This window comes from Rhodococcus sp. HM1, from assembly GCF_023218075.1.
GTDB lineage: Bacteria > Actinomycetota > Actinomycetes > Mycobacteriales > Mycobacteriaceae > Rhodococcus.
In genome coordinates this window covers 1-57671 of the sequence record NZ_JALPTB010000023.1, presented here as the reverse complement: position 1 = coordinate 57671, position 57671 = coordinate 1, and the positions used below count along the sequence as shown (strand labels likewise).

37 protein-coding genes and 16 pseudogenes (1 of these 53 running past the window's edge) are annotated in these 57671 nt (G+C 63.9%); 27 read left to right on the top strand and 26 right to left on the bottom strand.

Going from position 1 to position 57671, the window contains the following annotated elements; genetic code table 11:
- Nucleotides 1-371 carry the end of an HNH endonuclease gene (locus M1M07_RS14090; protein WP_248674617.1) on the top strand. The gene continues 559 nt to the left of window position 1, outside the view, so the window shows 371 of its 930 coding nt (coding positions 560-930); its start codon lies off the left edge, out of view; the stop codon is at nucleotides 369-371.
- A gap of 107 nt (nucleotides 372-478) precedes the next feature.
- Here the strand turns inward: M1M07_RS14090 and M1M07_RS14085 are convergent, their stop codons facing one another.
- Nucleotides 479-826 carry a hypothetical protein gene (locus M1M07_RS14085; protein ID WP_248674615.1) on the bottom strand — a complete coding sequence of 116 codons (348 nt, stop codon included), beginning with the start codon at nucleotides 824-826 and terminating at the stop codon, nucleotides 479-481.
- 73 nt (nucleotides 827-899) lie between these two features.
- Between M1M07_RS14085 and M1M07_RS14080 the strand changes: the two are divergent.
- From M1M07_RS14080 to M1M07_RS14070, 3 genes and pseudogenes are all read left to right on the top strand, one after another.
- Nucleotides 900-1838: pseudogene (locus M1M07_RS14080) on the top strand (IS1634 family transposase); the annotation flags it as partial.
- Nucleotides 1839-2440: 602 nt separating this feature from the next.
- Nucleotides 2441-3820: a group II intron reverse transcriptase/maturase gene (gene ltrA, locus M1M07_RS14075; protein WP_248674614.1), complete on the top strand. Its 1380-nt coding sequence runs from the start codon at nucleotides 2441-2443 to the stop codon at nucleotides 3818-3820.
- 163 nt (nucleotides 3821-3983) lie between these two features.
- Nucleotides 3984-4667, top strand: a pseudogene (locus tag M1M07_RS14070) (IS1634 family transposase); the annotation flags it as partial.
- Between the two features lie 129 nt (nucleotides 4668-4796).
- Here M1M07_RS14070 and M1M07_RS14065 read toward each other — a convergent pair.
- Entirely contained in the window at nucleotides 4797-7745 is a 2949-nt protein-coding gene (locus tag M1M07_RS14065) for a DUF262 domain-containing protein (RefSeq protein ID WP_248674612.1), read from the bottom strand.
- Nucleotides 7703-9796, bottom strand: a complete 2094-nt coding sequence (locus M1M07_RS14060; RefSeq protein ID WP_248674611.1) for a UvrD-helicase domain-containing protein — start codon at nucleotides 9794-9796, stop codon at nucleotides 7703-7705. Before M1M07_RS14060 ends, M1M07_RS14065 begins: the two co-directional genes overlap by 43 nt.
- A 321-nt stretch (nucleotides 9797-10117) precedes the next feature.
- Between M1M07_RS14060 and M1M07_RS14055 the strand changes: the two genes are divergently transcribed.
- Together M1M07_RS14055 and M1M07_RS14050 are read left to right on the top strand one after the other, a co-directional pair.
- Nucleotides 10118-10774: a GIY-YIG nuclease family protein gene (locus M1M07_RS14055; protein WP_248674610.1), complete on the top strand. Its 657-nt coding sequence runs from the start codon at nucleotides 10118-10120 to the stop codon at nucleotides 10772-10774.
- Between the two features lie 823 nt (nucleotides 10775-11597).
- Nucleotides 11598-12602: a hypothetical protein gene (locus M1M07_RS14050; protein WP_248674608.1), complete on the top strand. Its 1005-nt coding sequence runs from the start codon at nucleotides 11598-11600 to the stop codon at nucleotides 12600-12602.
- 207 nt (nucleotides 12603-12809) lie between these two features.
- On the opposite strand, the gene M1M07_RS32760 is transcribed toward M1M07_RS14050, so the two are convergent.
- Nucleotides 12810-12938 (bottom strand): hypothetical protein, encoded by a 129-nt coding sequence (locus M1M07_RS32760; RefSeq protein ID WP_282582046.1) that lies wholly within the window; start codon nucleotides 12936-12938, stop codon nucleotides 12810-12812.
- Between the two features lie 119 nt (nucleotides 12939-13057).
- Between M1M07_RS32760 and M1M07_RS14045 the strand changes: the two are divergent.
- The 5 genes and pseudogenes from M1M07_RS14045 to M1M07_RS14025 form a co-directional block, all read left to right on the top strand.
- Nucleotides 13058-14071 (top strand): annotated as a pseudogene (locus M1M07_RS14045) (IS256-like element IS1164 family transposase); the annotation flags it as partial.
- A gap of 116 nt (nucleotides 14072-14187) precedes the next feature.
- Complete coding sequence (locus tag M1M07_RS14040) at nucleotides 14188-15243, top strand: tyrosine-type recombinase/integrase (RefSeq protein WP_248674606.1); 1056 nt, start codon at nucleotides 14188-14190, stop codon at nucleotides 15241-15243.
- Nucleotides 15240-17195 carry a tyrosine-type recombinase/integrase gene (locus M1M07_RS14035; protein ID WP_248674605.1) on the top strand — a complete coding sequence of 652 codons (1956 nt, stop codon included), beginning with the start codon at nucleotides 15240-15242 and terminating at the stop codon, nucleotides 17193-17195. Before M1M07_RS14040 ends, M1M07_RS14035 begins: the two co-directional genes overlap by 4 nt.
- A 45-nt stretch (nucleotides 17196-17240) precedes the next feature.
- Nucleotides 17241-17471 (top strand): annotated as a pseudogene (locus M1M07_RS14030) (transposase); the annotation flags it as partial.
- A gap of 56 nt (nucleotides 17472-17527) precedes the next feature.
- Nucleotides 17528-17824: pseudogene (locus M1M07_RS14025) on the top strand (cupin domain-containing protein); the annotation flags it as partial.
- 920 nt (nucleotides 17825-18744) lie between these two features.
- Here M1M07_RS14025 and istB read toward each other — a convergent pair.
- The 10 genes and pseudogenes from istB to M1M07_RS13975 all read right to left on the bottom strand — a co-directional run.
- On the bottom strand, nucleotides 18745-19509 hold the full coding sequence (gene istB / locus M1M07_RS14020; RefSeq protein WP_064257733.1) for an IS21-like element helper ATPase IstB: 765 nt from the start codon (nucleotides 19507-19509) through the stop codon (nucleotides 18745-18747).
- A 66-nt stretch (nucleotides 19510-19575) separates the two neighbouring features.
- Nucleotides 19576-21117: an IS21 family transposase gene (gene istA / locus M1M07_RS14015; RefSeq protein ID WP_248674603.1), complete on the bottom strand. Its 1542-nt coding sequence runs from the start codon at nucleotides 21115-21117 to the stop codon at nucleotides 19576-19578.
- Nucleotides 21118-21951: 834 nt separating this feature from the next.
- Nucleotides 21952-22908: pseudogene (gene lipA, locus M1M07_RS14010) on the bottom strand (lipoyl synthase); the annotation flags it as partial.
- Between the two features lie 73 nt (nucleotides 22909-22981).
- Nucleotides 22982-24382: a dihydrolipoyl dehydrogenase gene (gene lpdA, locus M1M07_RS14005; RefSeq protein ID WP_145692071.1), complete on the bottom strand. Its 1401-nt coding sequence runs from the start codon at nucleotides 24380-24382 to the stop codon at nucleotides 22982-22984.
- Between the two features lie 10 nt (nucleotides 24383-24392).
- A complete protein-coding gene (locus M1M07_RS14000; RefSeq protein WP_145692070.1) occupies nucleotides 24393-25943 on the bottom strand; it encodes a 2-oxo acid dehydrogenase subunit E2 in 1551 nt (516 codons plus the stop codon).
- A 1-nt stretch (nucleotide 25944) separates the two neighbouring features.
- On the bottom strand, nucleotides 25945-26976 hold the full coding sequence (locus M1M07_RS13995) for an alpha-ketoacid dehydrogenase subunit beta (protein WP_282582045.1): 1032 nt from the start codon (nucleotides 26974-26976) through the stop codon (nucleotides 25945-25947).
- Nucleotides 26977-26989: 13 nt separating this feature from the next.
- Nucleotides 26990-27955 carry a thiamine pyrophosphate-dependent dehydrogenase E1 component subunit alpha gene (locus M1M07_RS13990; protein ID WP_145709066.1) on the bottom strand — a complete coding sequence of 322 codons (966 nt, stop codon included), beginning with the start codon at nucleotides 27953-27955 and terminating at the stop codon, nucleotides 26990-26992.
- Between the two features lie 1257 nt (nucleotides 27956-29212).
- Nucleotides 29213-30409, bottom strand: coding sequence for a GAF domain-containing protein (locus M1M07_RS13985; RefSeq protein WP_145709067.1), 1197 nt, complete (start codon nucleotides 30407-30409; stop codon nucleotides 29213-29215).
- Nucleotides 30410-30616: 207 nt separating this feature from the next.
- On the bottom strand, nucleotides 30617-31384 hold the full coding sequence (locus M1M07_RS13980) for an acetoin reductase (RefSeq protein ID WP_145709068.1): 768 nt from the start codon (nucleotides 31382-31384) through the stop codon (nucleotides 30617-30619).
- 1174 nt (nucleotides 31385-32558) lie between these two features.
- Nucleotides 32559-33890: pseudogene (locus tag M1M07_RS13975) on the bottom strand (IS1380 family transposase); the annotation flags it as partial.
- Nucleotides 33891-34125: 235 nt separating this feature from the next.
- Here M1M07_RS13975 and M1M07_RS13970 point away from each other — a divergent pair.
- The gene (locus M1M07_RS13970) at nucleotides 34126-35178 is read left to right on the top strand and encodes a 2,3-butanediol dehydrogenase (RefSeq protein ID WP_085470721.1); all 1053 of its coding nucleotides are present in this window, start codon (nucleotides 34126-34128) and stop codon (nucleotides 35176-35178) included.
- A gap of 260 nt (nucleotides 35179-35438) precedes the next feature.
- Here M1M07_RS13970 and M1M07_RS13965 read toward each other — a convergent pair.
- Together M1M07_RS13965 and M1M07_RS13960 are read right to left on the bottom strand one after the other, a co-directional pair.
- Nucleotides 35439-36613: pseudogene (locus tag M1M07_RS13965) on the bottom strand (IS3 family transposase).
- A gap of 52 nt (nucleotides 36614-36665) precedes the next feature.
- Complete coding sequence (locus tag M1M07_RS13960; RefSeq protein WP_106201352.1) at nucleotides 36666-37901, bottom strand: IS110 family transposase; 1236 nt, start codon at nucleotides 37899-37901, stop codon at nucleotides 36666-36668.
- Nucleotides 37902-38290: 389 nt separating this feature from the next.
- On the opposite strand from M1M07_RS13960, the gene M1M07_RS13955 reads away from it, so the two are divergent.
- The 5 genes and pseudogenes from M1M07_RS13955 to M1M07_RS13935 form a co-directional block, all read left to right on the top strand.
- Nucleotides 38291-38752: a hypothetical protein gene (locus M1M07_RS13955; protein ID WP_308200801.1), complete on the top strand. Its 462-nt coding sequence runs from the start codon at nucleotides 38291-38293 to the stop codon at nucleotides 38750-38752.
- A gap of 261 nt (nucleotides 38753-39013) precedes the next feature.
- Nucleotides 39014-40023, top strand: a pseudogene (locus M1M07_RS13950) (IS256 family transposase); the annotation flags it as partial.
- A gap of 115 nt (nucleotides 40024-40138) precedes the next feature.
- Nucleotides 40139-41194, top strand: a complete 1056-nt coding sequence (locus M1M07_RS13945) for a tyrosine-type recombinase/integrase (RefSeq protein WP_248674601.1) — start codon at nucleotides 40139-40141, stop codon at nucleotides 41192-41194.
- On the top strand, nucleotides 41191-43134 hold the full coding sequence (locus M1M07_RS13940; RefSeq protein ID WP_248674599.1) for a tyrosine-type recombinase/integrase: 1944 nt from the start codon (nucleotides 41191-41193) through the stop codon (nucleotides 43132-43134). Before M1M07_RS13945 ends, M1M07_RS13940 begins: the two co-directional genes overlap by 4 nt.
- Before the next feature lie 45 nt (nucleotides 43135-43179).
- Nucleotides 43180-43416, top strand: a pseudogene (locus M1M07_RS13935) (transposase); the annotation flags it as partial.
- Between the two features lie 3 nt (nucleotides 43417-43419).
- Here M1M07_RS13935 and M1M07_RS13930 read toward each other — a convergent pair.
- The 3 genes and pseudogenes from M1M07_RS13930 to M1M07_RS13920 form a co-directional block, all read right to left on the bottom strand.
- Nucleotides 43420-44285, bottom strand: a pseudogene (locus tag M1M07_RS13930) (IS5 family transposase).
- A gap of 69 nt (nucleotides 44286-44354) precedes the next feature.
- Nucleotides 44355-45242, bottom strand: coding sequence for a dihydrodipicolinate synthase family protein (locus tag M1M07_RS13925; RefSeq protein WP_248674650.1), 888 nt, complete (start codon nucleotides 45240-45242; stop codon nucleotides 44355-44357).
- Between the two features lie 26 nt (nucleotides 45243-45268).
- Nucleotides 45269-46057 carry an aldolase gene (locus tag M1M07_RS13920; RefSeq protein ID WP_248674598.1) on the bottom strand — a complete coding sequence of 263 codons (789 nt, stop codon included), beginning with the start codon at nucleotides 46055-46057 and terminating at the stop codon, nucleotides 45269-45271.
- A 151-nt stretch (nucleotides 46058-46208) separates the two neighbouring features.
- Here M1M07_RS13920 and M1M07_RS13915 point away from each other — a divergent pair, with 151 nt between their 5' ends.
- Nucleotides 46209-46817: a helix-turn-helix domain-containing protein gene (locus M1M07_RS13915; protein ID WP_248674648.1), complete on the top strand. Its 609-nt coding sequence runs from the start codon at nucleotides 46209-46211 to the stop codon at nucleotides 46815-46817.
- A 45-nt stretch (nucleotides 46818-46862) separates the two neighbouring features.
- Here M1M07_RS13915 and M1M07_RS32755 read toward each other — a convergent pair.
- Nucleotides 46863-47054, bottom strand: a pseudogene (locus M1M07_RS32755) (transposase); the annotation flags it as partial.
- A gap of 96 nt (nucleotides 47055-47150) precedes the next feature.
- On the opposite strand from M1M07_RS32755, the gene M1M07_RS13905 reads away from it, so the two are divergent.
- The 3 genes from M1M07_RS13905 (at nucleotide 47151) to M1M07_RS13895 (ending at nucleotide 48214) form a co-directional block, all read left to right on the top strand.
- Nucleotides 47151-47315, top strand: coding sequence for a helix-turn-helix transcriptional regulator (locus M1M07_RS13905; protein ID WP_282582043.1), 165 nt, complete (start codon nucleotides 47151-47153; stop codon nucleotides 47313-47315).
- 235 nt (nucleotides 47316-47550) lie between these two features.
- Nucleotides 47551-47715 (top strand): hypothetical protein, encoded by a 165-nt coding sequence (locus tag M1M07_RS13900; RefSeq protein WP_248674595.1) that lies wholly within the window; start codon nucleotides 47551-47553, stop codon nucleotides 47713-47715.
- 55 nt (nucleotides 47716-47770) lie between these two features.
- Nucleotides 47771-48214 (top strand): hypothetical protein, encoded by a 444-nt coding sequence (locus M1M07_RS13895; RefSeq protein ID WP_248674593.1) that lies wholly within the window; start codon nucleotides 47771-47773, stop codon nucleotides 48212-48214.
- Nucleotides 48215-48220: 6 nt separating this feature from the next.
- Here M1M07_RS13895 and M1M07_RS13890 read toward each other — a convergent pair whose 3' ends face one another.
- The 4 genes and pseudogenes from M1M07_RS13890 to M1M07_RS32750 form a co-directional block, all read right to left on the bottom strand.
- A complete protein-coding gene (locus tag M1M07_RS13890) occupies nucleotides 48221-49354 on the bottom strand; it encodes a DUF6297 family protein (RefSeq protein WP_248674591.1) in 1134 nt (377 codons plus the stop codon).
- A gap of 3 nt (nucleotides 49355-49357) precedes the next feature.
- Entirely contained in the window at nucleotides 49358-49597 is a 240-nt protein-coding gene (locus M1M07_RS13885) for a hypothetical protein (RefSeq protein WP_248674590.1), read from the bottom strand.
- Nucleotides 49588-49860, bottom strand: coding sequence for an AAA family ATPase (locus tag M1M07_RS13880; protein ID WP_248674588.1), 273 nt, complete (start codon nucleotides 49858-49860; stop codon nucleotides 49588-49590). The genes M1M07_RS13885 and M1M07_RS13880 overlap by 10 nt, the downstream gene beginning before the upstream one ends.
- Nucleotides 49861-50421: 561 nt before the next feature.
- Nucleotides 50422-50757, bottom strand: a pseudogene (locus tag M1M07_RS32750) (transposase); the annotation flags it as partial.
- Nucleotides 50758-50833: 76 nt separating this feature from the next.
- Here M1M07_RS32750 and M1M07_RS13870 point away from each other — a divergent pair.
- Nucleotides 50834-51327, top strand: a pseudogene (locus M1M07_RS13870) (IS5 family transposase); the annotation flags it as partial.
- Nucleotides 51328-51339: 12 nt separating this feature from the next.
- On the opposite strand, the pseudogene M1M07_RS13865 reads toward M1M07_RS13870, so the two are convergent.
- Both M1M07_RS13865 and M1M07_RS13860 read right to left on the bottom strand, forming a co-directional pair.
- A pseudogene (locus tag M1M07_RS13865) lies at nucleotides 51340-52650 on the bottom strand (IS1634 family transposase); the annotation flags it as partial.
- Nucleotides 52639-52902, bottom strand: a pseudogene (locus M1M07_RS13860) (transposase); the annotation flags it as partial. The pseudogenes M1M07_RS13860 and M1M07_RS13865, both read right to left, overlap by 12 nt.
- 63 nt (nucleotides 52903-52965) lie before the next feature.
- Between M1M07_RS13860 and M1M07_RS13855 the strand changes: the two are divergent.
- The 5 genes from M1M07_RS13855 (at nucleotide 52966) to M1M07_RS13835 (ending at nucleotide 57559) form a co-directional block, all read left to right on the top strand.
- Entirely contained in the window at nucleotides 52966-53670 is a 705-nt protein-coding gene (locus M1M07_RS13855) for a hypothetical protein (RefSeq protein ID WP_248674586.1), read from the top strand.
- Nucleotides 53671-53800: 130 nt separating this feature from the next.
- Complete coding sequence (locus M1M07_RS13850; protein WP_248674584.1) at nucleotides 53801-54922, top strand: hypothetical protein; 1122 nt, start codon at nucleotides 53801-53803, stop codon at nucleotides 54920-54922.
- A 190-nt stretch (nucleotides 54923-55112) separates the two neighbouring features.
- Nucleotides 55113-55787, top strand: coding sequence for a hypothetical protein (locus tag M1M07_RS13845; RefSeq protein ID WP_248674582.1), 675 nt, complete (start codon nucleotides 55113-55115; stop codon nucleotides 55785-55787).
- A 48-nt stretch (nucleotides 55788-55835) separates the two neighbouring features.
- A complete protein-coding gene (locus M1M07_RS13840) occupies nucleotides 55836-57215 on the top strand; it encodes a HEPN domain-containing protein (protein WP_248674581.1) in 1380 nt (459 codons plus the stop codon).
- Entirely contained in the window at nucleotides 57182-57559 is a 378-nt protein-coding gene (locus M1M07_RS13835; RefSeq protein WP_248674580.1) for a hypothetical protein, read from the top strand. The genes M1M07_RS13840 and M1M07_RS13835 overlap by 34 nt, the downstream gene beginning before the upstream one ends.
- Nucleotides 57560-57671 lie beyond the last annotated feature (112 nt).

Genomic DNA, 57671 nt, shown 5'->3' with positions numbered 1-57671 from the left:
TATTTCGTGCGACGGTGATGCGTGCATACGAGACACGGTGTGCAGTCTGCGCTCTTGGTCACGGCGAACTGCTGGACGCCGCGCATATTGTTCCCGATTCGCACGACGCGGGTATCGCGGCAGTGACCAATGGGCTCGCTCTGTGCAAGATCCACCATGCTGCTTACGACGTGAAGATCTTGGGGATCACGCCGGACTTGGTCGTAGAAATCCGGAAGGATCTCTTGGACGAAATCGACGGTCCGATGCTCGAGCACGGTCTCAAGGAGCGGCACGGACAGAAGTTGATGGTGGTTCCGCCGGCTCGTAGTGAGCGACCCGACCGGGAGCTCTTGGCGCTCAGCTATGAAAGCTTTCTGAACGCTGGGTGAGGAGTGAAGTATGACGGTACGCCATCCCTGACAGAACGCCGTCTACTCGCGCGGTACTCGGTCAGCGGAAGGGTGTGCGAGGACAGGGTCCTCGCACACCCCCAATTTCACTGGCTGTCTGCTGTCTGAGCAAATCGATCGCGGTTCGCGACACCGAAGAACTCGGTGACTCGGTTCAGTGTGTGCTCATCGCGAAGCCTGCAGGCGGAGTTCTGGTTCGCGAACAAGCCGGCTTCGCGGAGTGCCGACTCGCGATCGACCGTCCGTTCCCACACAACCGGCACGATCCACTCCTGGTAGTCCTCATCGGGGTTCGGGTCATTGATCTCGTGTGTGTAGGGGCCGACCAAGTCGAGGCTGCGGAAGCTCACCTCCTGGCCATCGACCTCGAGGGTCGTCTCATCTGCAGGAGCCGCCTGAGTTGGCTCACTCCTGGTCAAAAATTCTGACCTCAACGCTGTGACCAGGACATTCTCTCCCGTGAACGGCTGATTTCACGCACTAACCGAGCCCGTCTACGCTCATCGAGTGGCGTTCATCAGGCGAGTCCGCACCAAATCCGGAGCCACCGCCGTGCAGGTCGCCCGCTACCGCGGTGGCCGGCAGGAAATCGTCAAACACATCGGATCCGCCCACACCGACATCGAACTCGGCATGCTCCTCGAACGCGCCCGAGCCTGGCTCGAACCCGACCAACAGTCCCTCGACCTGGGCATCACCCCACAACTGCCCGTCGAAAGTACTCTCCCCACCGGGCAAGGAACGCTGCTGCCGGCGCCCATCGAGGAACAACAACCGGTGCTCGATGCGCCGGGCCGGACCGAAACCACCGCATCGGTGCTGCTCCGGGAAGCCCTGCACGCCACCTACGACCAGCTCGGATTCGATCGGATCGACGATGAGGTATTCCGGGACCTGGTGATCGCCCGCATCGTCGAACCCGGCTCGAAACTCGATGCCGGCCGAGTCCTGCGTGACCTCGGCGCCACCCCAGCGAGTTACGCCACCATCAAACGCCACCTGCGCTCGGTCCTCGACAAGAACTACCGAGCCGTCATCGCCGAGCGGTGCTTCGTCCATGCCGCCGAGACCGGCGGCCTGAGCTTGCTGCTCTACGACGTCACCACCTTGTACTTCGAAGCCGAAAAAGAAGACGCACTACGGAAAGTCGGCTACAGCAAGGAACGACGCGTGGACCCGCAGATCGTCGTCGGGCTCCTGGTGGACCGCACCGGATTCCCGCTGGAAATCGGATGTTTCGAAGGCAACCACGCCGAAACCCACACCATCGTGCCGATCGTGCGCCAGTTCCAGGAACGCCACGACATCACCGGTGTGGAGATGGTCGTTGCTGCCGACGCCGGGATGCTGTCTGCGTCGAATCTGACCGACCTCGATGATGCGGGCCTGAAGTTCATCGTCGGCTCCCGTGTCACCAAAGCACCCGGAGATCTCGCCTCCCACTTTCGTGCGTCCAGCAGAACAGGAGGTTGCCTTGAGTAGGTGATTTGTTGTTCGTAAGCTCGTCGTCGCTTGCCGGTGGAAGTCCGGTCCGGGTAGCTGCCAGGTGGCCCGGTAGCAGGCTGGCGGCTTCACCGGGAAACGGGTGGGGTCGAAGCCCAGCGTCAAAAGCCCTGCAAGGGGGAGCGAAGATGCGGTCCGCAGCATGACGCGAAGCCTGCGGCGTCGTTAGAGGTCCCCGCCCATAAGGGTGGGGGTGAAGAGAGAGCCGAGCCGCCGAAATCACGGTGAAGGCCATGGAAGGCACCGAAGACCTGGAGATGCAGGTGCCGAGGAACTCTCCGGCGTATGGGGCGTGGAACGTATCGACAGTGGCGGCGGGAACTGGAGAGGCCCTCCCCGGCTCGACGATCTGCGAGATGCCGTCGTGCGGTGTGGTCGTCGGAAGCGATGGCGCTCTATAACCAGTGAACCTGGGAAATGAGTTGTCGGCCGGAAGGGAGTCGGAGGCGGTCATAGTACCGATCGAGCCCGCAGGACAACACAACCTGGGGTGAGGGAAGGACCGCTACGTGTGTCGATGCGTGCTGATGTGAAGGAGGTGCCCGGTGAGTGCCGTCGAGGCTAGTCCCGCCGCGAGTGGATCTGCTGTGTTGGATCCGGTGCGTGCCTTGCAGCACACGCTCTACCGGACAGCCAAGGCTGACTCCGATAGACGGTTTCATGCGTTGGGGGACAAAATCATTCGCAGTGATGTCCTCATGCGCGCGTGGTTTCAGGTGTATCGCAATCAGGGTGCATCCGGTATTGATCGCATCACCGTGGACCAGGTCAAGGAGTACGGGGTGACCCGACTCCTCGATGAGCTGGCCGATGAACTGCGGGAGGGACGGTATCGGCCGTTGCCGGCGCGTCGGGTGTTGATTCCGAAGCCCGGAACGACCGAGCAGCGTCCGTTGTCGATCCCGGCGGTTCGTGACCGCATCGTGCAGGCCGCGACCAAGATCGTGCTCGAGCCGATCTTCGAGGCGGACATGCGCGACTGCTCGTTCGGGTTCCGTCCCAAGAGGGCGGCGCACGACGCGTTGCAGGTCCTCGTCGACGAGGCGTGGCGGGGGCGACGGTGGGTGGTGGAGACGGATATCGCCGAGTGTTTCGAGGCGATTCCGCATGATCGGTTGATGCAGGCGATCGAGGAACGCGTCTGCGATCAGTCCGTACTCAGGCTGCTGCGCGCGATGTTGCGGGCCGGGGTGATGAGTGACGGGGTGGTGCGCAGGGCGGTGACCGGAACACCGCAGGGTGGGGTGCTCTCTCCGATGCTGGCGAATGTGTATCTGCACCGGATAGATCGGGTGTGGGACGTTCGGGAGCATGGAGTGCTGGTCCGCTATGCCGACGACGTGGTGATCATGTGCCGGACCAGACAACAGGCCGAGGATGCGCTCGCGCATCCGACGGGGCTGTTGGCGGAGTTGGGGCTGACACCGAAGGCGAGCAAGACCAGGATCGTGCACCTGGCCGAGGGTGGGGAAGGCCTGGATTTTCTGGGTTTTCATCATCGATGGGTGCACAGTCGGGGCCGCACCGGTGCGAAGGGAATCGGGTTCCTCGCTCGATGGCCATCGGACAAAGCGATGGCACATGCCCGGGAGTCAATCCGTCGGTTGACGGTCCGGTCCCGGACGTTGCTGAGCGTGACCGCGATCGTGGGATCGGTGAACCGGTTCCTGCGTGGGTGGGCGGGATACTTCTGTTACGGAAACTCGTCCGCGAGGTTCGCCAAGATCAGGGGCTACGCGTTGATGCGGTTGGCGGGCTTCGTCGCCAAACGCCACAAACGTAGTCGAGCGTACGGTCGGGCGGTGGTGTTCGGTTCCTCCGACGACCAGCTCGGTCTGATCCGCTTTGAGGGAACTGTCTATGCCCCCAGGCCCTTCCGGGACTGGCGGAGGAAGCCGAATGTTGGCGGTGAACGACCTCGGTGAGCCGTGTGCGGGAGAACCGCACGCACGGTTCGACGGGCGGGAGCTGGAAACGGAGCATCCTGGATAGGGTCGGGAAGAAGAACAGCAGATCGGGAAACCGAACTGCTTCTGTGGCTTCACGGCCTACGTCCCGGAACTGCCACCGCGCCAGCTCCCGACCCTACATTGGCACGGGAATGCTTTCACCAATGGTCAGATCGTCGACACGATCACCCCCAGGCACGGCCGCTCAAAGGTCAACAACGTCCGCAAACGCGCCGAACCCGTGTGGAGTCCGGTCGATCATCCGAATGCGTGGCGGGCGGTGTGGCAGTACTCGACCGCACGGGCGGCGCGGGACGAGAAGACGTTGAACGCGCAGGAAGCCCGTGCCCGGGCCGTCGTCGACGGCGGTACACCGCCGAAGTCGACACGGTTCGTCAAGACCACTGCGCAGGGCCGCAGCCTCGATACCGCATCCCTCGAACGCGCTCGCTCCCTCTCGGGCTTGAAAGGGTATGTGACGAATGCTCCTGTCACGCTGATGGATCCGGGTGAGGTGATCGCGAAGTATCATGATCTGTGGCATGTGGAGCAGTCGTTCCGGATGTCGAAAACCGATCTGCGGGCCCGGCCGATCTTTCACCGCACGAAGGATTCGATCGAAGCGCATCTGACGATCGTGTTCGCGGCGTTGGCCGTCTCGCGTTTGGTTCAGGAACGTACCGGGTTGGCGATCGGCAACGTGGTCAAGAAGCTGCGCCCGTTGCGTTCGGCGACCATCGCGATCAACGGCACCCGGCATACGTTCCCACCTCAGGTCGAGCCCGAGATCCGCGAGATTTTGGATCGGATTTCAGGCCGGTGACTCACGCACTAACGCGATGAGCCAACTCAGGTATGACGGTACGCCATCCCTGACAGAACGCCGTCTACTCGCGCGGTACTCGGTCAGCGGAAGGGTGTGCGAGGACAGGGTCCTCGCACACCCCCAATTTCACTGGCTGTCTGCTGTCTGAGCAAATCGATCGCGGTTCGCGACACCGAAGAACTCGGTGACTCGGTTCAGTGTGTGCTCATCGCGAAGCCTGCAGGCGGAGTTCTGGTTCGCGAACAAGCCGGCTTCGCGGAGTGCCGACTCGCGATCGACCGTCCGTTCCCACACAACCGGCACGATCCACTCCTGGTAGTCCTCATCGGGGTTCGGGTCATTGATCTCGTGTGTGTAGGGGCCGACCAAGTCGAGGCTGCGGAAGCTCACCTCCTGGCCATCGACCTCGAGGGTCGTCTCATCTGCAGGAGCCGCGGATCCCGCAACTGTTCCGGCACCCACATAGCCGACCTTGGGCACGTAGACGAAGACGCGGTCGCCGACCTGGAGATTCTTGAGCGTGTCCGAGTACCAGCGTCCACCCCCGGCCGAGACGAACCCGTACTTGCGAGCGTCGTCCCAGTTGCGGGAATCGTTGACCTCACCCAGGCAGACATACCAGTCCTGTCCGTTCCACTCGGGCTTCTCCGAGGTGGACGCGGTGCTTACGCTGTCGGCCGCCGTCGCACTCGTCGATGCGCGGGTGGAAGGCGGTGTCGGGACGGATGATTTGGGTGAGTACCTGAACTGGGTGAGCCGATGACGTGCGACGTCGAGCTCTGTGTCGGTGAACAACGATTCGAATGCGGGCTCGACGACGAGAGCTTCCACAGTGAGATCGATACGTCCTCGTTCCCACAGCTCGGAGAACCCGTCGGAGATTGTGCGTGAGGCGAGGAGCTTCTTCGCCGTCGCCAGAGGACCGATGTTCGCGACCATGCTGATGAAGTGGGTGGCGTTGTAGCCGGCCTCACGCCGAGCCCGGTCGTAGAGTTCGCGGATACGGGACCCGAACTCGGACTCGAGCTCAGTCGCGTCGTCGCTGGCCGTCGCCGGCGACTCCTCGCGTTCGGTCGACTCAGCGACTCCTGCAGCGGCTTCGTTGAGGTTGTTGACGAAGCCGAGCAGGGCGTCGACCGACGTGAACACCTTGTAGCCGAGTTCCTCAAGTCGTGGGAGATCAGCTTCGTCGGGATCGAGTTCGAGGATGACAGGATCGCCGACTCCGTGCTGCAGTCCCTCAGGCCAGAACGCTTCTGCCATGGACAGGAAGCGACCGCTCGTGGGATCGGTGATCTCGGTGTCCACGTCCGGTTCGGCGAACCCGAGGTCATGAAGCTCTGCGATCATGGCCTGAATCTGCAGGGTTCTGGGATCGTCGGGTTCTGCGTCGGTGACCGCAAGCGGCTGCAGAGACTCCTCGGTGCTCTGCGAACCGGACCGCAGTTCGTCGAGGAAGGACTGTGCGGCCTCTGCGAGCAGCTCACGGCGTGCGGCGAGGAAGTCCGGATAGCGGTCGATGGTCCAGAGTGTCGGATCGGTCGGAATCCACTGCGACGCAAGCACGCCGGGATTCTTTGCTTCGACTTCCGCGAAGTACTCCTCGGGCGCTCGCTTTCCGATTTCGAGGTTCGTTGCCTGTGTAAGGAAGCAGAAGTTGGCGATCGCATTGACCTGGTTGCGGTCGTAACGATCGCGCAGCAGTGCCTTCGGGAAGATGTGGTGTACCTGCAGGCTCGTGAGCTTTCCGAGCAATTCCGCGCGCAATTCCAGACCGCTGCCGAAGTCCCGGGCCCCCTTCACGCGGGTGAGCAAGTAGAGCAAGGGGTAGAAGCGGGATCCTCGGGTGGAGCCGTCGAAGTCGTGCGGGAGGATCTCCAGACGTCCACCGCGCACGCGTTCGAGTGTGGCGATCAAACCCTCGACTCCCGAGTCGCGAACCGTGTCGTAGTCTTGCTGAAGGTAGCTTTCCGTCGATCCACTGAAACGGCCCCACAGTGCCGAGTGGACGTACCAGTACAGGACCTTGTCGCGGTGTGCAGCATCCGTAAACTTGCCGCCGTTGAGTTCGAGCAGGCGCGAGACAACGGGGATCGCGTAGCGGCCCATCAGAACTCTGTCGTGGTCGAGTCCGAGCCGTCCGGATACTGCATCGAGGAAGGTGCCGATATGGGCGACGGCGGAGGTGAGTGCACGCTCGAACTCGTCGGCCTTCACATTGCTCAGGGCCGTGAACAATGCGCGCCCCCTCGCTACCGCAGTCGCGTTGCGAAGCAGCCAGTCCAAGGTGAAATCGAAACCGGCCTTTTTCCACACCGCAAGATGATCGCGCATCTCCTGACGGGCGGGCGGCCACTGTGCACACAGCGACGCGAGGGCAAGGTCACCCTTCGACAGTTTCGTGCCACCGGAATTCACGCGATTGAATATGTCGACCACCTCATCGACGGTCTTGTCCGAGCCGGTGATCTTCTCGACATTGAATTCACGGTGCAAAATCTGCGACAACGTGTTCAGCCGGTCGAGGTAGGTGTTCGCCTTGTCGGGGTGATCCGCAAACGCCATGAAGAACGGCTTCAGACCTTCACGGAACAGTTGTGTAACGCTCACCCAACACGGATCGTCCGCCATGGAAATCGGACGGTAGAACTCGAATATTTCCGATTCGACGTTGAAGTACAACCCCGAGAAGGCTGAGGGATCGCCTTCGAAGAAGGGGGGAGGAGTGCCACGCACCACGCCATACAGAGACGTAACGCGCTGCTGACCATCGAGTAGAAGCTGTCGGACGCCGCCGCTGGCGATCTCGCCACGTACAGCAACGTCACTGGTCGCGGTCTCCCACATCAGCAGGCCACCTACGGGATAACTCCGGTAGAGCGAGCGCATCAACCCGCGCACCTGATCGCGGTTCCACACGTAACCACGCTGGAACTCGGGGAGCAGGACGGTGCCCGAATCGATTTCGTCGAGCAGGGTGGACAGCTTGGGCATTCGGTACCTCTCAGGAAACAGAAATGTAGAGCTGAAAATCAGAGGAGGGGGGTGAGGAACGGGCTGGGTTCGCCGTGCCATGTCACGAGTAGCTGCTCCCGCGCACGAGTACAGGCGACGAAGAGGAGCGAGCGTTCGCGTTGCAGGTCCCGCTCGTGAGTGTGTTCGTCCTCGCTCGCCGCCGTGACAGCATATGGAGCGGGAAGCTGCCTACTTGTCACGGCGCCGACAGCGAGACAACGAAACTCGAGACCCTTCATGCGGTGCATCGTTCCGATCGAGACGCTCTCGGTGCTGCTCCGGGTGTCGGACAAGTCGGAAGTCGGGATGCCGTGCTTTCCGAGAATTTCTGCAACCGTTTCGCCAAGCTTCTTGGACCGCACGGCAATTCCGATCTCGGACGGTGCTATTCCGTTGTCAAGCCACTCCTGGACCTTCTGCGCGATGAATGCGAACTCCGCGTCGCGCGTGCTGAAGCCTTCGACCACGGGGAAATCGCCGTGGATCTCCGAACGGCAACCCGCGATCGAGTCGAACCGGTCGTTCATGTCATCGATGCGGCTGCCGTGCATCAAGCCGAGACTCCACCGCAGAATTTCGGCGGTCGTACGGTAGTTGATGGACAGACGATTCGATCTGCCCGTCACGTTGATTCCGAGCTCGCGCAAGCTGACATGGTTGTTGTAGATGCGCTGGTGGGTATCACCGGCGAGGAACAGGTCGTCGGGTGCGTCCGGCACGGCAGCTCGGAGGAGTCGCCACTGGTCGGGGCTCAGATCCTGCGCCTCGTCGACAACAATGTGGCGGTACGGTTTGTCGACGCGCTGTTCGAGAATCTTCGTCGCTTCGCGACGCACGGTCTCGTGTGTGTGGAGAGCTCGCGTCTTCAACGCTTCTTCGAATTCCCAAACTGCCTGCCACACCTGTGCTTTCTGCGTGGCGCCGAGGCGACGCCCGCGCCCGGTCCGCTTGGCAGCAAGGTACGCGGTGGCAGAACCGACGCGCTGCGCGAGCACGACCTGTCGCCATTCCTCACCGAGAAATGCCTCGCTGAAATCGATGCCGAGCTCGTCGATGATGCTTCGCCAGAGCTTCTTCTCGTCGGCGGAGCCGATCATACGAGGGCTTCCATGCACATCGCGGAAGACTCGGTGGGCGAGGCGGTCCACGTGCTGAACGATGATGCGGGACGCGATGTCGGAATCGTCCGTGAGCATTTGGATGCCGTCGTCGAGCGATTCGGCCAACGTCGAGGTGAACGTAGTGACGAGGACCTGGCCCTCGCCGCGTTCTGCGAGGCGGCGCGCACGGTGCAGTGCGACGACGGTCTTGCCGGTTCCTGGTCCGCCCGTCACTCGCGCCGGCCCGCGGTATGTGGCATCCACGACGGACCTCTGGGCGGGGTGCAGATAGATACGCCACAGAGCAAAGGGGTTGGCGAAAACGGCCATCATCTCCGCGGGACCATCGACGAGAAGTACACGCTCGGAACTGCGCTTGATCGCAGCGTCGAGGTCGTCGGTGTCGACTGGACCATCGAGGATTGCTGCGCCAAGGTCGGCCCAGACCTCGTCGGGCGTCATCCCCGCGGCGAGGCCGTAGAGGGCCTGCCATTGAATGGTGGGGAAGTAGGGCTGCGCAGCGTCGAGCTGGGAGTCTTCGGTCAGTAGCCGGGCGAAGCGGATGGCCTTTTCGTCGAGACCGAGGCGGACGAGTTCGCTGTCTTTGATGTGCTCGAAGAGATAGCTGCCGGTGGCGTTGCTGGACTGGTGGTCGAGCTGGGCGAGTTGCTCGTCGAAGGCGGCGTCGTCTCGGACTTCGATGCTGCCGGTGATCTGATTCACGGACACGTCGCGGCGTTCTGCCCATGTGTATGCATCGTCGTGGGGCAGAACTTTCAGAAGAGTGAATGTGTCGCCGCTCTTGGGGGCAAGCACGATGCCGCGCCAGAACTGGGTGATGCGGATCGATCGGAACTGGGGGTTGCGGGCATTCTTGATTTTCTCCAGGTGGAGACCGGTGTGCGTGGCGCTGTCGAACTTCTCGAATACTTCACTCACGCGTGCCTGGACGGACTGCTCGAGCTTTGCGAAGTCGAGGAGGAAGTCCCTGTCGATCGCCAGTGTCGCCAATGCGTCCGTTCCTCTCGTTGTCGGCTTGCCGAACTACATACCCGCCACGTTGTCGTCTTGGTGAAGAAAGACATTACGGTGGTGCACTGACAACGAAGGACTCGGACCGGAGGTAAGAAGAATGCTCTGCTGTCCGGAGCTGCAGGCGAGGTAGAGCGGCGTGCGACTCCGAGGAATCATGCGAGACCCACACACCGCACAGTGGAACGTGACGAACGCAATCGGCCACACGCTTCCGTTGACGATTCTTTCGTGGGTGATCTCTAACGAGTCGTTGAACCAGCTACTCGGGGTCTCGGCGGCATGTGTCAGGATCTCCACGTGAGTGAGACTGTGACTTCGATTCTCGGTGCAGATGAGCCCGGACAAGATGATCTTGATCGAATCCTGTCGGCGGCGCCGATCGACCGTGAGACAGCTCTCGCACCACAGACTCCGGTGCCCGCCGTCGGCGGTATATACGCCTGGTGGTTCGACGAGTTGCCGGGTGAGGTTGATGCGTCCGGCTGTGTCGAGCGGGACGGTTGGACTCTGCTGTATGTCGGGATCAGTCCGAAAGCGCCGCCGCGAAACGGCCGGGTCGCCAGCAGTCAAACCCTGCGTTCTCGCATCAGAACCCACTACTGCGGGAATGCGGCCGGCTCGACGCTGCGACTGAGCCTCGGATCGCTTCTGTCACCTGCATTGGGTATTGAGCTGCGCCGGTTCGGATCTGGTGACCGTTTGCACTTCGGTACCGGGGAGCAGGAGTTGTCGAGGTGGATGCACGACCACGCGCGGGTCGGCTGGAGCACCGACAGCACCCCCTGGGAGGTCGAATCCCGGCTGTTCACCAAATTGGTCCTGCCCCTCAACCTCGACGGCAACGACCACTGCAGTTACTACGCTCGGCTCAAGCAGGCTCGAGGGGACGCACGCGCGCATGCACGTTCTCTACCCGTGCTCCCAAACCCAGGTGTCGGCGGGCGGTATCCCTAAACGATGACGATTGTGGGCTGCCTGGATCTGCTGCTTTGTTCGAAATTGTCGGAGAGCGCGAAATGGTGGCGTCCCGATACGCCGGGGTGGTCATGGAACAGCCTGGAGATTTCGTCGATGGGCTGCCCGCCGGTAGGCACGAGGGGAAAAGTGGCCAGGTCTTGAAGAACGCTGTCAGCTGGGTAAGTACCGTTGCGGGGATTCAGGATGAGTTCTGGCTCTAGCAGCACGGAGGCGGGATATTCCTCAGATTGCCGATCGGAGCCACGGGCCTCGCTGTTTACCGCGCAGGCTATTGACCACCTGAACATCCGTTCCGGTTGTGCCGTGGGCGTGTGGCACGGCGGTAGGTAGTGCTGTGCAGCACGTGATGGAACAAGATTGAAAGGCTGACGGCATGGAAGACGACATCAATGACCTGCGGTTCCTTGTTGCAGAGCTTCCCGATCAGATCGGGGTGCAGGTGTTTTCGATGTTTATGACCGGTTGGCCGATCCGGGCACGAATGCGGACGATCGAGAGTCGAACGTGCCTCGAGGTTCGTGCCTGTGCCCCGGTCGGCGGCGTGGACGATGCGCGCGTGACGCTCGTCCACGACGGATCGTGGAGTGTGGTCGAGGAGGCGACCGGACTTGTCTCCCAGGCCGGCACGAGGTCGGTTCGAGACTGCGTACCGGTGGTCGAGCACATGTACCGGTACGTGCCGGCCTGGTTGGTTCCGGAGCTGAGCTCGGAAGCCCGTACAGGATTCGTCGATCTGCACGAACGTCTCGGCGACGAGCACGATCCCGTCCTTGAGAATCTGGCGGGGCGGTTCGAGTCCGTGTTCGAGACCATGGTCTGCGCACTCGTCGCAGGATGGGACTTCATCGTGGATCTCGGGTGCCATGAGGACTCCGCGACGATCGAGATGTCGACCCAAATACCGGGCGATATCGACGACGACTTCCGGCTGCTCGTCGGCGATGCTCTGGACGTCAATGTCCGAGACATGCAGATGCACTGGACGTTCAGGGACAACAGCTGGCAGCTCGACCCCGCGCAGACCGGGTTCGCCAGTGCTGACGCAGCCGTCGACGTCGTCGGCCTCGATACCCTCTGTGACGTGATGGAGTTCGCGGCGGCGAACTGCGCATTCGATCCACCCGGGTCCTCGAAGCAGTGGCATTCTGGCGGTGCCACGACCCCACGGTCGGCTCTTCCCGCGATTCCTCTGGCTCCTGAGGCGTCGCCGGATCCGGAGGTGATCGCTACCCGAGCACGCCGAATCGACGAGTGGGCTACAGAGAACGGGTTCTGCGCACCATTGCCGCCTACCAAAGCGGCGCTGACCCGGCATCTCGACCACGCTGGTCCAGGTCGCGCTGGCCACTACATTCTCGAGTTCACCGACGGGCAGTGCTATATCGGTGAATCCATCGACCTTCCCGAACGCCTCGGACAGCATCGTGGCCGCTATCGAGACATCCACCGGATTCGCGTACGCCTCGACGCCACGGCAACGCGGTCGCTGCACGGCAAGCGCCACCTCCGGCTGCACGAGAAGTCGCTGATCCACTCCGCGCAGGACGCGGGACTGCTTGCTCGAAACATCAACGAGATGGCCACGATGATCGGGACGAGCAGACATCTCGACGAGCTGATCTCTGCCGACGAACAGCACCTCTGGCTCGACGCCCCCGATATCGTCAATTCCACGGACACCGCTGCACGTCCGGACTTTCCGGCAGAACGACTCGCTCGTACTGCCGCAAACTACCGACACTTTCGCACCCGCTCCGATGCTGATCAGATCACCCGGATCATCGGCCGCTACCTGAGCCGCTGAGTTCCCTATCCGGCTCGGACTGAGCATCACTGCTGGGCGGTCAGCTGCCTGACTACCCCCGGCAAGCGCAAAGGTCGCCTGTCCTGCCTGACCATTGCGATGACCGAAACGTTGGTGATCTATCAGGACCGTGGCGCGCCGACTGGGGGAAAGATTCAAGTCAACGAAGCGGAACTGTTTCCCACGGACACCGCCGGGTGGTTGTTCTTACGCCGCCACCCGACCGTACGAATGGCGGATGCGGACTACCAGGAATCGGGGCCTGGGCAGCTGTTCCTCTATGCGGATACCCTCGACGTTCTCGAACGACTCCTGGACGACGTCGGTTGCGTCCATCAGGATGGTGTACGAGCCGGAACCAAACGAACTGATCGGCGTGTCGTAACCGGACGAAAGACGGTCATCGCGTGATTCTTCGAGAGAGCTACCAACTCGACTCGACGAAAGAGCACGCGATGACCAATGCCCACGATATCGACCTCCGCCGGCTTGTCGAAGACCGACTCACCGGCGCCAGCCCCGACCTGCTGCGCGAGCTGCTGACGATGTTCATACATGCCCTGATGGGCGCCGAGGCCGATGCCCTGTGCGGCGCCGACTACGGCCAACGCTCCGACGAACGGGTCAACGTTCGCAACGGCTACCGGCACCGCGACTTCGATACCCGCGTCGGCACCCTCGACGTGGCCATTCCCAAGCTGCGGCAGGGTTCGTACTTCCCGGACTGGTTGCTGCAACGGCGCAAGCGGGCCGAACGTGCCCTGACCTCGGTTGTTGCGACCTGCTATCTACTCGGGGTCTCGACCCGGCGGATGGAGAAACTCGTCGATACCCTCGGGATCACCTCGTTGTCGAAGTCGCAGGTCTCGGTGATGGCGAAAGACCTCGACACCCAGGTCGAGGCCTTCCGGAACCGACCCCTCGATGCGGGCCCGTACACGTTCGTCGCCGCCGACGCCCTGGTCCTCAAGGTCCGCGAGAACGGACGGGTGGTGAACGTGCACGCCCTGGTCGCGGTCGGGGTCAACGCCGACGGCTACCGCGAGATCCTGGGGCTGGACGTCACCTCCGCCGAGGACGGCGCGGGTTGGCTGAGCTTCTTCCGTGGGTTGGTCGCCCGCGGGCTGACCGGGGTGAAACTGGTGACTTCCGATGCCCACGCCGGCCTCGTCGCGGCGATCGGCGCGACTCTGCCCGGTGCCTCCTGGCAGCGGTGCCGTACCCACTACTCGACGAACCTGATGGCGGTGACCCCGAAGTCGTCGTGGCCCTGGGTGAAGACACTGCTGCACTCCGTGTACGACCAGCCCGACGCGGATTCCGTTCACGCACAATATGATCGGATCATCGATGCGCTCACCGAGAAGTTGCCGAAGGTGGCCGATCATCTCGACGCTGCACGGTCGGATCTGTTGGCGTTCACCGCGTTCCCGAAGCAGATCTGGAAACAGATCTGGAGCAACAATCCGCTATCGGTTAACCGGCCCTCTCACAACACGATCATGGTTGCGGCGTGAGGTCCGGAGCCGACGGCGATGCTCGGCGCATGCTGGCGGTGTCGGCTCCGATCGAAAGGCGGTGGACGATGACCGTTCGAGTGCGCACTCGCGGCGATGGCTATGCGATCGACGGCCAGTGGGAGGGCAGCGCAGCGGCGAACGCATTCCTGACACACCTGGCCGGACGCGGGTTCAGTGCGGCAACGGTGCGGGCGTATGCGTTCGACGTGCTCAACCTGGCCCGGTTCCTTCTCGACCACGACCTCCGATTGGCGGCGGTGACGCCGGTGACGGTGTTCGAGTGGATCGACTGGCAGGACGTGCGCCGCGAACCCCGCCCCGACACGGCGAGACGGAAGGTCGGGGGCGCGGCGGCGTCGACGATCAACCGACGAGTCGCGGCGGTGCGAGCGTTGTTCGAATACCTGGTGATGACCGGCATGCGCAGCGACAATCCGGTGCCCTCACCGCGGCGCGGGCAGGGCCTGCGACCACAGGCGCGGGGACTGCTCGGACATCTCGGCCCGGGCCGACCCCGAGCCGGGGGCCGGCTGGTGCGCCAACCACGCCTGCTACCCGAATCCCTCGACGCCGACGCGGTCGAGCAGTTCACGGCGTCGCTGCGCACCCATCGGGATCGGGCGATGGTGTGGGCCATGCTGTTCGGGGGCCTACGCAGCGCCGAGGTGCGATCCCTGCGGTTGGCGGACGTCGACTTCGGTCGACGACGAGTTCGGGTGCTCGGCAAAGGCCGCAAGGAACGGGTGGTGCCGGTCGATGCGGCATTCTTCACCGAACTGTCGGCCTATCTGCGTCTCGAACGGCCACCGGGGTTGGCGACCGAGGAGTGTTTCGTGGTGCTGCGCGGCCCCACCCATGGGTCGCCGGTCACCGAGGCCGGACTGCGGTCGCTGTTCCGGCGGCACCGAGGCCTGTCCGGCGCGGTGAGGGTGCGTCCGCACCGGCTGCGTCACACCTACGGCACCGAACTCGCTTCCGCCGGAATCGATCTGATGGTGCTGCGAGAATTGATGGGGCATGTGTCTCCGGAAACCACTGCCAGATACGTGCATCTGTCGGTCGAGCAGCTCGCCGCCGAATACGGCGCAGCCCGCGCCAGCCTCGCCGGGACACGACGATGAGCACTTCCGGGCTCGCAACGATCGATCTGCAGGCCGACCCGGATGCAGTACTGACCGATTACCTCGAGCACGTTGCTCATCTCGGGCTCAGTGACAGGTCGGTGCGCGCTCGCGCCCTCGTCGCGACCACCTTCCTCACCTCGCATCCGGACCTGCGGGACTGGATGGCCCAACCCGCGGTCGAGCGGCTACTCGAACTGCACAGCACCGGGGCCTGGCCACTGCTGTGTCATGTCATCGGACGCGGCGAGCTGCGGCTCGACCTCGAACTCGCCGCCATCAAGAACCTCACCGGCCTCGGCCGCGCCATCGAGGACCGCGACCCGGGTGGGTTCGCTGCTATCCGTGCCGCCGGACTGGCCCTGGGATGGACACCGCAATGGGTCGAGACCGTCCTCGGCGAGTGCCTGGCGGTGCTGCTTGCCTGGCAGGGCGGGCTCGTCAGCGGTGTGAGCGCCGATACCGTCGACGAGTTCGATGCCGCATTGGCTGCCACGCAATCGATTCCGGCGTCGTCGCGCCGCGCCTACCGCAACCGGATCGCGGGTCTGCGGCAGATGCTGTTTCAGGCCCACATCGTCGACACGCCACCACGGCGCCGGCAGTGGGCCCGCAGCTACACGCAACGCTTCGCCGACGTGGCGATGGCCGACGCGATCCGCGAAACCCTTCTGCGTTACGTCACCGTCCGGGTTGCGGTGCTGCGCCCGAAATCCGCCGAATCGTTGATCAACGACCTGCTGCCGTTCGCGGACTACCTCACCACCAACCATCCCGAGGTCACGTCCCTCGAGGATCTCGACCGCAGTCACATCGAGGGCTTCCTCGTCTGGAATCGCACCCGCACCTGGCGTGGGCAACGCGCCGCTGCCGGGGCCGGGCGCATCATCTCCAAGGCCGTGATCCAATCGACCGTGCTCAGCGTGCGTAACCTGCTCGAGGACATCACCGAATGGGGCTGGGAGCAGGCCCCACCGCGCCGTCTGGTCTTCGCCGCCGACGTCCCGAAACTCGACCAACCGCTTCCGCGGGCATTGCCGCCCGACATCGATGCTGCGGTGATGAATGCGGTTTCCCAGCTGGATGATTCGTTCGCTCGTATCGGGTTGACGGTGCTGCGCGGAGCCGGTCTGCGGGTCGGGGAGCTACTGGATCTCGAGCTCGGCAGCGTCATCGATTACGGCCCGGCCGGGACCTGGCTCAAGGTTCCGTTGGGCAAGCTCGCCACCGAACGCATGGTCCCGCTCTCGGCGACCACTATCGCCGCGTTGGACGAGTGGACCGGCGGGCGTGGTATCTGTCGGCCGCTGCCGCATCCCCGCACCGGAGAGTTGACCGATTTCCTGTTCGTCGCACACGGCCGCCGTCTCAGCCAGACCCGGCTGCGCAACGGTCTGCTCGCTGCCGTCGAGGCTTGCGGACTGCGTGGGGCCGGGGGTGCGCCGTTGGTGGTGACCCCGCATCAGCTGCGGCATACTTGGGCCACCGAACTCGCCAACGCGGGGATGAGCCTGCAGGCGTTGATGGCGTTGCTCGGGCACGTGACCCCGCAGATGACTTTGCGTTACGCCACTTTGGCTTCACCGACGTTGCGTGATGCCTATGACCAGGCGATGGGCAAGATGCGGCGGCGGTTCACTCTCACCCCGGTCGGCAAACCGATCGTCCCCGATGCCGTGACTTGGCTCGGCAGCGAGATGCTCAAAACGCGTGTTGCCCACGGCTACTGTTCCCGTCACGAGAGCGCGGGTGCGTGTCCCTATGCCAACATCTGCGAGACCTGCGACAACTTCGTCACCGGACCTGAGTTCCGCGGCGCACTCGAAGCGCAACGCACCGACATCGAGGCACTCGAGGCCGACGCCCACGACCGAGGATGGCCCGATGAAGCAGCCCGGCATCATCGCGTCGCTGACGCGTTGACCGACCACCTGCAGCGTCTCGACCGCTGACCCAAATCGGCAACAAGGGGTTGATCCGACCCTGAGGGCCGGATAAAGGAGCGCCTCAACAAGGAGATCCGCCGCCGGACCGATGTGGTGGGGATCTTCCCGGATCGGACTGCGCTGATCCGACTGGTCGGGGCGGTGCTGGCCGAGCAGCACGATGAGTGGATCGAAGGCCGCCGCTACCTCGGCCTCGACGTGCTGGCTCGCTCCCGCACCGACAAGCCCGCCGACAGTGTCACCGAGGAGACCGAGGAGGTGACACCGGCCTTGACTGCCTGAGCCACCCACGAGGAATCACGCGACGACGTCGTACACCACCTCGCGGGACTTGACCCGGGAAGGTGTTCAACGAACCCGGATATCGCTCACTTCCGCACCATCACGGAGAAGCCGAGACCGGCGGGTACGTCCTTACTGGTACGGCGCGAATCTACTTCGGGGAGAACTACAGCGAGCACGTGGACATGGAGGAAGGCGACTTCGTGTTCGTCCCTCCCTTCATGCCGCACGTCGAGGTCAATATGAGCACGACAGAAGAGCTGGTCTGGCTGACCACCCGTACCCCGGAGAACATCGTCGTGAACCTGCCCGACGTCGATGACAGCATCCTGGTCGGCTACACCCGTCCCTGAAACAGGGCGGGTACGGACGGCAGGGCCTCAGGCACTGCCGCCAGGTCAATCATTTAGCGAAGCGGCGCGCCGGTGACGAAACGTTCGACGTTCTCGATCAGGATCGCCCGCCCTGGTCGGACGGTCCTGTCGGTCGTGGAGCCGTCGTGCGGGGGACAATGACATTGGACATCATTCAGGCTGCCGCGTCGGGGGTCAAGAACTCCACGGTGCGGGCATCGATGCCTTCCTCTGTGAGAGGCGTTCTCGCACAAGGCTGTATGAGTGCATGCTCTTCGATTATCCCGCCACGTGAGACGCAAACAACGTATGCATGGCGCGGCAAAGCTGCAAGCGCGGATTCTTCGGCCAACCCTCGGCCGCAGGTGTGAGCGGTGCCGTCGCGATGAGGAAGCCTATCCCGGCGGCCACTTGAATCAGCCGCTCCGAAGTTGCTGTCCTGTCCGCGGCTCAATCGCAGGGTAGGAGATCGGGTCCACACCGATCACCTGCATGTGGCAAATTGCGCGCTTGCGTGAGGTCTTTTCGCAGTACTCAATTCAGTGATAGCGACGATGCGGGCGGCGAGCACCGTGTTGAAAGCGATTCCACTTCCGCTGCGCGAGATACCAATGGGGTGCGTCGCGTCCCGGTATTTCCAGGAGTACCAAGGCGTGTTCCGCGAGCGGGACCACGCCGTTTCCTGGCCGCCGACGTCAACCGAAGATTGCTCCTGACCACGACGAGTCGAGAAACGCCTCGACGTCGGCAACCCCGGTACGAACCCATCGCAGGGACGAATGCGGTGCAGCACGGCTCCCGCCGAACGGAAATTCGTGAAGGTGTCGACCGTCGCGTAATTCCCCAGGGGTTTCCGTCATGGAATTCCCCATGTCCGGGTGTGCTGAGTCGAGGGTAGCCGGGCCGGTGCCCGGGTTGGTTCAGTTCGCGGCCGCGGTGCGGTTCCCGGGGCGTTTGCGTGGCCGGTAGGACGGGCCGTCCATCAGGATCTGGTGGCTGGTGTTGATCAACCGATCGAGCAGGGACTCGGCCACGACCGGATTCGGGAACAGCGGATACCAGTCTTTCGGGGCCCGGTTGCTCGTCAGAACCAACGGCTTGCCGGCGATCGCCCGGTCGGATACCAGATCGTAGAGATCATCGGACTGGGTGGTGGTGTGCTCGCGCATCGCGAAGTCGTCGATGATCAACACCAGCGGCCGGGTGTATTCGCGCATCCGTTGGCCGATGGTGCGGTCGGCGTGTCCACCGGCCAGATCGGCGAGCATCCGGGAACACTTGACGAACCGCACGTCCCCGCCGCGTCGGGCCACATGATGCCCTAGCGCTTGTGCCACATGGGTTTTGCCGACGCCGACGGGTCCGTAGAGGATCACCGACTCGCCGGCGTCGAGCCACCGCAGCGCAGCGAGATCCCGCAGCATCGCGGCCGGGAGCTTCGGGTTGGCGGTGAAGTCGAAGTCCTCGAAGGTGGCCTGCTGCTCGAACTTGGCCCGGCGCACCCGCCGGGCCAAGGCGGCGGTTTCGCGGCGGGCGATCTCGTCCTCGCAGAGCACCTGCAGGAACTCGAGGTGCCCGAGCTGCCCGTCGCGGGTTTGCGCCAGGCGCGCGTCGAGGGTGTCGAGCATGCCGGTCAGCTTCAAGGTTTTCAACGCAGCCCGCAGGCTGGGATCATGGATGGTCATGACAGGTGTCCTCACAGCATCTAGTGAAAGTAATTGCAGTTCAATATTTCTGGCGATATGAACGGATCAAGCGGATCGTTCGGTGTCGAACGCGGCCGGCCCGCGCAACAACGCCGGCGCGGTGACCCCGGCATCGGCGACGTCCTGGCCGTCGTGTTCGGTGCCGGCGACGAGGATGCCCTTGACCGTGCGATAACGCGGATCACCGACCTCGAGGGCACGGGCGCAGGCCGCATCGATGCGGGCATCGTCGTAACGCGACCGCAGCCGGATGATGCCCTGGATCGATCGCAGTCGATGGATCGCGTTGACCTGGGACAACTCGTCGACGATCGCGACCGCGCCGGGTCCGATCTGCTCGGCCTGGACCCGGCACCACACCACCGTCTGCAACGTGAACGCGGTCTTCTCCGGCGGATAATGCTCGGGATTGGTCGCTCTCCCGGACAGGCGGCGCACATGGGTGGCCACGACCTGCTCGTCGTGGAAGATCTGCACCACATCCCCGGCGGTGCGCACCAGCAATCGTCGGCCGATCAGCTGCCACGGCGCCGAATACAACGCCTTGCCGGCCTTGACGTGACAGTCCGGGGCGAGTTTGCCGGTGGAGTAGACCACCGGCTCGAACCTCCTGGGCGGCAACGGCGTCAGGGTGTGCTTTTCGACGGCGTCGAACACCACCGCCGGGTGCGCACCACCGAGACCGCGATGCTGATGCCGGCCGTAGACGTCGGTGCACCATGCCAGTGCGGCGGCCTGCATCTGCGTCAGCGAGGTGAACTCGCGGCCCCGGAAGAACGAGTCCCGGATATAGGGCATCGGGCGTTCGATGCGTGGTTTGTCCTTGGGTTTGCCGGCCCTGGCCGGATCGATGAGCACCTGATAGAAGTCGGCGAGTTCGGCATAGGCCCGGTTGATCTGCGGATCGTAGAGATCGGGACGGTCCACCCCGGTTTTGAGGTTGTCGCACACCATCCGCGCCGGGACGCCACCGAAGAACTCGAACGCGGCCACATGCGAAGCGCACCACGAGGTTTGATCCATCCGCAGCACCGGTTGGACGAACAGCATCCGTGAACACGCCAGGATCATCGCGAACGCCCACACCGCCACCCGCCGATCCGTGGCCGGATCGCGCCACATCCCCAACTTGCCGTAGTCGACCTGACCCTCGTCGCCCGGCGAGACCGGACCGCGAGGAAAGGTTGCCTTCGACGCCGCGACACGATCGGCGAATCGTGTTGCGATATACCGCCGCACGGTCGATTCCGAAACGGGAACACCGCGATCGTCGCGCAGGCGTTGAGCGATCGTCGCCACGGTCACCGACTCGTCGAGTTGGCCCTCGATCCAGGCGTGGTGGGCGGCGATCGCCGGCCAGGTCACCGCCCGCGCCGTCGGGTCCACCACTTCCGGGAACCAGGACGTGATCAACTCGCGCCACAGGTTCTCGTCGAACTTCCCGCCGTCGCCCGGGCTCAACCCCGCCGCCAGCGCCGGCGCCAAGTACTTGCGGATGGTTTTGCGGTCGAGTCCCAGGGCCGTCGAGATCTGCACCTGGGAGCGGCCGGCATGCCAATGCCGGAACAACTCCATCAGATCGGTCATCGTCCACGTTCTCCTTGCCACCGTCGGGCCCCTTCCCAGGCCCTCGGTGGACCTTGGGAAGAAGCGAACCTGCAGCAGCACCCACACCCCGGCCGACACGCCCCAAGGGTGGGGAATTACGTGACAGGCGGGTGAGGAATTACGTGACGGGTCGACCCCTCAACCTGGGGAATTACATGACCGCTGACACTTGCACCGCGGTATGGAAAAGGACTGCACAACCCGCCTCGAACCGGGTTGCCCCACCGGGTTCACGACCGAGGGTCGGTATAGATCTCAGATTCTTTCTCTGTCAGCGAGATACAGCAACTGTTCAACCGAATTGTCCATTCGATCCGTCATTCGCCCGCACGCCTCCGGCGTCGGTCGTTATGGCGGCGCGTCCATCAGGCGCGAGCGCGATGTCACTTCGCTCGCAGGCATCAAACTGTCGTTGCAGTAATAAGGAGAGGATTGTGAAGTTCCGGTGCTTGCGGATTCGGTCGCGTAACCGATGAGAATCGTTCGGTGAGGTGAGGAGTCGTCAAGTGGATTCGTAGCGGTCGGTGCAGTGCCGCGCCGCAGAGCGTGTATCACAGACCGGTCCTTCGGTCATTTCCGGAGACATCAGGCGGTCGAGCAACACGATTGGGACGGCCAGCAACCACGAGATAGGGGTAGCGAACAATTTGCTTACCACCGTGTTCATCAAAGGACTCCTGTATTGAAGGCGAAAGGGGTTGATGATGCCGATTGGCGACGACTGCCTTCAATGATGTGGTCGTCGACGAGGGTGGACTCCGTGGGTGGGGTTTGTGATCGGATGAGCTGCTCCGAGGTGCATGGGGGAGTCTCGAGCTCACGGCGATGGTGGGACATGGCTTGGGCGTAGAGGCGTCCGGCACGATACGAGGAACGGACGAGGGGTCCAGCCAGGACACCTGCGAAACCGATTTCCTCTGCGAATCTGGAGTGTTCGAGAAATTCTTCGGGCTGTACCCAGCGCTCGACTGGATGGTGCCGCGGCGAGGGTCGCAGGTACTGAGTGATGGTAAGGATGTCACAGCCGGCATCGTGTAGGTCGAGCATCGTCTGCTGCACTTCGCGAGGGGTCTCGCCCAGGCCGAGGATCAGGTTCGACTTGGTGATCAGACCGAACTTGCGGGCCGCTGTAAGCACGCCGAGGGATCGATCGTAGTCAAACGCGGGCCGGATACGCTTGAAGAGCCGCGGTACGGTCTCGACGTTGTGGGCAAGCACCTCGGGACGAGATTCGAACACTTCGGCCAGGAGATGGGGTTTGCCCCCAAAATCGGGGATGAGATTCTCGACGCCGCTTCCGGGGCTGAAAGCGTGGATTTGTCGCACGGTTTCGGCGTATAGCCAGGCTCCGCCGTCGGGCAGGTCGTCGCGAGCGACACCGGTGATGGTGGAATACCGGAGTCCCATCGTCCGCACGGACTCGGCAACGCGGCGGGGCTCGTCCCGGTCGAGGTCAGTGGGTTTGGCGGTCTCGATCTGGCAGAAGTCGCAACGGCGCGTGCACTGCTGCCCCCCGATCAGGAACGTGGCTTCGCGGTCTTCCCAGCACTCGAAGATGTTGGGACAGCCGGCTTCGGCACACACCGTGTGCAGTCCTTGGCGTTGGACCAGGCTCTCGAGTTCGGTGTATTCGGGGCCCATCCTGACGCGGGTCTTGATCCAGTTCGGTTTGCGTTCGATGGGGGTCTGAGCGTTGCGGACTTCCAGCCGGAGCAGTTTGCGGCCTGTCGGGGCCGACGCCTCGAGTGGTCTTCCGGGTGTGGCATTCACGTGGCGTTCCATTCCTGGGTGAGGTTCCCGCCGAACCGCGGGCCCACGAAAGTCCACGGTTCGGCGAGAGCCACTACATGTTGATCGGACGGCCTAGCGCGGACAGGACCGATTCGTGCATTGCTTCAGACAGTGTCGGGTGTGCGAAGACGACTTCGGCGAGATCGTCGGCAGTCGCCTCCAGGGCTCGGGCGATACCGAAGCCCTGAATCTGCTCGGTGACGTCCGGGCCGACCATATGGGCACCGAGAAGTTCACCGCTGTCGGCGTCGAAGATCGTTTTCACGAAGCCGTCGGCTTCACCGATAGCGAGTGCCTTTCCGGATGCTTGCAGATCGAATTGCCCGACTTGCAGGCGACGCCCGGTCGCCCGCGCTTGCTCTTCGGTGAGACCGAGGCTGGCGACCTGCGGCCTCGCGTACGTACAGCCCGGAACGTAGTCCCGGTCCAACGGCCGGACGTGCTGCACACCTGCAAGCTTGTCCACGCACAGCACGGCCTCGTGGCTGGCCTTGTGGGCGAGGCAAGGTGCGCCTGCCACGTCGCCGATCGCGTATACCCCGAATGCGCTGGTGCGACACCACTGATCGGTGGTGATGAAACCGTGTTCGACCTCGATGCCAAGTTCTGTGAGGCCGAGATCCTCGACGTTGCCCTGGATGCCGGCTGCGACGAGCACCCTGTCCACAGTGAGTTCATCGACGGTTCCGGCGGTCGACTGCACGGTAACGGTGACAGTATCCGGGCCGGCTGCCAGTTCGGATACCGAGGCGCCGGTGTGAATCTTGATACCTCGTTGCTCGAACTGACGCCGTACGTGGCTTGCGACAGCGAAGTCCTCCACCGGCATGATCTGCGGCGCCATCTCTACGAGGGTGACGTCGGTGCCGAGATCCTTGTACAAGCTCGCGAATTCGACGCCGACTGCGCCAGAGCCGATGACCAACAACGATTTCGGCAGATCTGTCGGGACGAGAGCGTCGAAGTATGTCCAGATGCGGTCGCCGTCGGGAATGACACCGGGAACCGGACGCGGCCGGGCTCCGGTTGCCAGGATCACGTGGTCGGCCCGGTATTCGGACACCGTCTCGTCTGCTGTCGTCACTGCGACGACGCCCTTGTCGAGCAATCGCGCCACTCCTTCGACGACATCGATGTCGTTCTTCTTCATCAGGTACCCGATACCGTCGGACAGTCGTCCGGACACCGACCTGCTGAACTCGACGAGGCGTCCCATATCGAATTCCACACTACCGGTGCTGAACCCGAGGGGCTCGAGATTCACCAACGTGTGGGCGACATCGGCGCCGTGCAGCAAGGCCTTGGTGGGAATGCATCCCCAGTTCAGGCAGATCCCTCCGAGCCGGTCCCGTTCGACGATCGCGGTGCGCAAACCGTGCTGCGCGGCGCGGATGGCCGCAACATAACCACCCGGTCCGCTGCCGACGACGAGGACGTCGTATTTCTGTGTCATGGTGTACCTCTCAGACCAGCATCAGCGCGGGTGACTCGACGAAACGTCGGAGTTCGCGCAGGAAGGCCGCGCCGAGCGCGCCGTCGATCACTCGATGATCACACGAGAGCGTGACGGTGAGCATCGTACGGGCAACGACCTGGCCGTCGACGACGACGGGACGCTCCTGGCCGGCACCGACCGCGAGGATGGCGCCCTGCGGTGGGTTGATGATCGCGTCGAATTTCCGCACATCGAACATGCCTAGGTTGGACACTGTGAAGGTGCCACCTTGGAACTCGTCGGCAGTCAGTTTCCCGGTCTTGGCCCTGGTCACCAGCGATTGCACCTCCCCGGAGATCTCGGCGAGAGTCTTGCCGCCGGCATTGCGCACGATCGGGGTGATCAGACCCGACGGCAATGCGACAGCCACCGAGATGTCGGCGCGCGCATAGCGCAGCACCGACTGTGTTGCCTCATCGAACTGAATGTTGACGTCGGGCACCTTCTGCAGCGCCGCAGCACACGCCTTGACGATGAAATCGTTGACCGACACCTTGACGGCCGGAACGGTCGCATTGATCTCTTTCCTCAGAGCAAGGAGATCATCGATCTGTAGATCGGTGGTGAGCCGAAAGTGCGGGGCGTTGCGCTTCGACTGTTGCAACCGCTGCCCGATTGCTTTACGCATCGTCGTGAACGGGATCGTCTCGAACTCCGCCTCTGCGACGGGTTCAGGAGCTGCACCGACTTCCGGTTGCAGCCGGAATCGGCGTTCTGCCTCGCGGACGTCGGACTCACACACCCTGCCCCTTGAACCGGTAGCACGGCAATCGTGCAGATTGATCCCGAGAGACGCTGCCAGACGGCGGGCCACGGGGGTGGCTGGGACGGTGCTGTCGTCCTCGAACGATCGTCCCGGTACACCTGACCGCACGGGCGACACCGGAGGAGCAACGGTTCCACCGGCTGCGCGAATCGTGTCGTGGATGTCGGCAACGGAGATCCGGCCCTCCCGGCCGGTCCCAGCCACACGGGCCAGGTCGATCGACAAATCGTCTGCCAACCGGCGGGCGTGCGGAGTCGCGAACACGTCACCGTTCGTCCGCCCTTGCAAAGCCTCGGGAACGATCGTGGAACCAGGACGCTGACGGGATCCGTTGGTCGTCTCGGTCACAGGCACCGATTCGTGGGCCACCGGAGACGGTGGGCTGCTCTCGAGCGTCGGTTGCGCGGGGGCGGGATGCCCGCCCGGTGACCCGCCCGCCTCGGCCGGCGTCGGCACTTGGTCTGCGCCGATAGCGGCGAGGAACTCCTCGATCTCGGCGTCGGAGACTGCAGCCTCGGCAGACACCGCCAGTACCGCACCGACCGGCAACGTCTCACCCGGCTTGGCGACGATCCGTCGAAGCACGCCGTTGAACGGTGCTTCCAGCTGGTTGGCGATCTTGCTGGTCTCGATCTCGCAGATCAAGTCGCCCTTCGAAAAGGATGCTCCCTCCTCGACCAGCCATTCAGTTACAGTGCCTTCCTCCATGGACAGACCCCACTTGGGAACTTCGATCAGTTTGATCTCACTCATATCAAGCACTCACGACCTTGCGGACGGCAGCTTCGATCCGAGCGGCGTCGGGCAGCCACGCTTGTTCGAGAACGGGAGAGAACGGCACCGGGGTGTGCGGCGGGGTGACCAGTTCGATCGGTGCCTTCAGTGATCCGAACGCACGCGTTGCGATCAGCGCGGCGACGTCGTGACCGAACCCGCAGCGCGCCGCGGACTCGTCGACGATCACTACTCGGCCGGTGGAGTCGACGGATTCTAGGATGCCTTCCTCGTCGAGTGGCGACACCGTGCGGGGGTCGACGACCTCGACGGAAACTCCCTCGGCGGCCAGCTTGTCCGCGGCGGTGTTGGCAGCGTTCACCATCGCCGATAGGGCAATGATCGTGACGTCTGTGCCTTCGCGGGTGTAGTTGGCGACACCGAACGGGATCGTGTACGGCTCGTCCGGAACCTCGCCCTTGACGTCGTAGAGTGTCTTGTGTTCACAGAACACGACCGGATCATCGTCGCGAATCGACTGGATCAGCAGACCTTTGGCGTCGTACGCGTTGGATGGGGCAACAACCTTCAGGCCCGGAACAGCGGCGAATACGTTGTACGGTGATTGTGAGTGTTGGGCGGCAGCGGAGAAACCGGCACCGATCATCCCTCGTACGACAAGGGGGGTGCGGGCCTTGCCGCCGAACATGTACCGAAACTTCGCGGCCTGGTTGTAGAGCGCGTCGTAACAAACTCCGAAGAAGTCCATGAACATCAACTCGGCCACCGGGCGGAGCCCGGTCAGAGCTGCACCGGCTGCCATCCCGATGATCGCGGACTCAGTAATCGGGGTGTCGATGACACGGTCGGAACCGAACTCGGTCCACAGACCCTTCGTCACCCCCAGCACACCGCCGAACGCCTCCACCTTCCCGGATTCGAGTTCCGGATTGGTGCCGGCCTGACCGCCGCGCAGATCCTCACCGATCTGCACGACCGTCGCATCCCGTTGCATCTCCTGGGCGAGTGCAGCTTTGATCGCTTCGCGATATGTCGTCTTCGACATGGTCATTTCGTTCTCTCTCTCAGTACGACACGTAAACGTCCGACAGCAGGCTCTCCTGCGGCGGGTACTCGGCAGCTCGCGCCTTCGCAACAGCGACGTCGACCCGTTCACGAGCCTCGGCGTCGATCGCATCGAGCTCTTTCGCGGTGACTTTCTTGCCGATGACCTTCGCACGGAACTTCATCAAGGGATCCTGATTCTTGCGGAGCTCGGCGACCTGGTCGGCGGTCCGGTATAGCTGCGCATCGCCCTCGAAGTGACCGTGCCAGCGGTGTGCCGTCGCCTCGATGGTGGACGGTCCACCTCCTCTACGAGCGCGCTCGACGGCCTCGTACGTCGCGTCGTAGACCTCGAAGAAGTCGGTACCATCGACTGTGGTCGACGGCATTCCGAACGAAGCTGCTCGTCCCGCGATGCTCGGAGCACCGACCGCGTAGTCCCGTCCGGTGGCTTCACCGAATCCGTTGTTCTCGATGACGAACACGATCGGCAACTCGAGCACGACCGCCATGTTCATCGCCTCGAATACGGTTCCCTGATTGGATCCACCGTCTCCGGTGAACGAGGCCGCAACGCCGCCATTGCCGAGGGTCTTAGCGCTCAACGCAGCGCCGATCGCGAGCGAGGGAGCGCCTCCGACGATCGCGTTCGCGCCGAGCATGCCGACCGAGAGGTCGGCGATGTGCATCGACCCACCTTTTCCATGACACAAACCGTCGTTCTTCCCGAAGATTTCGGCCATCATCCCGTTGAGGTCGCACCCCTTGGCAATGCAGTGACCGTGGCCGCGGTGTGTCGATCCGATGTAGTCGGTGTCGTTCAGGTTCTCGCACACCCCGACAGCAATCGCCTCCTGGCCCGAGTACAGGTGGATGAACCCAGGAATGTCACCCGTAGCGTTCTCCTCGTGCAACCGGTCTTCGAACGCTCGGATCTCGGTCATCTTCCGGTACGCGCTCAAAAGTGCATTTTTCGTCAGCGCCATTGTTCTCCTCTGCCTTCAGTATCGGGCCACTATCACTGGCCCCCATTCGGTTACGGGGCTGCGATCTCTTCTGGCGCAGCAGCTCGTGTTACCCGGATCACGAATGTAGGGAGAACGCGGCGTTCCCTCAACATTGCAGTTGATTGCAGTCCTGGCCGGGGCGACCGGGTGAGAGCGGGCACGTCCCGAACGTCTCACAGAAGGTGCGTGGTCTTTGTGATGTTCGGTGTTTCCGAACATCACAAAGGACTGCTGAAGTCGACGTCGAACCCCGGCCTGAGGTACGTGCGCACCCGACGAACCCGATTCTCGGCTGGATTCACCTTCTACGATCGCTCGAATCTCGGGTTTCGGCCAGCGTGCAGTCGGTGCATCCCAGCAGTCTCCGGACGCAGAATCCATCGAAGGTGGAGTGGATCGGGCCGAGGCACCGTCCAGGCGACTTCAAGGGCTGCGTATGGTGGGACTCATCGGAAAGTGGCGAGCGACAATCCGGTCGGTGCACGACGTCGGTCCGCAGAAGTGATCGACCCCAACGCTTCTCGTCCGGTCGCGATACGAGGAGGGGACCGTTCGAGCTGGGGATCCAGCTCGATCGCGGAACGATCGATGGCCGACTCCAGACGATCGCCTCTGTGAGAACGACCGCCTGAGTCCATGGGGTTGCAGGCCGAACCCACGATCTCGGAATCAAGACCAGGTTTTGTGAAGACCTCAGAGATATTCCAGGAGTTCGAATTCCAGGGGTTCGCAAAGTCGTGCAGTGAACCTCGGGATGTGATGGGGAGCAGTGGCCTGTTCGTCGTAGCGTGCATCGGCGTGAACATGAATACGCAGAATCAATTGTTGGACAAAGGAATTAGGCTATCTCATCGTCGTGGGGAACTGGATGGCTGCAGCACCGTGAAAACAGGTTCGCGTGGTCGATACGGCCACGGCAGAGTGGGTGGGGGACGCGACCGCGGTGATAATCGACAACCAGGCCAAGGTGCTCTTCAGGTGGGAGACTCGGATCCGATCGGTCACCGAGCGCGTATCGACCGAGTTGGGATCGGGTACACTTTCGAGGCTACCGATCGCGGGGACCATGACAACTACACGGCCTTGCCGACCGCGCACTCGCTGCGTTCCTGGGTCACCCGAGGTCGTTCAGGGTCCAGCCGGCAGCGAGAGTTTCGAAGCGGGTTCGACGATGCGCGAATACCAAAGCGCGCATGCGTGCACGTCGACGTACTGCAGGACAGGAGAAGGATGAGCTCAGTCGAGGGTCCGAACCATGACGTCCTGCGCGAATCTGTATGGATGAGTGGTCAGAACCGGCCCCAGACTCCTTCGTAGTCGAGAGATCTCGGCACGGACTGCGACCACGTGATCACGGTCCCCGAACAGAACTTCGCTCATTGTGGCGGCATCGATCCCCGTAGGTCCGGCGCTCGCGAGCACCCGCAGAATCTGAGCATGTCGCGGTGACAGGGCACGTGTCCAATCCACGTCTCCGCGCACCGTAGCCCGGGGTTGGGCACCGAGATCGAGTTCGAGTTCGATCGTCGGTCCATCCTGCCTGCGGCGCACTAACCATCCCTCACTGAGTGGCTCGGGAACGCACAAACCCAGACCTGGTACCAGCAAGGGTTTTTCCGCACACGGAGGTGCCAACCGTTCAGGAACACCGATCCCGACCGACTCGACAACCCAACCGTGCCGGTCCAAGACGAGTGCTGGCCCGCCGACGGTGGCAAGCACTGGGGCCACCTTCGCGCGGAGCTTCTCAATTTGGGTGATGTGTTCACGCCATAATGTCGACTCCACCAATCTCACCGCCGTCTGCACGAGAGCCATGGTGGCGGGATGGATCGACATTGCCGAACCGCTGATATCGATCACGCCGAGTACGTCACCAGTCCGTGGATCGTGTACCGGTGACCCAGTACACGACCAATCATAGTGCGACCGCGCATAGTGTTCGGCCGAGAACAGTTGTACCGGTGCTCTCTCGATCAACGCAGTGCCAACGGAGTTGGTGCCGACAACGCGTTCTGACCATTGGGCACCCTCTACAAAACCGAGAGCGTCAGCTCGCCTGCAGACGGAGTGGGAACCTTCCCGCCACAACACGACTCCGTCAGCGTCGGCAAGTACGACGACGAAATTTGCCTCGCCCGCCACCGTGGTCAACGTGCTCCGAAGTTCCGGAAGAACCGCGCGAAGAGGCGTTCGTGTGCGACGAGACTCGAGATCTGCGCACTCTACGACGACGATCTCTTCACACCGTGCGGGGCTGACGCCCACTGTCTGTAATCGTGACCACGACCGGGCGACGACTTCGCGTGGCGGCATAGGTGGTTGCTGTCCGGAAAGTACGGCGTCGCGTACCCGATTCAGGACTCGCGCATGCCGCGCGAGGTCGGTTCCGAAATCGACAGCCAGGAGTCGCTGATGAGTCGAACTGGTCATACATATACCTCCAGCTCACCGGGGAGGTTGTGTTCCAGATCCGTGGTCGAACCGGTGGGCTGCTCAGGCGTCATGGGACGGACGATTACTGGTCGTATGGTGTGAAACGTTCCCTCATTGTGCCGATCTGGGTAGATCATGCGGGCGCTCGGCATTCGCGAGTCGCGTCATCGTGCTCGATCGTATACATCGGTACAAGGAGGCTGCTCAGCGATAAAGAAGACCGCCGTCGATCAGAGGTGCCTGACCGGTCATGTAATCCGAATCAGGACCGGCAAGATACGATACGAACGCGGCTACGTCCTCCGGCGTCTGGGCTCTTCCGAGCGCAATGCCGCCGACAAATTTGTGGTAGGTCTCGCCCTTCGCAGCGCCGGTCAGTTCGGCGAAACGCTCGTCGATGGTCACCCACATGTCGGTACCGACAACTCCGGGGCAGTACGCGTTCACGGTGATCCCGTACGCCGCATATTCTTTGGCTGCAGCCTGCGTCAAGGCGCGAACCGCAAACTTCGTTGCACTATAGACACCGAGCATCGCGAAACCATCATGTCCGGCGATCGAGGACGCGTTGATGATCTTGCCTTTGCGCCCCTCGGACTTGAATCTCTCTGCTGCAGCCTGGATCCCCCACAGTACGCCATCAACATTGACCGCCCAGATCTTCTGCAGATCCGCAGGGCGAACATCCGCGATCGGAGCAACCTGCGCGATACCAGCATTGTTGACCATAACGTCGAGACTGCCGAGAGTTTCGTGCACATGGTTCACTGCCGCGAACACGGCATTACGGTCGCTGACATCGGCAACGAATGTGGTTTCCTTTCTGCCGATCCCACGAATCTCGGCGGCAACCGACTGCATGTTGGCCTCGTTCACGTCGACGAGCGCAATATCGTGTCCGTCCCGGGCTAGGCGCAGTGCGATGCCACGGCCGATTCCCTGTCCGCCTCCTGTGACGAGTGCGACGGTCATGTTGGTCCTTCCTGAGATTCGGCAGTTGCCTTTATCCGGCTGCTCATGCGGAGCGTTCTCGAAGCCGTGGTTACGTGCCGCCCGACTGACACTGTGCCTGTCGGCCGCACGCCGTGAGTGTGGCTCGGCGAGGATGGAGATGGCCGAGGGAAAGCTGTGAACGTCAGTACCTGAGATGCACTTGCTGCGGTTTCCGGCTCGCTGAGTGGCGGCCGGCGTCGCCGGGCACCGTCATCTTTCGCCGGCGATAGTGCAGCTGTGTGCATCGATGCCTCCTGATGTCCTCCTGAGGTCTCCGCGATGGTGCAAGTATTCCTACCGGAGGTGAAGGAAGGAGTACAGAGTTGCACAGCGTTGCATCCGTACGGCGGCGGTTGAGCAGCCATCGTCGCCCAGTAATGAGCCGCGACGTCTCCAACGGCCTGAGCGTCGACTGTGACTCGGGAGAATCGTCCGGTTGCCTGATCGCGGTTCGGCGTACTCGGCGCTCTTGTCCGATTCGACGTGTGGGGTTCACGTGCACACATCGCTCGGTCACCTACTGGGAAGGTCAGTTCGTTGTGCGTACCTCGAGAGACGGTCTTGGTGAAGAAGTGAAGCAGCCCTACCGAGCACAGGGGATGCTGCGGTAGGGCTGCGGCCACCGCGCAGAGGGGCGGTGACTTCTCGGGCCGGTGACAGGGGTTCGCCGACCCGGGGTGCGAGGTTACTGCAGATTCAGATCTTCGGAAAGCCCAGTGGGGATGCTGATTCTGCGCTTCGTTCTCGAGGCGCCGGTCTGCATAGGTACAAACGTGCAGATACGCGAGGACTGGAGGAGCACGGGGGGTGATCTCCTGCAACCGGCCGTGAGGGGACCGATGCAAGCGGACGTGTCAGAGCATTGGTAATGAGACGGTTTCAGCGCGGCGCGCGGGTTTCACGTCGAGTGCCGCAACGTGTCTTCAAATTCGCGGCACTTATCCTGAATCCACCGATGAGTCCTTGAAGGTCGATCCGGATCTGGATTCCAGACGAGTGCGGGCTCAGGGCGTGAAGTAACCGCTGGTCTGCCCAGCTTTTCCACGGTGCGGCTCCGGTCGTGCCGTCTCGGCGGGTCGGTCAGTGTTCAGGCGATAGCTGGCGGGCTGTGGCCGATGGTGTTGGCCCACAGTCGAAGCCATGCGCCCGATCAGGGCCAGTGCGTGGGTAGTCGCAAGATCGGTCTTCGTTGCGGTCGACACAATCGGGCGGGAAGGTTGACGATCTTGCGGCGTAGCGTCGCCCCACGGGCGCGCGAATGCCCACCACCTGCAAGAACACCGGTCGCGCGCAGCAGATTGTGGGCGATCGCCGCGCAGAGCACCCAGGCGGAGTTCGCCCCGAAGCGCCCCGACGGCATGTGCGCCAGCGGCCCGTCGATGAGGTCGGCGAAGACGGTTTCGATGATCGCGTGCCGGCGATGGGTGACATCAGCATCGACGGTGTGGGCGCTGGTGTTGGTGAAAAACGGGTGATATCGCCACACCGGAAACAACGCGTCGGGGAAGCGGGCGTCTTTGACGCGGCGCACGATCAACCGGGCGGTGACCGGAGTCCTGGTCGAAGCGAAAGCGGTGTAAGTGGTTTCGGCGACCTCGGCATCGGAGATCCAGGCACCGGTGTCCGGGTCACGCACGGCACCGGGATATCTCACCGGGGTCCACGCGTCGTCGGGGATCGAGTCGATCGCGCGTTGGACGGCGGTGTTCTTGGCCAGGACGAGCGAGAAACACACTTTCGCGCGCAGACACGCGGAGATGACCGCGCGGGTGCCGTACGCAGAGTCCCCACGGACCACGATGGTCCCGGTCGCGCCGGCCTGGCGGGCGGTGACGATGGCCTGCGTGACCATCCGACCTGCACCTTTACCCGAGCCGGCCTTCCCGGCCCGCAGTCGCATCCCGGTGATGATCGGCGCGGAGTCCGCCGTGCTGAGCGTCGTCGCCAGCGGGGACAGGCCTTTGCGCAGGATCTGTCTGCCGGCGATTTTCGTGTGTCCGTAGCTCGCGCCTTGTTTGGCGTGGCCGTAGACCGGGCGCAGCAGCGAGTCGATGTCGATGAACGCCTGCTCGGCCAGACCGGGCAGGATCTCGACCCGGGCGGCGAGTGCGATCAGGTGTTCGCGGAGCACGGATTCGAGCTGACGGGCATGGCCGAAGCTGAACTCGCGCAGCAGCGTTCCCACGGTCGAGGGCGCGTAGACGTTGCCGAACAGATGCTTCATGCCGCCCGAGCGCAGCAGGTCGATATCGTCGATGCTGTCGGCGCCGGCGCACATCCCGGCGATCAGGGTGAGCAGTTTCGGTGCCGGGTTCGCGGCCCCGGAGGTGACCTTCGTGGTGGTGATCGAGACCTTCTCGGTGAGCAGGTCCGGCAGGTGGGTGTGTTCGGCCAGTGTCATGACCGGGACCAGTCCGGCGCACGAGACGAGGTTGTCCTCGTCGAACACGGCGGAGCCGTCGATGAACTTGTGGGACACTTTCACCGGAAGTGCCTTTCGTGACCTGGTGGATTTGTTGTGTGAGAACTCCAATCTTCCCAGTTCAGGGGGCACTTTCTTCAGTTCGACACGCTGCTACGCGGCTGATCGTTCGGTGGATTCAGGCTTATCCATGGCTTCTGTCGAGCCTCATGCACCCCCGCGGGGTAACAACTTGGATTTCGGTTGCAACGCGCTGCAACTCTTTCAGAATGTGTTGTGAGTCACTACTACTCGAGGTATGAAAGCTGCTGTCTACTACGGACCCAACAAACTGGAAATCGCTGACGTTCCTGAACCGCAACCTGGACCGGGCACGGTCAAGGTAAAGGTAGGTTTCAACGGAATTTGTGGTACTGACCTGCATGAATACTATGCAGGCCCGATCTTCGTCCCGACCGAGCCGCATCCGCTGACCGGTCGGGAACTGCCGCTGACGATGGGCCATGAGTTCGCCGGGACCATCCTTGAGGTCGGCGCGGGCGTCACCGGCTATGTCCCAGGCGACCGAGTGGCGATCGAGCCGATCTACCGATGCGGGCGCTGTGCGCCCTGTCGGGCCGGAACGTACAACGTGTGTCAGCAGATCGGCTTCCACGGCCTGATGTCCGACGGCGGTATGGCGGAGTACACCATCGTGCCGGTCAATATGTTGCATCGACTGCCCGACAACGTCTCACTCGAACTCGGTGCACTGGTCGAGCCGATGGCAGTGGCGTATCACGCTGCGGCACTCGGTGACGTCGGGCCCGGCGACACGGCGATAATCTTCGGCGCCGGGCCCATTGGTATCGGACTGTGGTTCGCGCTGCAAGGCATGGGGCTCGAGTCGGTGTATGTCGCGGAACCGTCGTCGACTCGCCGCACTGCAATCGAGGCGTTGGGCGCCCATACCCTTGACCCGACGCAGGTTGACGTGTCTGCGTTCGTCACCGACGTCACGGATGGGCGTGGAGCAGATGCCGCATTCGATGCAGCGGGTGTGAAGTCGGCAATCGAGGCTGCGACTGCGAGTGTCGGTGCACGGCGACCGACCATCAGCGTCGCCATCTACGAAAAGCCGTTGACCGTACCGCTACTGAACCTGGTGATGAACGAATCCCGGCTCCAGGGCTCGCTGTGCTACACATCCACCGACTTCGAAGCCGTTATTGCGTTGATGGCGCAAGGTGTCTACGATACCACAGGGTGGGTCACCACAGTCAGAATCGATGATGTGATCAACGAGGGATTCGAGGCACTGCACGCGGGCCGGAAGATGAAAGTTCTCGTCGACCCCTCCGATGATATGTAGAAGTCGCCGTCCAGAAAGCATTGAAGCAACAGCCGGGAATGGTCCCGGAGGTATCTCCGGGCTTCGTCAACGATCTGTGATGTTTGTTTTGCCGAGCCAGCGCGGGTTGAACCGATGATGTAGGCCCTCGTGAAACGGTAGTTCGGCTGGAACGCAGTCTCCAGCGAGCATGGGACGGTCGGCGACCTCAGCCGCTCACGCCTGGACAGACTCAGATAGGGAGTGACGGGGACTGCTGCACGATCCGGTGACAGATTCGGTCACGCAGCCTGTGTGGCTGGTGTGGTCATGATGGTCTCGAACTCGACAGGCGTCAATCTGCCGAGCCGGAGCTGACGTCGCCGGCGGTGATAGGTCCGCTCGATCCAAGTCACGATCGCGATGCGCAACTGCTCGCGTGTGGCCCATCTCTGCCGGTCGAGGACGTTCTTCTGGAGCAGCGCAAAGAACGATTCCATCGCGGCATTGTCGCCGGCCGCACCCACCCGACCCATCGATCCGACCAGGTCGTGGCGGGCGAGGGCGCGGACAAATTTCCGGCTGCGAAATTGCGATCCACGGTCGGAATGAACCACACATCCGGCAACCGAGTCCCGCCGTGCCACTGCCGATTCGAGGGCCGTGACAGCCAGACGGGATTTCATCCGATCGCTGATCGAGTAGCCGACGATCCGGTTCGAGTACACGTCCTTGACCGCACACAGGTAGAGCTTGCCTTCCTCGGTTCTGTGTTCGGTGATATCGGTGAGCCACAAAGTGTTTGGAGCATCCGCGGTGAAGACGCGGCCGACGAGATCATCGTGCACCGGCGGCCCGGAGCGGCCCTTCTTCGAGCCACGTTTCTTGCCGAACACACTCCACCACCTGTTGGTCGAACAGATCCGCCACGCCGTGCGGTCCGACATAGACTCGCCGCATCGCGGGCTTCGTCGGCGAGGAACCGGTAGCCGAACTCCGGGTCCTCGCGGTGGGCGTCGAACAGGGCGTTCGCCCGGTACGCCTCCTCGAGTTCGGCGTCGGTGACCGGGTCGGCGAGCCACCGGTAGTACGGCTGGCGCGCGATCCCCAGAACCCGGCACACCCGCCGCGACGGGAATCCCGCCGGCGGCCAGCTCGCGGACGAGCGGGTACATCATTTTCCCGGAAGATTCGCCTGTGATAGATACGCCGCGGCCCGCCGCAGCACTTCGTTCTCCTGCTCAAGCAACCGGATCCGCTTTCTCAGCTCGCGGTTCTCTCTGGACTCCTCGTTCGTCGTCCCTGGCTTGGTGCCGTCCTCGACGTCGGCATTCCTGAGCCAGTTGGTCAGGCAGGATTCGCTGATGCCGAAGTCGGCGGCGATCTGCCGCAGGTGCTGACCTGGTTCGCGGTTGCGGGCCACGCGGACGACGTCGTCGCGGAACTCTTTCGGATAGGGCTTGGGCACGGGGTCCATCCTTCCAGCAGTGCCTCACGGCACCACAGTTCAGATGATGCTCCTATGCGTGTCAAACGGCAGTGAGCCAGGCGCGGTACGCAATTGCCAGATCGGCATTGGGCCGTTTACCGCGCTCGAGTTCACTCAAGCGGGCGGGTTCGGCACCGAGGTTGATCCCGGCCTGGGCGAGGGTGACCCCACGTCGGTGGCGCAGTGCTCGCAAGTCCTCCGTCTTTGGCGCCGGTTTCGGGTGGACGATCAGGTGGAAGGCCTCACGAGCGACTGCTCGTTTGAGACATCGCATGATGTCCTTCTTCGACTTTCCGCTCGCTTGCAGCCGGGCCGCATAGTCCTTGGTGCGTTGGTCATTGGACAGACGCACCAGAGCGATCTGGTGAAGTGCCCAGTTCGCTTGCCGGTCCCCGCCACGATTGAGACGATGACGGGTCGTCTTGCCTGAAGATGCCGGGATGGGGGATGCCCCGCACAGGGCAGCGAACGATGCTTCCGAGCGTAGCCGCTCGGGGTTCGAGCCGGCGGTGACGAGGAGCGTCGCAGTGGTGATCACACCGTAGCCCTTCGTCGCGATCATCGCCGGAGCGGCGTGATCGACGAGGACACGGAGTTCGTCGTCGAACTCCACGATTTCCTGGGTGAGGTACTGGTAACGGCGAGCAAGCCGCCGCAAAGCATGGGCGGTCGCCGTGAGGACAGAGTCGGTCGCCGTTCCAGGGCGAGTCGAGGCCAGCCCGTCGATCAGTGCGTGCTCACTCAATCTCGACCAACGGTTTCGGAGCGTTTCGGGTGCCGTGACCAGCAAGGACTTGAGTTGGCGGATCACCGCCACCCTCGCTTTGATAGCGCTGCGCCGCACGGTCAACAGCACCCGAATCTGTTCCACTACCCCGTCACCGGCCTTGGCAACCGGCAGGGACTCCGGCTCTGCAAGTGCCTGCTGCGCTGCGGCATACGCATCGATGGGATCGGACTTGCCTTGCCGACGCTGCGCACGACGAGGTCGAAGGACTTCCCGAATCTCGATGCCCGAAGCCAGCAGATACCGGGCCAGACCGGCGCCGTAGGAACCCGTTGCCTCGATCCCGATCAGTCGGATCACCCCGAAAGAGCGGACGAACTCCGCAAGCTGCTCGTAACCCGCCAAGGTTGCGGGCACCTGCAGGTCACCCAATCGTGCTCCCATAGCGGTCAGGACCGCGACGTGATGATTGTCCGCGTGCGTATCGACACCCGCAACGACCTCGACGACCGGCGGAGAGTCGATGGCGTCGGAAATGAATATTGCCATGATGGGACCGTGCCTTCCTCACCAGTGGGCACGTCGGCCAGGAATCCGCACAGACAAGACGTTGACGGGGCTGACACCAAGCTCATATGAAGTCATGCTCGTCTCCCTGGCCGACATGCATCGGACGCCCCCGCCGACCGGACACGCGGACAGATCAACTGGAAGACAAGCACTACGGCTGTCAGTCACCTGTAGGGTCACACGCACCGCCGACGAGGACCCTTTCATCATCAACGTCACCTATCCGTGCAGCAGTCCCCCGTGCTGAAGGTACGCAATCGCTAGCCGCCGGGGACGAACCGAGCACGGTCCCCGGCCTGTGGTCTGTGCCGGCGGGGTGGCGGTGCGACGGGACGGATCCTCACCGCTGTTGTGCGACAGTAGAGCTCGTGCCGATCTGGGATCCTGACGATGCGGAGCAGTTGACGTGGCGTTTCAAGGTCGTTGGTGACGTTGTCGATTTCTATGACACGCCTGGGGCGCAGCTCGACGCTCCGCAGGCGTGGGTCGAGGCGGTTGTGGCCACCGCGCGGGATTTGCGGTGTCTGCGCTACGGCCGGGACGTCGATCCTGACCGGCTGATGTGGGAACTGTCGATCGGCCGGACCTATGCCGTCACCATCGGATGGCACGGCACTGCGGGTATCAGTGGATTCAGATTGTGTCAGGGACTGTCGATGAACACCTCGTTCGCCGAAGCCGCAGTCTGGGTCGCCGATACCGCCCAAGCCGAGCTGGCCGGCCACGACTTCGTGCAGTGGCCCTCGCGTGGTGGGCATCTGCTGTGCCGCGGCAGGTCGACGACGCAGCGGTCTGGATCGACCCCCACGAGGATCGGGTGGTGTCGTTGATCGGCGACTTGTGCAGCCACGGCTCCTCATGGGCGGGCTGACGCGCTGATGGTTCCCCCGCGGTCGTTGCCCGCGAGGGCGCTTCTTACTGACGGTTTCAGAATGATCTCCGCAGTCGCCGGGTAAGTCCCGGGGAGTGGTGGGAATCGGCTGAGGACATCCGGCCAGGTCCGCGGCGTGTCGCTCCCTGGCGAAGGGTGGGTCATCGCGTAGTGATCAACGAGTTACCGACCAAAGTGACTCACAGAAAGCATCTACGCGATGACCCACGACCATTCTGCACTGCTCGCCCAACTCGACGCACTCAAGAGCGCCGACAGCACCAACGTGTTCGCCGAACTGATCCGCACCGGACTGCAAGCTCTGATCGAAGCCGAAGCCACCGACAAACTCGCGCCGGCCGCTACGAACGCACCGAGCAGCGCACCACCCATCGCAACGGGCATCGCACCAAGACGGTGTCGACCACCAGCGGTGAGGTGGACGTCAAGATTCCCAAGCTGCGGTCCGGGTCGTTCTTCCCATCCTTGCTCGAACGGCGTCGGCGGATCGACAAGGCGCTGTATGCGGTGGTGATGGAAGCGTATGTGCACGGCGTCTCCACCCGCAGCGTCGATGACCTGGTCGGTGCGTTGGGGGTCGGATCCGGGATCTCGAAGTCGGAGGTCTCGCGGATCTGCGCCGGCCTCGATACCGAGATCGCCCGGTTCCGGGAGCGCACGCTGACGCACACGAGCTTTCCGTACGTCTTCCTCGACGCGACGTTCTGCAAGGTCCGGGTCGGTGCGCACGTGGTCTCGCAGGCGCTGGTGGTCGCGACCGGGGTGTCGATCGACGGTAGCCGCGAGGTTCTGGGCACCGCGGTCGGCGACAGTGAATCCTTCGACTTCTGGCGTGAGTTCCTCACCAACCTCAGGGCCCGTGGTCTGTCGGGGGTGCATCTGGTGATCTCCGATGCCCATAGTGGGCTCAAAGCTGCGGTGATGCAGCAGTTCGCGGGTTCTTCGTGGCAGCGGTGCCGGGTGCATTTCATGCGCAACATCCGAGCCGCGGTGACCTCGAAGCATGTGCCGCCGGTGATGGCGGCGGTCAAGACGATCTTCGCGCACACCGACCCGGTCGAGGTGGCCGCGCAGTGGGACCAGGTCACCGACACCTTCTCCGGGTCGTTTCCGAAGGTCGCGGCGTTGATGGAAGCCGCCAAGCACGACGTGCTCGCGTTCACCGCGTTCCCGAAAGCACACTGGCAGAAGATCTGGTCCAACAACCCGAGATCGGTTAACCGGCCCTCCCACGACACGATCATGAGTGCGGCGTGAGGTCCGCGGCCGACGGCGATGCGGGGCGCATGCTGGCGGTGTCGGCTCGATCGAGAAGGGGCAGGCGATGACCGTTCGGGTGCGCACCAGCAGCGACGGCTTTGCGATCGACGGCCAGTGGGAGGGATGCGCTGCGGCGAATGCGTTCCTGAAACATCTGGCCGGGCGCGGGTTCAGCGCGGCGACGGTGCGGGCGTATGCGTTCGATGTGCTCAACTTGGCCCGGTTTCTGCTCGACCACGATCTCCGATTGGCGGCGGTGACGCCGGTGACGGTGTTCGAGTGGATCGACTGGCAGGACGTGCGCCGCGAACCCCGCCCCGGCACGGCGAGAAGGAATGGCCGGGGCACGGCGGCGTCGACGATCAATCGGCGGGTCGCGGCGGTGCGGGCGTTGTTCGAGTACCTGGTGATGACCGGGATGCGCACTGACAATCCGGTGCCCTCACCGCGGCGCGGGCAGGGCCTGCGACCGCAGGCGCGGGGACTGCTCGGACATCTCGGACCGGGCCGGCCCCGGGCCGGGGGCCGGTTGGTGCGCCAACCGCGGTTGCTGCCCGAATCCCTCGATGCCGACGCGGTCGAGCAGTTCGTGGCGTCGTTGCGCACCCATCGGGATCGGGCGATGGTGTGGGCCATGCTGTTCGGGGGTCTGCGCAGCGCCGAGGTGCGATCCCTGCGCTTGACGGACGTGGATTTCGGTCGACGTCGGTTGCGGGTGCTCGGCAAAGGCTCGAAGGAGCGTGTGGTGCCGGTCGATGCGGTGTTCTTCACCGAACTGTCGGCCTATCTGCGCCTCGAACGGCCGCCGGGGTTGGCGACACGAGAGTGTTTCGTGGTGCTGCGCGGTCCCACCCACGGGTCGCCGGTCACCGAGGCCGGACTGCGGTCGCTGTTCCGGCGGCACCGGGAGCTCTCCGGTGCCGGTCGGGTGCGTCCGCACCGGCTGCGACACACCTACGGCACCGAACTGGCCTCTGCGGGAATCGATCTGATGGTGTTGCGGGAGCTGATGGGACACGTGTCCCCGGAGACCACCGCCGGATACGTGCACCTGTCCATCGAACAACTCGCCGCGGAATACGGCGCGGCCCGGGCCAGCCTGGCGGGGGCACGGCGATGATCACCGCATCGACGACTGTGGCGGCGCCGGATACGGTGCTGGCCGGCTATCTCGACCACGTCGCTACCCTCGGGCTGAGCGGAGGAGCCGTCCGCGGTCGCACCCGCATCGCGGGTGCGTTTCTGGCGGAGCACCCGGATCTGCGGGACTGGATGACTCGGCCGGCAGCGGACCGGCTCACCGAACTGCGCAGCACCGGGGCGTGGCCGCTGCTGTGTCACCTCATCGGACGCGGCGAGCTGCGACTGGACCTCGAGTTCGCCGCCGTCAAGAACCTCACCGGACTCGGACGGGCCATCGACGCCCGCGACCCCGACGGATTCGCTGCCGTCCGGGCCGCCGGGCTGTCCTTGGGCTGGACACCGTCCTGGGTCGAGACCGTCCTGGGCGAGTGCCTGGCGGTGCTGCTCGCCTGGCACGGCGGATCCGTCAGCGGAATCACCGACGACACCATCGACGATTTCGACGCCGCATTGGCTGCCACACAGTCGATTCCGCCGTCGTCGCGCCGGGCCTACCGCAACCGGATCGCGGGTCTGCGGCAGATGCTGTTTCAGGCTCGCATCGTCGACACACCACCACGGCGCCGGCGGTGGGCCCGCAGTTACACCCAACGGTTCGCCGAGGCTCCGATGGCCGACGCGATCCGCGCAACATTGCTGCGTTACGTCACCGTCCGGGCTGCGGTGCTGCGCCCGAAATCCGTCGAATCGCTGATCAACGACCTGCTGCCGTTCGCGGACTACCTCACCACCGCTCATCCCGAGGTCACGTCCCTCGAGGATCTGGATCGCAGTCACATCGAGGGCTTCCTCGCCTGGAACCGCACCCGCAGCTGGCGTGGACAACGCGCCGCCGCCGGCGCCGGACGCACCATCTCGAAGGCCGTGATCCAATCGACGGTGCTGAGCCTGCGCAACCTGTTCGACGATCTCACCGAATGGGGCTGGGAACAGGCACCGACCCGCCGACTCGTCTTCGCCGCCGACGTCCCGAAACTCGATCAACCACTGCCGCGGGCCCTGCCACCCGATATCGATGCCGCAGTAATGAATGCGGTTGGCCAGTTGGATGATTCGTTCGCTCGCATCGGGTTGACGGTGCTGCGCGGAGCCGGTCTGCGGGTCGGGGAACTACTCGACCTCGAACTCGGCAGCGTCATCGATTACGGACCGGCCGGGACCTGGCTCAAGGTGCCGTTGGGCAAACTCGCCGCCGAACGCATGGTTCCGCTCTCGGCCACCACCCTCACGGCGTTGGATGAGTGGACCGGCGGGCGCGGTGTCTGCCGACCATTGCCGCATCCCCGCACCGGAGCGTTGACCGATTTCCTGTTCGTCGCGCACGGTCGTCGTCTCGGCCAGACCCGACTACGCAACGGACTTCTCGCCGCCGTCGAGTCCTGCGGACTGCGCGGGACCGGCGGTGCACCGTTGGTCGTCACCCCGCATCAGCTACGACACACCTGGGCCACCGAACTCGCCAACGCCGGGATGAGTCTGCAAGCGTTGATGGCGCTGCTCGGGCACGTCGCTCCCCAGATGACTCTGCGTTACGCCACCCTGGCGTCGCCGACGCTGCGGGACGCCTACGACCAGGCGATGGGCACGATGCGCCGCCGGTTCACCCTCACCCCGGTCGGCAAACCCATCGTCCCCGACACCGTCAGCTGGCTCGGCAGCGAGATGCTCAAAACTCGTGTCGCTCACGGCTACTGCTCCCGCCACGAATCGGCCGGCGCCTGCCCCTACGCCAACATCTGCGAAACCTGCGACAACTTCGTCACCGGACCGGAATTCCGCGGCGCGCTCGAGGCGCAACGCACCGACATCCAGGTCCTCGAGTCCGATGCCCGCGACCGTGGTTGGCTCGACGAAGCCGCCCGCCATCACCGCGTCACTGACGCCCTCACCGACCACCTCCATCGCCTCGACCGCTGACCCAAATCGGCCACGAGGGGTTGATCCGGCACCGAGGGCCGGATAATCGAGCGGTTGAACAAGGAAATCAAGCGTCGAGCCGATGTCGTGGAGATCTTCCCCAACCCGGCGGCCTTCCTGCGGTTGGCGACCGCGGTGGTCATCGAGCAACACGATGAGTGGCAGGTCACCCGCCGCTATGTCTCGGATGTGAGCATGGACGAGCTCCGTGCGGTGATCGCCGCCAAAGAGCACGCTACCGAACCGGCGTTGTCGTTGACCGGATCGAACGAAACAGCATAGTATTCAGCATGATTCGTTGATCGCTACGTGTGCTGCAGAGCCGATCCGAAGTCCACCACTCCACGGGGCACTATCCAGTCGCCTCAAACAGATGATGCTGCACGCGAGTTCGAGCAGCCCCTCATGCAAGTCCGCTCGTACCTCGGAACGTGTTCGCAGACGCTTGAACTGGTGCAACCAAGCGAAGGTCCGCTCGACGACCCAGCGGACCTTGCCGAGCCCGGAGCCATGCGCGGCGCCTCGGCGGGCAATCATCGGGGTGATCCCCTTTTCGCGAAGCAGGTTTCGGTACTTGTCGTAGTCGTAGCCTCGGTCGGCGAACAACCGGCGGGGCCGATTCCGCGGCCGGCCCCGCCGGCCTCGAATACGGGGGATCGCCTCGACGAGCGGCATCAGTTGAGTGACGTCGTGGCGGTTTCCGCCGGTCAGCGACACCGCAAGAGGGGTTCCGTGCCGGTCGACGATCACATGGTGCTTGCTGCCGGTGCGGCCGCGATCGACCGGTGAGGGTCCCGTGTGATCCCCCCTTTGAGGGCCCGCACGTGCGAGCCGTCGACGGCGACGTCGTCCATCTCGAGCAACCCGGCGGCTCACAGCTCCGCGAGCAGCATCTCGTGCAGCCGCGGCCACACCCCGGCCTCGGTCCACTCCCGCAACCTGCGCCAGCAGGTCACTCCGCTGCACCCGATCGTCTCTGCCGGCACATCACGCCAGGCCACGTTGGTGCGCAGAACGAACATGATGCCGGCCAGGGCGACCCGGTCGTCGACCGGCTTGCGCCCCGGAAACCGGAACCGGCGGGCAGATCTGGGCGGAAGCAGCGGAGCTACACGCTCCCACAGATCGTCAGGAACAAGATCAACAGACACTCTCGACACGGTGCCCGAAACCGTCCCGGAACGCCATCTACCACGCCGAACTCATTCTGAAACGGTCAGTTAGCGGCAGGCGTCGATGAGTCGTTTCAACTCGGTGGCTCCGGGGGCGTCGAGCGGCAACAGGGGTCGGCGCGGATCTCCGGCTTCGATTCCGATGCTGCGCAGGCCGGACTTGATCGTGGTGGGCAGGCCGCGGCTGACGATCATTTCGAGGAATGGGCGTAGCCGGTCGAAGATGTCGGCCGCGGCATCAGTCCGTCCTGCGGTGATCTCGCGATGGAATGCGACGACCTGGTCGGGGACGAGACAGGGGGCGGCGGTGCACCATCCTGTGGCTCCGGTTTGGAACGCCGTCAGCGCGAGGGGGTTGCTCCCGTTGAAGAACGGAAGCGTGTTGCCGCTGAGCTCGTTGAGGCGCTGCATCCGGGTGATGTCACCGGATGATTCTTTGACCATCGTGATGTTGTCGACGTCGCTGACGAGTTCGAACAGGAATTCCGGGGACATGTCGATGCCGGTGGTCGCGGGGTTGTTGTAGACCATGACCGGGATGCCGATGGATTCTGCGAGCGTGGTGAAGTGAAGTCGGAGTTCGTCCTCGGTGAGGCGCCAGTACGAGATGGGCAGGGCCATCACCGCGGTGGCGCCGAGTCGTTCGGCGATCTGTGCGCGGCGTACGGTTCCGGTGGTGGTCAGGTCGGAGACCCCCACCACGGTGGGAACCCGCCCGGCAGTGTGCTGGAGGGATTCGGCTGCAACGGTGGCCCATTCGTTGTGATCGAGGTAGGCGCTTTCTCCGGTGCTGCCCAGCGGGGCGATCGCATCGACCCCGGTGTCGATCATGCGGTCGAGCAGCAGATGAAGGACGTCGATGCTGACCTTGTCGGGGTTGTGGCTGTCGAACGGGGTGACGGGATAGGCAACGATTCCGTGGATGGTGGTCACAATGTTCTCCAAGATGGTGGGGGCGCGAGTCAGGATGTGGTGATCGCGTCGGGATGGGAGCGCAGCGCTTTGCGGGCGTAATACTGGAAGTTGGCGTCGCTGCGCCGCGGGGTCAGGGTCCAATCGTGGGCTTCTTTGGCCAGGGTGGGAGGAAGCGGTTTGATCTCGCCGGCGGCCATCGCTAGGAGCTGAAGCCGTGCTGCTCGTTCGATCAGGTGGGCCAGTGAGCAGGCTTCTTCGATGGTGGCGCCGACGACGAGCTGGCCGTGATGGGCCAGGAGAATGGCGTGTTTGTCCCCGAGTGCGCCCGAGATGATCTCACCTTCTTCGTTGCCGACGGGCACGCCGGGCCAGTCCGGAAGGAACGCGCAGTCGTCGTACAGGGGAGTGACATCCATCTGCGAGACCTGTAGGGGGATCTCAAGCATCGACAACGCCGCCGCGTGCAGCGGATGGGTGTGAACGATGCAGTTCACATCGGGGCGGGCGCGGTAGATCCAGCTGTGGAAACGGTTGGCGGGATTCGGCATCCCGCTGCCTTCGAGAACTCGCAGGTCCTCGTCGACGAGCAGGAGGTTGTTGTCGGTGATCTCGTCGAAGCCGAGGCCGAGCTGTTGTGTCAGGAATGTGCCGGGTTCTTGACCGCGTGCCGAGATCTGGCCGGCGAGACCGGAATCGTGTCCGGCGTCGAAGAGGGAGCGGCAGGTCAGCGCGAGCTTCTGACGGTCCGTCCAGTCGGCGGTGGTGAGCTTGGTGTTCATGTCCTTCTGGGCCGAGGTCATCAGTTCGGCTTTTCCGAGGTTCATGGTCGTGGCCATCTCGAGCTCCTTCCGTAGAGGTGAGGGGAGGGCACATCGATGACTATAGGACACACAGTGTCCTAACTGTCAACATTGTGTACTGTGCAATACGATGAGCAAGGGCGACGATCGGCACGCCCGTCCGACCGAGAAAGGTGGGTACACCACGATGGCGGCGCTGTTGCGCGCACACAGGCGACGCGCAGGACTGACGCTCGACGTCTTGGCCGAGCGAACCGGCCTGACCAAGAGCTATCTGTCAAAGGTCGAACGGGGACTGCGCACACCGTCGATCGCGGTCGCGTTGAAAATCGCGGGTGCATTGAACGCGGACGTGAGCCAGCTGTTCTCCGACAATCCCGACGACACCGTGGTCACCATCGAACGGCGCAGCCAACGCGCCCGGGTCGACGGCACCGGCGGGCGCGCAGTGTACGACCCCGTCGCCACCCGGATGGTCGGCAAAGCCATGCAGCCGTTCGTAGTTCACCCCACAATCCACCCCGAATCCGACTTCATGGAGCATCCCGGGGAAGAATTCATCTACGTCACAGCGGGTGCGGTCGAAGTGACCCTGGCCGACCAGATGATCCAGCTCGACGAAGGCGACAGCCTCTACTTCGACGCGAACACACCGCACCGGGTGAGGTCGGTGTCACCCGAGCGGGCCGTTCTCGTCGTCGTCGTCCATGACGGGGACGTGCGAAACCCTCTCCACGACGGTGACTCCAGCGCCTCACGCCAGTGCGGACCGACGACGCTGACACCCGAGACATAGATTCCACCACCTCACGCAGTGGCATGCCACTGCGTGAGGTGCACACTGGCGAGTCAACAGAACGCGTGCGTCCTCGTGGCAACGCGCCTGAGTGAGTGCGATCCGGTGTATCGCGGCGTTGAGTTGTCGGTCTCCCGTGCGTGAGAGGCGATGTCGAGCATGATTCGACGACCACACCGGTAGCGGTGCGGTGCCGTTGTGCCGGGTGAAGGAGTCCTTGGAACGGAACCGGTCGATACCGGGGTTTGTCACCTGCTGCGGGGGACACCTGGGCGCGTGCATGTACAGCTCGAAGTTGCCACTGCCTGGTCAGGCAAGTTTGCACGCCCTCCGTTGGCGGAACTGAGCGGGGCGCACGTACAGACGATCGGCGCCCTCGAGCGGGGAGACCAGCGGCCGAGTCTGGACCTGGCACTGCGCATCAGTGCCGCGTTCGACCGGCCCGTACAGGAGGTGTTCTTCTGGGCCGATTCGTCGACGATCACCCGTGATCGGTGAGCTTCTACCGCCATTCGGGTGATCGAGGGCGGGCGACGAAGACGAATACGCTTTGTCGCCCCGCCGTTCGACGCGCGCGTGGCGGAGGACCCGACAACAGGGACTGCGGGTTTTCAGCGCTGGCATATACCAGCACCATCTGTTGTGCCCGGGCCGCAGCGAGGGTCGTCGCGACAGGATCGGTTCCCGCACGTCGCGACGGCGGCCCGCCCCGAACGGGTGGCCGGATCCGGACATGGCGTCGTTGATCGACGCCTCGAACGGCAAGGAGATCGATGCGATCGCCCATGGCCCGGTACTGCTCGCCCGCCCTGAGGGCGGTAGTCGGATGCCACCTCACCGGGACGAACACGAGGTTCGGTCGAAGAGCGGTCCTCTTTCTGTGACGATCGAGCAGTGAGTGCAGGTCGCTGGTTACCTCAACGGACGACTCTGCCGACCCCGAGAGGAACCCGATGCACATCGACCGTCTCATTCTCCCGGTCTCCGGCATGGTGCTTCAGTACCGGCAGGACGGCAGGCATCTCGTCGCCGCCGAGGACGCACTGGAGATTCTGTACGAGGCAGAGCAGCAGGGCGTGCCGATCTGGAGCGAACCGGACTACACCGCGGTGACCGCCTTCGGCGAGGTCTTTCCCGGCGATGTCCCGCATCCGACCTGGTGGGCGGTCGTCGGTACTGCGCCGCCGGACACAACCATCGATGTAACTGTGGACGACGAGCGGGTTTCGGACCCGCCGGTTCACCGGCTGGCCGAGCTGTGGGCCTGTGAGTGGATCGCGCATCCCGCCGTCGTCCGGGTTCACCGCAGCGATGATCATCAGGTCGCCCCGATCCGGATCGGGCGCCCGGATTTTCTTCCGCCGGCGCGGTACCCGGAGTGGGAGATCGACAATTGAAAGAGATCAGACACAGACAGCGAGTAGTGCCGCGGCTACGACGATCGCGTCGGTACCGCGGATCTTCTGCCGGATCAGATCGACCGGGACTTGTCCGAAGCCGGTTTCGAGGATCAGACCGTCGTAGGTCAGGGGCGCTCGTGTCCGGATCCGGTACATCGCGGTCACCGCGCCGATCAGCACCAGTGCCATCGGTGTCGGGTTCATCGCCGCCAGCGGCGCGGTCAGCACCGTCGTCACCACCGCCGCTACGACGGGGATCACCGTCAACGGCAACCGCAACCCTCGATCGTCGGCTCCGAGCATCCTCGCGAGTGCGGGATCGGCGCACAACTCCCGCAGTCCGGCACTGAAGATCATGCACACCCCGACCACGAGCGCCAGCTGCGTCCATGCCGCAGCGATCGGCGACAGCACTGCCGACAGCGCCCACCCGGTACACACGGCACCGGCCGCGACGAGCAGCGAGTGCGGACGGCGCACATGAGGTAGTGCGTCGATACGGATCAAGGCGCGGGTGCGGGAGGTGGGCATCCGGCGCGAGGGGCGGCGAGCCACGCGTCGCCAGGCTCGTTGTTCCAGGGCGCCGGTGACGATCGACAGGTCCAGCATCGTCAGCGACACCGACATCGCTGCGGCGGTCTCGGAACCGATCGCCATCTCGGCCACCGTGATCCGACCGCACCACCACAGGGCCATCCCGGACAGGACTACCGCCACGATCGAGCCGACGAGGACGAGAGCCCACGAGGTGATCAGCGCGACCGTGCCGCCTGCGGTAGCGACGATCGCTGCCATGGCTGCACCCGAGAGACAGACGGCGGTAACGGCACGCAGGGTCCAGGGGGGAAGGATCCCGCACTGGACGAGCACGCCGAGCGCAATACTGCCGACGCCGAGAGCGGCGCCGAGCAGTGTGCACGGCAGCCAGTGCGCGAGTTCACCGACGAATGCGCACAACCGGCCCCCGGCCAGGCCGAGGGCACCTCCGCTGCCGAGGGTCGCACCGATCCGCGGCCGGAGCACCCCGCGCCGGTCGACCGGGGTGGGCAGCAACCACCATGCGGTCTCGCTGCGAACGTTCACCGGCCCCAGCGCTGCTGCTCCCGTCACCAGGGCGGCGGTGAGCACCCCGGCCACGGTCTATCCCCATGTCGGGTTCCACCGCTGGTGGGTGTCGATCAGAGGCGAGGTGGTGAGCACGGTCGCCGGCCGCGTCGTCAACCACCACAGCACACCGCCGCACACATACGCCCCGAGGGCGGTCAGCGCGAAGGTTCCTTCGCGGAGCATCGGCGGAGTGTGGGCACGTTCGAAACTGCGACGGAGGGCGCGCAGTGTCGACGCGGAGGGAATCGGACGGGACGTATCGGTCAGCGCCATGAGTCACCGTCGACGATCTCGTCGGCTACTGCGGCGACCAGGGTGTGGTCGTGGGAGACCAGCAGCACCGCAGTGCCAGCGTGTTTCTCGGCGCGGATGGCTTCGGCGAGCCAGGCACGGCCCCCGGCGTCGAGGTGCTGCTCGGGTTCGTCGAGCACCACTATCGTGCGAGGGCGCACCAGCGCCGAACCCAACGCCAGGCGATGACGCTGGCCACTGGACATCGTCACGGGAAGTTGATCGGCGATCTCGGCAAGGCCCACCTGATCGAGGATGCGTGTGGCCGAAGCGGATGGTAGTGACGCCGAAGCTCGCCGCGGCGGCGTTGTTCTTCCTCGGTCGGTCCACGCGTGGTCCGGTCGAATCCGAACAGCGCATCGTCCGCACGGCCCGTCCCCAGCACAGCCGCCACTGCGGCGAGGATGACCACGAACCCTGCCAGCAACACCGGTGTGGGACCGGCCGATCCGAGATCGACGGAGAAGACAACGGCAACAGCCCACGACAGCAGAAAGCACATCAGGGTCATACCGCTGCGGGGACCGAAGAACATACCGGCAAGTCTATATACGGCGCACCTGAGGGTAGACGAGCACGGTCGACATGCTCTGCATCCGTCGACGTATCGGGGCATGTCTCGTCACTCCGGGCCACATCTCGACAGATCCCCAGGATCCTCCACCTGCAAGGTGGCTACCGGATACCCCTGATACCGGGACCGTAGAGACGGACAGACTTCGCTGTAGGGTCCAGATGTCTTCGGCGCGCCGGCCGGGGCGGAACCCGAAGAATTCCACTATCGCTACAGCTTCGGGAAAGTTGTCGGCCACCGCCTCCGGCTCGTGTGCATCGCTACCGAAGGTGATGGCTCGACCGCCTTCCTCGGTCCACCATTGCGGAATCCACGGCCACAACCTGCGAGTATTCGTCTCCAAGGCGCGCCCGCTGTCGGCGAGGGAGCGCATCGCTGCTCGGAAGCCCTCCTCGAAACGGCGGGGATCCTCGGAGCGGACACGCAGGCGTTTGAACTGGTGCAGCCAGGCGAAGGTGCGCTCGACGACCCAGCGGACCTTGCCCAGACCGGAACCGTGCGCGACGCCGCGGCGGGCGATCATCGGGGTGATCCCGCGCCGGCGCAGCAAGGTGCGGTACTTGTCGTAAGTCTAACTGACCGTTTCAGAATGAGTTCGGCGTGGTAGATGGCATTCCGGGACGGTTTCGGGCACCGTGTCGAGAGTGTCTGTTGATCTTGTTCCTGACGATCTGTGGGAGCGTGTAGCTCCGCTGCTTCCGCCCAGATCTGCCCGCCGGTTCCGGTTTCCGGGACGCAAGCCGGTCGACGACCGGGTCGCCCTGGCCGGCATCATGTTCGTTCTGCGCACCAACGTGGCCTGGCGTGATGTGCCGGCAGAGACGATCGGGTGCAGCGGAGTGACCTGCTGGCGCAGGTTGCGGGAGTGGACCGAGGCCGGGGTGTGGCCGCGGCTGCACGAGATGCTGCTCGCGGAGCTGTGAGCCGCCGGGTTGCTCGAGATGGACGACGTCGCCGTCGACGGCTCGCACGTGCGGGCCCTCAAAGGGGGGATCACACGGGACCCTCACCGGTCGATCGCGGCCGCACCGGCAGCAAGCACCATGTGATCGTCGACCGGCACGGAACCCCTCTTGCGGTGTCGCTGACCGGCGGAAACCGCCACGACGTCACTCAACTGATGCCGCTCGTCCCGAGTTGGCTCATTTCGTTAGTGCGTGACTTCGGTACCTGAAATCCGGTCGAGCAGCACCTGCATATCGGCCTCGACCTGCGGCGGGAACGTGTGCCGGGTTCCGTTGATCGCGATGGTCGACGACCGCAGCGGCCGCAGCAGCTTGACGACCTTGCCGATCGCGAGCCCACTGCGTTCCTGCACCACCCGTGAGATAGCCAAGGCCGTGAACACCACGGTCAGGTGCGCCTCGATTGCGTCGCGGGTGCGGTGGAAGATCGGCCGTGCCCGCAGATCCGTCTTCGACATCCGAAATGACTGCTCCACATGCCACAACTCGTGATACTTGCCGATGATTTCTCCCGGGTCCATCAGCGAGACAGGAAGATTGGTGACATATCCCTTCAGCCCGACGAGCATCCGGGCTCGTTCGAGCGACGCAGTATCCAGTCGCCGGCCTTTCGCAGTTGTCTTCACGAATCGCGTCGACTTCGGTGCGGTGTCCCCGTCGACCACGGCCCGGGCGCGGGCTTCCTGCGCGTTGAGTGTCTTCTCGTCCCGGGCGGCGCGGCTGCGCGAGTACTGCCACACCGCCCGCCACGCATTCGGATGCGCCGCCCGATCCCATACCGGTTCGGCGCGCTTGCGAGAGTTGTTGACCACCGAGCGGCCGTGCCGTGGCGTGATCGTGTCGATGATCTGCCCATCGGTGAAAACATTGCCGTTCCAATGAAAGTGGGAGGCGAGATCACCAGGCGCTTTCGTGGCGCGGGATCCGACGATGAACTTGAGTCCGGCCTCGTCCAGTGCTGCGAGATTGGACGCGGACAACATCCCGGCGTCGGCGGCGACGACCATCTCGACCCCTTCGAGGTCATGGCGGGCCTGGAACTGCCGCACGATCGGCACGATCGTGTGGGTCTCGGCCGAATTGCCCTCGTAGCATCCGATCTCGAGGGGGAAACCGGTGCGATCGACGAGCAACCCGACGACGATCTGCGGGTCGACCCGACGCTCCTTCGAGTATCCGACTTTCCGCAGTTCATCTTCCTTTTCGGCCTCGAAATACAAGGTCGTCACGTCGTACAACAACAGGCTCAAGCCACCGGTTTCGGCGGCATGGGCGAAACATTTCTCGGCGATGCGGTCCCGGTACTTTCCGGTGATGACCTGACCCAAGTGACGTTTGATCGTCGCGTAGCTCGGCGGGTCCGCCCCGAGGTCCTGCAGGACCCGGCCGGCGTCGAGTTTCGAGCCGGGTTCGACGATGCGAGCGATCACCAGGTCGCGGAACACCGCATCGTCGACGATCCCGAAGCCGAGCTGGTCGTACACCTCGGCCAGCACCTGCCGCGGCCACACCCCGGCCTCGGTCCATTCCCGCAGCCTGCGCCAGCAGGTGATGCCGCTGCATCCGATCTTCTCTGCCGGCACATCGCGCCAGCTCACATTGGTGCGCAGGACGAACAGGATGCCACCGAGTGCGACACGATCGTCGATGGGTTTGCGTCCCGGGAAGCGGGAACGGCGCGCAGGGCGAGGCGGCAGCAAGGGCGCTATTCGCTCCCACAGATCGTCAGCAACAAGATCATCAGCCACATGGGCACTCTGCCCGACGTAGATGGTGCATACATCGCCGACCCACACCATAGGCTGCTCGTCGTGAGCCACCACGACCTCGACCCGCACACGCTCCGGCGGATCCTGCCCGCCGCGGACAGCGACGACGTGCACCGGCTGGCGACCTCGACTCCACCCACCTCCATAGAGCGTCAGTGGAATCGACTGCGCCCGCTACTGACGACGAATCTGCGGGTGGAGTATGTCGGTGCCTCCGCCGAGGACGTTGCCGTTGCCGTTGCCGAGGACGCGACGTGCCCGTGGCCAGCGGAGGTCCGTGAGCTGTACCGACACGTGGCCGACGCCGATGATCGACGAGGAATGCTGCTGCTCCCCCCTGGTTTCGAGCTGCTGTCGCTCGAGCGAGTGGTGCAGGTACACGCACTGGGGCAACGCCTGGCCAGGGAGCAGATGCACGAGGCGGGAGATGACATCGCCGAGGAGATGGCACAACCGGCGGGTTCACCCACCGCCGTCATGCTGCCCGGGTTCATTCCGTTCGCCCGCAGGGATGCCGACACCCTGTTCGTCGACACCCGGCACGGCCCGCTGCACGCAAGCGTCAACCTCTGGCCGGACCAGGACTGGGTTCACCGGCTGCCGCTGTGGCGATCGCTCAGCGCGATGCTCGACAATCTCGCATCCTGCCTCGAACGCAACGCCCCGATGGCGATGCGCATGTCCGAATGGGCGAGATATCAGCCGTACATCGAAGACGATCAGCTGGTATGGGAACCGGTGCCCTGAACGATGCCGTCCTCATTCTGAAACGAGCAGTTAGCGGCTCGAGGGCTGCGATTCTCCGTGGTGGTTTCACCGCCACGCCGATGCAGTATGGGATCCGGCGTGGCAGGGTCCGGTACGCGATGATCGTGCGGTGCAGTCCGACGGCGTGGTCCAGGTCGACCATCACCAGTTCAGTTTCGGCGACCCCACGGTCGACACTCTCGATCCGCTCGCGCAGGGCACGTTGATCGATGTTGGTGACGGGGCCGTCTGGTTCTACACCGGCATTGCCTACGGTCCGGTCCGAGTCAGGGTCGAGCTGCTCGATCGGCCTCCGACCGATCTTGCGCAAGAAGGCTGGGAGGTCGTCGAGGAAACCATCGTCTCGGCGACCCAGGCGATGGTCGTCTCCGCCGCCGATGGCACCGTCTGCACCACCATCGATCCGGTCCCGGCGGGCACCTATCGGGTGCGGGCACACGCTCGTGGCCGCGACACTCATTTCGGTCTCGACGTCGACGAGATCGTCGAGGATTATCTGATCTGCCTGTGGCCCACCACCACCCGTATCGCGGATGCGCAGGTACGCACACTGCGTAAGACCGACACCGCGTGGTCACCGCAGCCGCAGGTCGACCGGCCGGAACCGTCGAGGGCGTATGTCTACATCCGGGACGACTCCGGGGAAGTGGTCACCGTGGCGCCGCGCAGCCGCGAAGCTTTGGCCGTACGCGCGGTGTTGCATACCTTCGGTGGAAAACCGCTTACGCCGGCTCTCGAGGCGATCTATGCCGCCCGGCACGTCGCGGGACTGGACCGGGATCTTATCGACCGGGTCGAAGCGCTCGACGACGATCGGCAGCGCGCTTTCGCGCGCTGGTGCGTGCACCGGGCGTGGGAACGTGCCGGACTCGTACGGTCCCCGTGGTTCCGTGATCGGCTTGCGGAGATGGATGCCGGACATCCCGTGCATCCGGACTTCCTCGCCAGCACCGCCGCCCGCAATCGGATCGATGTCGATCCGCGGATCCGGCTCACCCTCGTGTCCGGGCTACCTGCGAGTGCGGAGCTCGTTCAGCAGTACGAGGCGTTGTTGGCGTACGCGCGGAGTATGTATTCGGAGGCCACTCCGCTCGAGTCGGCGATCGAGGCGCTGCGGCACACCGCGCAGACGTACGGGATGGACTATCCCGAGTTGTTCGCACGGGCTCGCCGCGACTTCTTCGGCGACCACATCACCAGTGACTCCGAGCCTCGCGGCCTCGGTGATTAGTGACCCCCATACGCAATGGGGTCTGCACCACAGAGAGGTGTCTTCTACCCCGGCGGTCTGTGCTCACGGTGGCCGGGGAGCGGCCACGAGGAGCGGGGTGGTGGAATGTCAAAACCCCGGGGACGTGCACTGTGGTGTGCAGAGGCCGCTCCGGGGTCTTCGCTGTCAACTATATCGGTACTGGAGGGATATGCCCAACCGCAGCGCGGCCGTGACGCAGGCAATGCGTGTGTTGTTGACGCCGGAGCGGTTGTCGTCGTATCTCGCGGCGACCGGTGGTGATCTTGATCGGGCGTTGGATCTGTACGAGTGGAACGCTCGCCTGGGTGCGGCGGTGTTCGAGGATCTCGGTTACCTCGAGGTGGTCTTGCGCAATGCCTGTCATGCCCAGCTCGATCGGTGGAACCGCCGCAATCGGGGTGCCGATCCGTGGTATCTGACGGCACCGTTGACGCCGCAGTCGCAGAAGGATGTTGCCGAGGCGCGGCGTCGTGCGACTCGCGGGGGACGCGCGGAGGTGCCGGGTCGGGTGGTGGCGGAGTTGATGTTCGGGTTCTGGCGTTTTCTGCATGCGCGCTCCTATGAGGCCACGTTGTGGACTCCGTGTGTGCGGCATGCGTATCCGCATCAGCGTCCCAACCGGCGTCAGGATGTCTATCGACGGCTTGATCATCTCAACACGCTGCGGAATCGGATTGCTCATCACGAGCCGATCCACGGCGCGCAGGTCGCCAGCACCGGTCAGGACGTCGCCGGTCTGCATGGGGAGTTGCTCGAGGTGTTGTCCTGGATCGATCCGACGGTGGCGAGGTGGGTACGTGAGCGCAGCGCGGTGCCGGCGTTGCTGGCGGCCCGACCGGCTTGAGGAAGGACGTGTCTCCTGCATCAGGGCGCTGTGTGAAGGGAGGACCGGATGCCTGTAGGTGACGAGGTGATGCTGGGGCGGTTCTGGCGGGTGGGGACGCCGTTGCCTGAGCGCCGCGGGGAACTGCACGTAAGCCCCGGCAAGGAGGCCGAGCTGCGTGTCGAAAGACCCATTTCGCCCAGTCGTTCGCTTCGCGTCGAGCAGCGCGGATCGAACGGGATGTACGCGGTGACAACCAGCGGAGATCCGGATGATGTCGTTGCGGATTTTCAGCCGGTGACGGTGCATGGTGTCCTCGATGACGGGACCGAGGTCACGGTCGTGGACGCTCAGGCTGACCATGATGTTCTTTTGCGGCAGTGGTTTCGGGCTCCTGTGGTGGTAGTAGGTGCTCATGTGGACGGTGGGGAGCAGTGCTATTCGGCGGTGCGGTTCTGTCTCGACGATCCCCACTGGTGGGCTCACCTGATGCGGTCTGGACAGGAGGCGGTGAGTGACGAGGTTGGCTCGTTGCGGGTGTGGGCCGATGAGGATGGGCAGGTGTGGTTCGAACATCGAGCGCACAGTCCGCTGACCCGGCGGGAGTACGCACGTCTGGTTGTCGATCCGGTGCTGACACTGGCGAAGCTGGCCACACAAAGTCGGTTGCAGGTCACCGCGCTCGAATTTCGGGTCGCGGACGAGCGGAATGTCGAGGACACGTGGTGGCTGCCGGTGATCGGCAGGAGCATCGACTCCGGGACGGCTGGCTCCTATCCCGATGCGGTGGTCCCCACCCGGGAGCTGACGTTGGAGGTGTTCTCCACGTGGATCGATGTGAGCCGGTCCTTGGATGGGTTGGCGAGCGCGGTGGCCGACCCGGTTCGCGGGGCCATCCAGGCACAGGCACTGACGATGTGTGCCCTCGCGGAGGGACTGCACCGGCGCTTGTATCCGGTTACCTCCCGCTTTCCGGGACTCAGCGGCAATGCGCGTGATCGTGTCCGTCGCGCGGCACGCACAACCGGCGCAGAGATGCTGGAGCAGAAGGGGTTCGACCGCGAAGAGTCGGAAAAGGCGCTGAACGAGGCTCTGAGCCATTTTGATGAGCTTCCGTATCGCCGGCGCCTGGAGCAGTTGCAGGAGTCGGCCGAGTGCGCGGTCCCCGGGATCGTGGCGGATTTCTCGGATTGGCCTGGCCAGGTGTGTTCGGCGCGCAACCAGCTCGCGCATCAGGCGTACACCTCGGACGCGTCGTCCGACGGTCTGATGCTTCTGCTGATAGCAGTGGATTATTCGTTGTCGTGGGTGCTGCGGACGGTGTTGTTGCGGCGGGCCGGGATACCGGATGAGGTGGTGCTCCGTTGTTATGAGAACGATGCTCGCTACGGGTTGTACCGGGCGAATGTGCGAAGTTGTTTGAATTCGGGGGAGGGGCTGCGGACCTGACCTGTGTTGTCGCTGGTGCCCCCGAGTTCCTGGCTGCCCAGTCGGCTCTGATCGCGACGCTGACCGGCACCGAACTGCACGAGGATCAGCTCGCGTTCATCGGCTCCTCCCCGGCGATCCTCCCCGGGGAGCCGGTGGTCAATCGTGTGGCGACCTTGATTGCGAAGGCCCACGGCTTCGTCTGGCAGCGGTATGTGGGTGCGGTGGTGTTCACCTCGGTGGACGACGAGGGGGAGACACAGAGCCTGCGTGAGGGGCATGTGGAGGCGTTGCTGACGACGGCGCGTCTGGGCGGTGCGGTCGTGGTCGACGCGACGGTGGACGAGGCGGAGGTGGGGGCGTGATGCGTTCGGCGGTGGTGTCGCGGTCTGGGTGCGTCCCTCGGCGTGTGTGCCTGGTGGTGGGTGTGGGGGGTTGTTGTGTGCGGTGAGCTGGGGTGATGGCATGTCCCGGTGT

Bases quoted from the DNA above. Each gene is read 5' to 3' on its own strand.
- M1M07_RS14065 (WP_248674612.1), bottom strand. From the start codon at position 7,745: ATGGCACGGCGAACCCAGCCCGTTCCTCACCCCCCTCCTCTGATTTTC.
- M1M07_RS32760 (WP_282582046.1), bottom strand. From the start codon at position 12,938: ATGGACGCAACCGACGTCGTCCAGGAGTCGTTCGAGAACGTCGAGGGT.
- M1M07_RS14040 (WP_248674606.1), top strand. From the start codon at position 14,188: ATGACCGTTCGAGTGCGCACTCGCGGCGATGGCTATGCGATCGACGGC.
- M1M07_RS14035 (WP_248674605.1), top strand. From the start codon at position 15,240: ATGAGCACTTCCGGGCTCGCAACGATCGATCTGCAGGCCGACCCGGAT.
- istB (WP_064257733.1), bottom strand. From the start codon at position 19,509: ATGACCATCCATGATCCCAGCCTGCGGGCTGCGTTGAAAACCTTGAAG.
- istA (WP_248674603.1), bottom strand. From the start codon at position 21,117: ATGACCGATCTGATGGAGTTGTTCCGGCATTGGCATGCCGGCCGCTCC.
- lpdA (WP_145692071.1), bottom strand. From the start codon at position 24,382: ATGACACAGAAATACGACGTCCTCGTCGTCGGCAGCGGACCGGGTGGT.
- M1M07_RS14000 (WP_145692070.1), bottom strand. From the start codon at position 25,943: ATGAGTGAGATCAAACTGATCGAAGTTCCCAAGTGGGGTCTGTCCATG.
- M1M07_RS13995 (WP_282582045.1), bottom strand. From the start codon at position 26,976: ATGACCATGTCGAAGACGACATATCGCGAAGCGATCAAAGCTGCACTC.
- M1M07_RS13990 (WP_145709066.1), bottom strand. From the start codon at position 27,955: ATGGCGCTGACGAAAAATGCACTTTTGAGCGCGTACCGGAAGATGACC.
- M1M07_RS13985 (WP_145709067.1), bottom strand. From the start codon at position 30,409: ATGACCAGTTCGACTCATCAGCGACTCCTGGCTGTCGATTTCGGAACC.
- M1M07_RS13980 (WP_145709068.1), bottom strand. From the start codon at position 31,384: ATGACCGTCGCACTCGTCACAGGAGGCGGACAGGGAATCGGCCGTGGC.
- M1M07_RS13970 (WP_085470721.1), top strand. From the start codon at position 34,126: ATGAAAGCTGCTGTCTACTACGGACCCAACAAACTGGAAATCGCTGAC.
- M1M07_RS13960 (WP_106201352.1), bottom strand. From the start codon at position 37,901: ATGGCAATATTCATTTCCGACGCCATCGACTCTCCGCCGGTCGTCGAG.
- M1M07_RS13945 (WP_248674601.1), top strand. From the start codon at position 40,139: ATGACCGTTCGGGTGCGCACCAGCAGCGACGGCTTTGCGATCGACGGC.
- M1M07_RS13940 (WP_248674599.1), top strand. From the start codon at position 41,191: ATGATCACCGCATCGACGACTGTGGCGGCGCCGGATACGGTGCTGGCC.
- M1M07_RS13920 (WP_248674598.1), bottom strand. From the start codon at position 46,057: ATGGCCACGACCATGAACCTCGGAAAAGCCGAACTGATGACCTCGGCC.
- M1M07_RS13915 (WP_248674648.1), top strand. From the start codon at position 46,209: ATGGCGGCGCTGTTGCGCGCACACAGGCGACGCGCAGGACTGACGCTC.
- M1M07_RS13900 (WP_248674595.1), top strand. From the start codon at position 47,551: ATGGCGTCGTTGATCGACGCCTCGAACGGCAAGGAGATCGATGCGATC.
- M1M07_RS13895 (WP_248674593.1), top strand. From the start codon at position 47,771: ATGCACATCGACCGTCTCATTCTCCCGGTCTCCGGCATGGTGCTTCAG.
- M1M07_RS13885 (WP_248674590.1), bottom strand. From the start codon at position 49,597: ATGGCGCTGACCGATACGTCCCGTCCGATTCCCTCCGCGTCGACACTG.
- M1M07_RS13845 (WP_248674582.1), top strand. From the start codon at position 55,113: ATGCCCAACCGCAGCGCGGCCGTGACGCAGGCAATGCGTGTGTTGTTG.
- M1M07_RS13840 (WP_248674581.1), top strand. From the start codon at position 55,836: ATGCCTGTAGGTGACGAGGTGATGCTGGGGCGGTTCTGGCGGGTGGGG.